This window comes from Acinetobacter sp. I-MWF, from assembly GCF_025433935.1.
GTDB classification, from domain to species: Bacteria; Pseudomonadota; Gammaproteobacteria; order Pseudomonadales; family Moraxellaceae; genus Acinetobacter; species Acinetobacter guillouiae.
Map to the genome: position 1 here is coordinate 3,006,154 of NZ_JAMBAR010000001.1, position 57,671 is coordinate 3,063,824.

General features: G+C 35.4%; 27 protein-coding genes and 2 pseudogenes (1 of these 29 running past the window's edge). 4 read left to right on the forward strand and 25 right to left on the reverse strand.

The annotated features are described in order from the left end of the window. The 4 genes from M2R48_RS13935 to M2R48_RS13950 all read right to left on the reverse strand — a co-directional run. On the reverse strand, positions 1-772 hold a 772-nt coding region (locus tag M2R48_RS13935; protein ID WP_262086490.1), incomplete at its 3' end, for a BapA/Bap/LapF family prefix-like domain-containing protein. 323 nt (positions 773-1,095) lie between these two features. Beyond that, a complete protein-coding gene (locus M2R48_RS13940) occupies positions 1,096-2,286 on the reverse strand; it encodes an HlyD family efflux transporter periplasmic adaptor subunit (RefSeq protein ID WP_262086491.1) in 1,191 nt (396 codons plus the stop codon). Next, entirely contained in the window at positions 2,283-4,427 is a 2,145-nt protein-coding gene (locus M2R48_RS13945) for a type I secretion system permease/ATPase (RefSeq protein WP_262086492.1), read from the reverse strand. The genes M2R48_RS13940 and M2R48_RS13945 overlap by 4 nt, the downstream gene beginning before the upstream one ends. Beyond that, positions 4,424-5,941: a TolC family protein gene (locus M2R48_RS13950; protein WP_410004162.1), complete on the reverse strand. Its 1,518-nt coding sequence runs from the start codon at positions 5,939-5,941 to the stop codon at positions 4,424-4,426. Before M2R48_RS13950 ends, M2R48_RS13945 begins: the two co-directional genes overlap by 4 nt. Positions 5,942-6,470: 529 nt before the next feature. Between M2R48_RS13950 and M2R48_RS13955 the strand changes: the two genes are divergently transcribed. Then, positions 6,471-6,935, forward strand: coding sequence for a MarR family winged helix-turn-helix transcriptional regulator (locus M2R48_RS13955; protein WP_262086493.1), 465 nt, complete (start codon positions 6,471-6,473; stop codon positions 6,933-6,935). Between the two features lie 886 nt (positions 6,936-7,821). Here M2R48_RS13955 and phnX read toward each other — a convergent pair. The 8 genes from phnX to M2R48_RS13995 form a co-directional block, all read right to left on the reverse strand. After that, on the reverse strand, positions 7,822-8,637 hold the full coding sequence (gene phnX / locus M2R48_RS13960) for a phosphonoacetaldehyde hydrolase (protein ID WP_262086494.1): 816 nt from the start codon (positions 8,635-8,637) through the stop codon (positions 7,822-7,824). Positions 8,638-8,828: 191 nt separating this feature from the next. Beyond that, on the reverse strand, positions 8,829-9,962 hold the full coding sequence (gene phnW, locus M2R48_RS13965; RefSeq protein WP_262086495.1) for a 2-aminoethylphosphonate--pyruvate transaminase: 1,134 nt from the start codon (positions 9,960-9,962) through the stop codon (positions 8,829-8,831). 56 nt (positions 9,963-10,018) lie between these two features. Continuing rightward, the gene (locus M2R48_RS13970) at positions 10,019-11,173 is read right to left on the reverse strand and encodes a TIGR03364 family FAD-dependent oxidoreductase (RefSeq protein ID WP_262086496.1); all 1,155 of its coding nucleotides are present in this window, start codon (positions 11,171-11,173) and stop codon (positions 10,019-10,021) included. Between the two features lie 114 nt (positions 11,174-11,287). Then, positions 11,288-13,003 carry a putative 2-aminoethylphosphonate ABC transporter permease subunit gene (locus M2R48_RS13975; RefSeq protein WP_262087498.1) on the reverse strand — a complete coding sequence of 572 codons (1,716 nt, stop codon included), beginning with the start codon at positions 13,001-13,003 and terminating at the stop codon, positions 11,288-11,290. Further along, positions 12,997-14,190 (reverse strand): ABC transporter ATP-binding protein, encoded by a 1,194-nt coding sequence (locus M2R48_RS13980; RefSeq protein ID WP_262086497.1) that lies wholly within the window; start codon positions 14,188-14,190, stop codon positions 12,997-12,999. The genes M2R48_RS13975 and M2R48_RS13980 overlap by 7 nt, the downstream gene beginning before the upstream one ends. 70 nt (positions 14,191-14,260) lie before the next feature. Then, positions 14,261-15,262: a putative 2-aminoethylphosphonate ABC transporter substrate-binding protein gene (locus tag M2R48_RS13985; RefSeq protein ID WP_410004180.1), complete on the reverse strand. Its 1,002-nt coding sequence runs from the start codon at positions 15,260-15,262 to the stop codon at positions 14,261-14,263. A gap of 149 nt (positions 15,263-15,411) precedes the next feature. After that, the gene (locus tag M2R48_RS13990; protein ID WP_392389708.1) at positions 15,412-16,146 is read right to left on the reverse strand and encodes a UTRA domain-containing protein; all 735 of its coding nucleotides are present in this window, start codon (positions 16,144-16,146) and stop codon (positions 15,412-15,414) included. A 179-nt stretch (positions 16,147-16,325) separates the two neighbouring features. Then, on the reverse strand, positions 16,326-16,655 hold the full coding sequence (locus M2R48_RS13995; protein ID WP_262086499.1) for a hypothetical protein: 330 nt from the start codon (positions 16,653-16,655) through the stop codon (positions 16,326-16,328). A gap of 430 nt (positions 16,656-17,085) precedes the next feature. Between M2R48_RS13995 and M2R48_RS14000 the strand changes: the two genes are divergently transcribed. From M2R48_RS14000 to M2R48_RS14010, 3 genes and pseudogenes are all read left to right on the forward strand, one after another. After that, a complete protein-coding gene (locus M2R48_RS14000; RefSeq protein ID WP_262086500.1) occupies positions 17,086-17,622 on the forward strand; it encodes a DUF4189 domain-containing protein in 537 nt (178 codons plus the stop codon). Positions 17,623-18,023: 401 nt separating this feature from the next. Then, positions 18,024-18,830: an alpha/beta hydrolase gene (locus M2R48_RS14005; RefSeq protein ID WP_262086501.1), complete on the forward strand. Its 807-nt coding sequence runs from the start codon at positions 18,024-18,026 to the stop codon at positions 18,828-18,830. A 354-nt stretch (positions 18,831-19,184) separates the two neighbouring features. Next, positions 19,185-19,290 (forward strand): annotated as a pseudogene (locus M2R48_RS14010) (integrase); the annotation flags it as partial. Positions 19,291-20,311: 1,021 nt separating this feature from the next. Here M2R48_RS14010 and M2R48_RS14015 read toward each other — a convergent pair. The 13 genes and pseudogenes from M2R48_RS14015 to M2R48_RS14075 all read right to left on the reverse strand — a co-directional run. Then, positions 20,312-24,742: an RHS repeat domain-containing protein gene (locus M2R48_RS14015; RefSeq protein WP_262086502.1), complete on the reverse strand. Its 4,431-nt coding sequence runs from the start codon at positions 24,740-24,742 to the stop codon at positions 20,312-20,314. 50 nt (positions 24,743-24,792) lie between these two features. After that, positions 24,793-24,975 carry a hypothetical protein gene (locus M2R48_RS14020; RefSeq protein WP_262086503.1) on the reverse strand — a complete coding sequence of 61 codons (183 nt, stop codon included), beginning with the start codon at positions 24,973-24,975 and terminating at the stop codon, positions 24,793-24,795. A 1,101-nt stretch (positions 24,976-26,076) separates the two neighbouring features. After that, positions 26,077-29,697 (reverse strand): DNA polymerase, encoded by a 3,621-nt coding sequence (locus M2R48_RS14025; RefSeq protein ID WP_262086504.1) that lies wholly within the window; start codon positions 29,695-29,697, stop codon positions 26,077-26,079. 45 nt (positions 29,698-29,742) lie between these two features. Further along, entirely contained in the window at positions 29,743-30,159 is a 417-nt protein-coding gene (locus tag M2R48_RS14030; protein ID WP_111034310.1) for a hypothetical protein, read from the reverse strand. 55 nt (positions 30,160-30,214) lie between these two features. Beyond that, the gene (locus M2R48_RS14035) at positions 30,215-32,224 is read right to left on the reverse strand and encodes a DUF262 domain-containing protein (RefSeq protein WP_262086505.1); all 2,010 of its coding nucleotides are present in this window, start codon (positions 32,222-32,224) and stop codon (positions 30,215-30,217) included. A 5-nt stretch (positions 32,225-32,229) separates the two neighbouring features. Beyond that, positions 32,230-33,609 (reverse strand): DUF262 domain-containing protein, encoded by a 1,380-nt coding sequence (locus tag M2R48_RS14040; protein WP_262086506.1) that lies wholly within the window; start codon positions 33,607-33,609, stop codon positions 32,230-32,232. Between the two features lie 227 nt (positions 33,610-33,836). Then, positions 33,837-35,930 (reverse strand): UvrD-helicase domain-containing protein, encoded by a 2,094-nt coding sequence (locus tag M2R48_RS14045; protein ID WP_262086507.1) that lies wholly within the window; start codon positions 35,928-35,930, stop codon positions 33,837-33,839. Continuing rightward, positions 35,927-42,310, reverse strand: coding sequence for a DEAD/DEAH box helicase (locus tag M2R48_RS14050; protein ID WP_262086508.1), 6,384 nt, complete (start codon positions 42,308-42,310; stop codon positions 35,927-35,929). Before M2R48_RS14050 ends, M2R48_RS14045 begins: the two co-directional genes overlap by 4 nt. A gap of 3 nt (positions 42,311-42,313) precedes the next feature. After that, a complete protein-coding gene (locus M2R48_RS14055; RefSeq protein ID WP_262086509.1) occupies positions 42,314-47,368 on the reverse strand; it encodes a hypothetical protein in 5,055 nt (1,684 codons plus the stop codon). 9 nt (positions 47,369-47,377) lie between these two features. Beyond that, on the reverse strand, positions 47,378-50,248 hold the full coding sequence (locus tag M2R48_RS14060; RefSeq protein ID WP_262086510.1) for a DEAD/DEAH box helicase: 2,871 nt from the start codon (positions 50,246-50,248) through the stop codon (positions 47,378-47,380). Positions 50,249-50,499: 251 nt separating this feature from the next. Beyond that, positions 50,500-51,894, reverse strand: a complete 1,395-nt coding sequence (locus M2R48_RS14065) for a hypothetical protein (RefSeq protein WP_262086511.1) — start codon at positions 51,892-51,894, stop codon at positions 50,500-50,502. Beyond that, the gene (locus M2R48_RS14070; protein WP_262086512.1) at positions 51,887-56,959 is read right to left on the reverse strand and encodes an AAA domain-containing protein; all 5,073 of its coding nucleotides are present in this window, start codon (positions 56,957-56,959) and stop codon (positions 51,887-51,889) included. Before M2R48_RS14070 ends, M2R48_RS14065 begins: the two co-directional genes overlap by 8 nt. A 574-nt stretch (positions 56,960-57,533) precedes the next feature. Continuing rightward, positions 57,534-57,671, reverse strand: a pseudogene (locus M2R48_RS14075) (hypothetical protein) (its annotated part continues 79 nt past the right edge of the window); the annotation flags it as partial.

The window sequence follows — 57,671 nt, forward strand, 5'->3', positions numbered from 1 at the left end:
TACTTGGCGCTGTTGTATCCACAACCACTTGAATCGGATCACTTGGAACACTGGTGTTACCCGCTGGATCTGTGATCGTATAGGTAATTTCATGTGGTCCTTCAGGTAATGGATTAACTGGCGTCAATGTACCTGTGCTTGGATCATAAGTAGATGGAACTTCTACACCATCTACAATCAATGTTGGTTTGTCGCCTGGTGTCACTGGACCAATCACAATCCCTGGTGTCGTGTCATCCGTTTGTGTACCACCTGGGAACGTCCCTTGGTTATCACCTTGGTTGTCAACAAAACCATCTGGTGTTGTTGGTTTAGCTGGTGCTGTTGTATCTTTGCTATTTTTATGATCATTATGAGCCCACCACAGTATCCCTGCTGCTGTTGTAGGAATGAAAGACCATGCCAAAGGCCCAGCAACAGAGTCGTGATAAAGAAGTGGTTCTATATTTTCAATATATCCATATGTAATATTATCTAATAGAGCACCATTTGCATCACTAAATTGCACCCATAAAAGCTTATGTTGATCATCTTCAAAAACCAAACTATTTTCGGTTTGGTAATTTGTATTATTAAAGAAATTCTCAATAACAATATGTTCACCATTTTTAAGAGTAATAATAGCACTATTACCACTCTGTTCTATTTTTAAAACATCCTCTTTATTTATTTTTAATACAACCACAGACGCCTCAGATAAAGAAACTTTACTTCCATTTATCTCCATCAGTGTATTATGCGTTTCTTTTGAAATTACTTTTATATTAGACATGTAATAACCCTCCAGGGTTTTAATCACAAAGTAAATTAAAAACAAGACTTTATTAGCCCATTACTATTTGCTAATATTAAATCTAAATTTAGCCATTTCAACATGACCAATAATTAAAAACATGAATTGCATCACATTTTTTATACATGATTTTATTTTAAAAAAAAATTAAATACAAAACAATAAGTTAAAACAACATTTTAAAATTATTTATTATTTTTATGCATTTAATTATGATTTAAACATAAGTAATTTAACAACATGGATTTTAAATAAGGTATTAAAATATTAAAACGATATAATTTTAATACCTTATTTTTTATTTACCTCTCCCTTAAAGCCTCTTTAGCTTTATTAAACGGTTTAAGCAAATAGTCTAATATCGATTTTTCACCTGTTTGAATATCAACAGTAGCAACCATACCAGGTGTAATATTAAATACAACTCCATTCTTATTATATAGTTTATCGGCGTCAGTTCTAATATAAACACGATAATAAAACTGATCTTGTTTTACCTCATCACGAATAGTATCTGGAGAAATTACTGTTACTTTTCCTTTTAGCCCACCATAAATAGAATAGTCATAGGCTGTAATTTTAACGAGAGCATCTTGTCCAGGATGAATGAATGCAATATCTCTTGGAGAAATGCGAGCTTCTATTAATAACCGTTCATCCAAAGGAACTATGGTCATTAGCTTACCATTTTGAGGGATAACTCCTCCTTGAGTTGTCACAGCAATCTCCTTTACAATTCCACGCATAGGCGCTTTAAATGTTGTCCTATTTAAAGTATCTGTACGTCCTCTTACAACTTGAAGTTGTTGCTCAGTATCAGCATTTGCTTTTGAAAGTTCCTCACGTGACTTAACGTAATATTGATTACGAGCATCATTAATTTTATTTTGTAAATCATTAGCTTCACGCTTTAAACGCAAAACCTCTACTTCACTGGCGGCACCTTTAATTACTAAAGGCTCTGTCATCGCTAACTCTTGTTTTACTAGTTGCAATGCCTGTTTCAAGCCCGAAATTGAGCTTTCAAGATTTACTCTCCTAGAATTATATAGCGCAGTTTCAGCCTTTATTAACTCGGAATCCTTTTTTACTTCTTCAGGAAAAACTAGTGGTGTATCATTAACTTCTGATCTCAATCTCGCAGCTGTAGCTTGAGAAGCAATAAGCAATGATTGAGACTCTCCAACATTTGAAGCAAAACGTGTAGGATCAAGCTGAGCCAATACTTGTCCCTTTTGGACAATATCACCCTCCTGAACATCTAATTTTGTTAAAATACCACCTTCAAGTGACTGAATTATTTGTTCTTTTGAAGAAGGAATTACTTTTCCAGTGCCTGTCGAAACTTCTTCAAGATTAAACAACCATGCCCAAATGAATAAAACCAACAAACCTATCCCAATAATCCAAATCACTAAACTAGCGCTTGGCAATGGTGGTTCTTTATAAGAAACTTTGTTAGAACGCTCAGGTAATTGAACTTGATTATTCATGAACGTGCTCCTTTCTGAACCTGTGCAGGAGCTGATGTAGAAGATTGATTTAGAATTTGATCTCGTGGTCCATCCATTACAATCTTACCGTCACTGACCACAATTATCCTATCCACCAATTCCAATACTGCACGACGATGCGTTGCTACAACCAACGTTTTTTGCCCTAACCATAATCTTAAATGATCGATTAATATTTTTTCTGCAACATCATCAATTGATGCAGTAGGTTCATCTAATAGCAATATATTAGGATCACGTATTAGAAGCCTAGCCAATAATAAAGCTTGCCTCTGACCACCAGAAAAACCTATCCCGCCTTCCAAAATCAAATGATCCAAGCCTTCTTTTTTCTCTTCAACAAAATTTAATGCCCCAGTTACCTTTAATACACTAAAGATGTCTTCATCACTTGCCAATGGTGCCCCCAACTTCAGGTTTTCCCGAATCGTGCCATAAAATAAATGTGCATTCTGATTTAGCAATCCCATATCACGTCTAACATCTGCGGGATCGATAAGCCCCAAATCCAAACCATCTAAATTAATTTTACCTTGTATTGGAAACTGCATTCCTGAAAGTAGCTGCAATAGCGTTGATTTACCTGCCCCATTGCGCCCCAATATGGCAATTTTTTCACCTGCTTTTATATTTAAATTAGAAATAGTTAAAGCAGTTTTAGGGTCATCTGGACTATATTGAAAAACAACATTTGTTAGAGAATATTCGCCATAGATAATAGGTTTTTGAATTAAATGTTTTTCATCAGGTTGATCAACTGGCTTTTTCATTAATTCATCTAAACTTCTCTTTGCAACCTTCGCTTGCTGTAAACGACCTAAAACACCAGTGATTTGTGAAATTGGTGCAAGCATCCGTGAAGAAAGGATTGAACATGCAACTAAAGCACCTGTCGTCATATCACCTTTTATTACAGCAAAACAGCCAACTAAGACCACAATTGCATAAGTAAGTCCTTGAATTTTCTGTGTCCAAGCCGTGAGCACCCCAACAATTTTACGCTGTCGCATACTGATATCAGATGAAACCTCATTCATATGATTCCACTGATTTTGGAATCGAGATTCAGCACGTAATAGCTTAATATCCTCAATTCCTTGTACTGTCTCAATTAAAATAGCATTTCGAATAGACGATTCACGCATACCTTCTTGTGCCAACTTTGCTAATGTCTTTTGCATTAATATCCCAGGTACAATTATTAGTGGAACGACCAAGACCATCACCCAAAATAGATCTCCACCAATCAACCAAAAAATGACAAGGAACAAAAAGAAAAAAGGTAAATCCGCAATCGCACTAATAGTCGTAGACGTAACCAGTTCACGAACACCTTCTAACTCTCGTATTTGAGAAATAAAAGTCCCTGTTGACTTCGAACGTTCATTATTTTTTATACGTAGCGCATGTCCAAAAACTCGATCTGATATTTTTAAATCAGCCCTTTTTCCAATAACATCCGAAAGATAAACTCGAGAAACACGCAGGACAAACTCAAAAATTGCAGCCAATAAAACACCACCAGCAAGTACCCACAAGGTTGGGTAAGATTGTGAAGGGACTACACGGTCATAAACTTGCATTGAAAAGATAATCGTGGCTAATGCCAAGATGTTTGCGATTAATGAACCAAACATAACATCGATGTAACGCTTCCAATCTTTTAAAACAATCGACCAAAACCAACTTGGCTTATATGGCTTAATATATTCATCTACACGGGCGTCTGGTATTGATGTTTGGGGCCTAACTATATAAATATGATGAATAAGTGGGTGAAGTTGCGCCATACTAAAACTTTGGGATAAACCTTGCTCCTCACTAAATTGAATATTTACATTACCTGCAGTATCCATTTTATCTATAACACCAATCAGACCATCTTTGAATTCAACAATTACTGGTAAGCGCCAGGGATGTAGAAAATCTTGAGAAAAAGTAATTTTGCGAAAGCTCATTCCCATCTGACGACAAATTAGAAATAAAATATCATCTATATGTTGATTTTTATTCCAATCAAGTTGAAGTCGGATACGCTCTTCTGATGGTTCAATACGATAATGTTTTGCAATAATAAGTACTGATTGCAACCATGGTTGATAATTCGTTATTTGACTCATGGCTGTACCTCAAACCCTTGTATTGAAATATTATTAATTTTGTATACCTGACGTGTACGACCAGTAACTTGCACATATTGCAGTAAGCTGGCATAAATATCATAGCGAGCTGTTTCCATTTCATTGTTAGCCGAGTGAATAGCCATTTCTGCATTTAATAAATCCAATACAGAGCGTGTGCCTAATTTATATTGCTCTTGATAAAGTTCTCTTGTTTTAATACTCGTTAACTGTCTTTCACCTAAAACCCGCATTTGACTCTGTTTACTTTCAATGTTTTCACGTGTTGTACGTAATTGATCTAAAATATCTAAATAGACTGCCTGTACCCTTGAGCGTGCAGCTTGCTCAGCATAACTCGCTGATTTGACCTGGGCTGAAATTGCCCCTCCTTGATAAAAATTACTTGTTGCCTCAACCATTACGGAACTATATAGCCCATTATCTTTATTATTATTTGGATTCACGCCATTCAATGCTTGATTTAGAGAACCTTTTACAGAAAAAGTTGGATACCGACTAAGATCCGTCTGTTTTTTTTGATATTTAGCAACTTCAACCTCCGCTTGAGCTTCAATTATTTTAGGAACCGTATTAAACTCAGGGTCAGCATATAAATCAGACAGCTTCACGAGATCATCAGGAATGCTCCAGCTTTTATTTGTAATATCAAAGCCAATTAAAGTCGTCAAACGTTGTTGGTACTGTCTTAATAGAGACTTTTGAGCAATCAAATTAGATTCGGCTGATTGCAAATAGGATTCGGCTTGAATAGGATCGGCTTGACTGCTAATTCCGGCTTTTGCACGCAAATTCGCTATATCTAAAATTCTTTTAATCCCAATAATTTGCTGTTCACCAATCTGAGTAATTCTTCTATAGCGCTCAATATTAATGATCGATGATGCGGTTTGATAAGCAATATCATCAATACTCACCAGTACGTTTGCTTGTTGAACACTGAGTTTAGCGCGTTGTGTATCTACACTTGATTTCACTTTTCCAAAATCATAAAACATTTGTGTAGCACTTAAATTTAATAACTGACGTCCTCTCTCACTAGAACTTAAATCTCCGGTCACAACACCTCCTGATAATTGAGGATAATATTGTGATTTAGCCACATCTATATTGGCATTTTGAGAAGAAAGCACAGATATAGCTTGGCTAATTTCAGGATCTCGTTGAATTGTCATTTTCACAGCATCCAGTAGACCAATTGGGTTTTGTGAACGCATAGAAATATCTGCGTTATGAGTTAGATTTGTGGGTTCGTTTGGAACAATTGTTGATAACTCATAAGCTGAATTTTGACCGAATTTAAAATCACTTAACTGCTTAAATTGCACAGTTTTATAAGTTTCATCAGGTTTAGGCGCGAAGATTTTATTTAAATTTGTGACTTCTGAACTAGCTTCTGAAGAATGGACAACTATCATAAAAAATAAAAAACACTTACTAATTTTAAATCTAGAATATATTCGAATTTGCTTATGACGATTAAAAAGATACATCTACAAATAAGCTCAAAAAAATTATTGGACATAATAGTCTCAGCCTAATTTTAAGTAATTTATTTTTTAAAATCACTCAAAAAACAAAAATAAATATTTGAAATCAAAAGAAATAAAATCATTTAATTTTCATCAATGTTTAAAACACCAACAATAAAGTACATAACATTAGTCATAATTTTTAATTTTACTTTGAGAGTTATGACAATTTCTTTGATCAATGAAATTTTAAAAATAAGCAACTTAAAATCTTTAGAACCCGCCATAGATAAAATAATATAAATAAATTTTCTTCCATTATTCATTAAACAGCTAAATATCAATATTTTAAAACACAATAAAAAACATATTTAAAAATCATCCAGCACTACTTATTGATTTTAAATATTTTTTAAAAAAAAAATTAAAAAAAACCACATACCCTTTAAATATTTTAAATTATTCATATAATAAAAATCATCTTAATTATTATTTATCAAACACTTCATTAATAATAATTATGAAACAAATAGTTCAATGAGTTTTAAATATGAAAAGACCATACAATAAATTTTTGCCTTTAGCAGGAGATCCTAACTTAGAAAATTCGCCATTTCATTGGATTTCTCAAGTTCATACTCAATACATTCAAAATATTGATTATGCATTGAAAATATATGGTTTAGATAATTCACGTCGCCAAATTTTGCTGGCGTTAAAATCAAAAAATAATGCAAGCGTATCAGATTTATCTAAAATAATGATTTGTAAAATATCAACTACGACTAAAATTGTTCATCGCTTAAAAAATGAAGGATTAGTTGAAACATCAACCTGTAAGATAGATGGCCGATTTACACGCGTCACATTAACTAAAAAAGGTGATTATGCTATTCAAAATATTAATACACTAAACCATATTATTATAACACAATCTTTTGATGGACTAACGCCACTACAAATCGAAAATTTCTTAGAGACCCTTAAGTATATTTTTAAAAGGCTTTCAAATTAATCACTCAACAAAACTCCAGACTATATTCATTAAAAATTTATTATAATTTTAAAAAACAACTATTAAAAACCTAAATTATAATAAAAATTTGTAAAATCATTAAACTCTAAATGAGGTTCAAATGGAAAGCACTTTAAACCTAATATATTTCCTTATAGACAATAAAATTAGAAGCAATTTTAATGGAATTTACAGTTTTTATGGAAAAACTAAATATTACCATAAAAATATAAATTTCATTACTTACAGTCAAGTAACCATAATAATAAATCAAAACACCCCTAGTAAAATAATTATTTTAAAAAGCAATGTTTTTATTTCAGAAAATTGTCAAAAATACAAATACAATACTGAAAAAAACTGCTTAAAAATTATAAGCAACCCATTAAAAATGAAAGGTTTTTATAAAATAGAAATATTTAAAATTTAATAAAACATAAAAACATTAAGATTAAAAACACATTTAAAGAGACTCATAAAACGAATATTACCTCATTTACGTCAGAAAAATTTCCTGAAGAAAATAGATAATTTAAGCTTTGACGAATTGCAGTCAATGACTGGGTGCGAATTTGATTGATGCAACAGTTTAAATAGTCCTTAGTCCCTCATGAAAAGAGAACAACTTACATGACAAAATTTTTGAATGGAAGCTATTAGGCAACATAGCTTGTATAAAAATAATTTTGGAAAACCGTACTCGCTTCCTTATAAAATCGATTTAACTCATAGCTTGGTCTACTACAAACAACCAAGCAAACACTCAAGTTAATTAAACAATTTCTCATGGATTCATCATTTTCATGCAGCATGAGGAAATTAAAAAAAGAATTGATATTTCAGCTCTAAAAAAATACCAGTCATAAAGACTGGTATTCATCATCGATTAAGGCTTTTCACCATTTGCTAAACGCTGTTCAATCGCATCCAATACCGCAGGTAAGTCAGCAATACTATCAATTACATAATGTGCACCTGAAGCATTCATTTTTGCGTATGCTTTTTCTTTTAAACCTAGTTGTTCAGACGCTGATAGTGCAGACCACTCTTCGAAGCTTAGCCCCACTTCATTACCACTGACGGCCAAACCCACAGTCCAACAACCACCGTTTAAACCTTCTTCGATGCCGACCACTGTGTCATCCACTTTCACCACATTTTTAACATCTAACACATCAAGTTCAATTAAGTTTTTCCACAACATTTCAGGATATGGACGACCATGTTTCACATCACTGGCTGTAATAGTACAGTCAGGCACATAACCTTGATCAGCTACATCTTGCACCAATTGACCAATCATCATCGAAGCATAACCAGTATTACTGCCAATTTTTGCACCACGGGCACGAATGTCAGCAAATGCCTCTAATGCCCCCGGAATTAATTTTGAGCAATTTGGGATACTCTTCAATTGGTATGGAATAAAGTCCTGATATAAACGGTCAATATCCACCACAGTCACTTCTGCACCATGTGCCTGTTTCCACGCACCTGCAACACGTGGCATTTTCAAAACTGCCGCAATGTGATCGCGTTTTTCCAAACCCATTGGCGCACGTGCTTCTTCAATTGAAATTTCAACTTTATTATCTGAAAATAAGGCCATAAATGCCAAAATTGGTGCGCGTGAACCAAAATCTACTGTTGTACCTGCCCAATCAAAAACCACGGCTTGTAATGCTGAATTTGAAGTGTTCATAAGGTTATCCTATTCATTTCTCAAAGTTAAAATAGCTGTCTTGCGTAAGTTAAGTTTTGCGTAATATTTAATTTCTAATGGAAGTTCGCTCTCCTTTTAAAAGGAGAACTAGAGAGAGGATTTATAATCTCCCCATCCTACCCTCCGCCCTGAGCCATAAATGGCACAAGAAAAGGAGCTGTGAATTCCAATCAAATTCGATAGTGCTCAATCGCTGTTAAAAGCCGTTCAATATCATCTAAATAAACCTCTCCAATATTGCCGATACGGAAGCAATTTAAGTCGGTGACTTTGCCCGGATAGATTACAAACCCTGCTTGTTTCAGATTTTCATACAAGGCTTGAAAGCTAAAATCGACTTCATTTGGATATAAAAATGTAGTGATAATTGGAGATTGTGGTGCATCTTGATCTAAGACCATTTCAAAACCAAGCGCTTGCATACCTGCGGCTAAACGTTGTTGATTATTGAAATAACGCTGATAACGTGCGGTTACTCCGCCTTCTTGTTCTAATTCTAAAAGTGCTTGATAAAAAGCACGCACCACATGAGTGGGCGAAGTAAAACGCCATTTACCATTATGCTGTTCCATGGTGTTCCATTGGTCATATAGGTCTAAACTGACTGAACGAGCCAAACCTTTACACGCTTGTAATTGCTCACGTTTTGCCAAAATAAAACCAAAGCCAGGTACGCCTTGGATGCATTTATTGGCACTTGAAATCAAGAAATCAATTTCGAGCTCTGCAATGTCCATTGGCACGCCACCAAAAGAACTCATTGCATCGACAATCCACACTTTGTTTTTGGCTTTGACAATGCGCCCAATCGCTTGAATTGGGTTTAATAAACCAGTGGTGGTTTCGCAATGCACACATGACACATGAGTGATGCTGTCATCTTCAAGTGCTTTTTCGATATCAGCCAGTTGAGGGATTTGCATTTCAGGGTAGCGTAATTCCACCACGTCAATTTTTAAACATCGAGCCATTTGCACCATGCGTGCACCATATGCCCCGTTATTGATAATTAAAATTTTACCATCCTTTGGAATCGCCGAACCTAACACTGCTTCTACAGAGAAACTCCCACTGCCCTGCATCAACACAGCACTATATTGTTCAGGTTTTGCAGTTGCCAACGCCACCAAACGACTGCGGATCTCCTGAACCAATGCGTTATATTCTTTGTCCCAAGTACACCAATCACGTTGCATCACACGACGCACACTTTTCGAGGTAGACAATGGTCCCGGTGTCAACAGTAAGTATTTATTTTCAACATCGTTTTCAATTGTGTTTGCAAGTTCAATTTGTGCGTTCATTTCGCCTAACCTTTGATCAATTTCATACAGCATAAACAAATCTGGTTTAAACCAGATTACAAAATATAATTTTCTAACATTTCTTTCATAAATCCTGCGCCTGTGGTCATGCCTTTGCCTGCAATCGCACTGACAAGGAAAATATTGGTTTCAGCTTCCATCACACATGCCAATTCCGTAGGATGAGTCAGATAGTAACCATTCCAACGAGATTCAATTTCAGGTAGTTCTAAGCCAATATTTTCTTTGCAATATTGCAAAATGAATTGGTTAATTTCTTCACGTTGATTAAATTGTGGTATGTCTTCAATCGGATAATATTCATGGCTATCGCCCAAAATAATTTGTCCGAATTCATTTTGTTTAATCAGGACATGAATACCGTACTTTTCAACTAAATCGATTTGTGATTCATTGCGTAAATCTTGATGACTAGGGCAAATCTCAAAAGCGGGATAACGAGAGATCGACAATCCTGAATAAATCGAAGCTTTGAGATTGACTTTTAGCGGTTTGGTTAATGCCATTTGTAAAGTACAACGCAATAAACCTTTTTGTTGTAAGAGCTCGGGATACAACAATTGTGTCTCTTCACCATGACAAATCATGACTTTATTTGCGGTAAATGTTTGACCTGATGCCAAGCGAATGTGCGCCATGCCTTGGTTAAATTGCGTCAGTACCACAGAGGCATTGCAATGAATTTGTACACCAAGTTTTTCGGCATATTGCAACAAACGCAGTCCCACCAAATGTGGCTCAACTGAATAATCTTCATGAAAAACCATACCGCCACGTAGCGCAGTTTCTGGGTTTAAATAAGTATATTGATCAAACAGTTGTTGCTTAGACAATAGACTTACAGGAATCTGATAATCAGCTGCAGCTTGAGCAAACTCGTTTAATACTTGCCATTCAAGTTCGGTATTCGCGAGATACAAACCGTTTCGCTGTTGAAATGAAATATCGGTTTGTGCCTGAATCCGTTGATAAAATTCACGGGTTGCCAAAGCATATTCACGCCATTTCGCATCAGGACGGCTTAGCGTCGAAGTCCCAACCATGCCAAAGTTACGGCGAGTCGCACCTATAGGTTGTGCATATTTTTCAAAGACTTGTACCTTTAAACCTTGCTCTGCCGCTTGGATCGCAGCCGATAATCCTAAAATGCCTGCACCGACAATAATTAAGTCAAATTGTGCTGTATTCATTGTCTTTTCCACCTTATTTACCTTTTTTAGCACGCAAAATCCCAAGCGCCTAAAAGAAAGCGTTCAATTCAAATGGTTTAGTTAATTAAAAAGATTGACTGAAAGATCAATTTGTTATGAATGTGTTTGCTCACGCCAACGTTGTGTCGATGCCATCATTTTCCGAGTGAATAACCAATGCACCAACTTGACTGCACATGAGGTGAGTAAAATCAAAATACTCATCGCCACAGCTGCCACGGTATCACCTGCATCATCCATATTCAGCACCGCAACCGATGCCAAATTGGTATCAGGTGAATAAAGGAAAATCGCAGCTGAAACAGTAGTCATGGCATTGACAAATAAATACACCAACACATCACACAGCGCGGGAAAGGTTAAAGGCAAATATACTTTGCGGAACATTGTCCAATGTGAAGATCCTAAACTTTGTGCAGCATGATCAAGTTGATTCGGGATCTGTTGAATCGCATGCGTTAAGGTCAAATGTGGCACAGTGTAATAATGAATAATGGTTGAAATCACCAACAGCGTCATCGTACCGTAAACGAAAGACACAGGATTTTGCGGTGCATTAAAGAACAAGATATAAGCAATACCCAACACCAAGCCCGGCACAGCCAAAGGCAATAACACCAAGACTTTTACATAATTTTTAAGTAAAGGATGTGCTTTAAAACGGGTACTAAATAAGGCAATGATGAAAATTATCATCGTACCGAAAACTGTACTGAACAATGCCAATTTGATTGAGTTAAAATAACTTGCCCAACCACCACCATCCACATATTCAAAACGATAATGATTTAAGGTCATAGACAAATCATAGGGCCAATAGCGAATGAATGATGCGAGAATCGCAGTCACAATAATCAGTAAAATGCCGCCTGAAATCACCCCACAAAATACAGTTAATGCTTTTTCAATTCGAGGATTGGCACGCAAACGATAAGGCTTAATTTGGAAATTTTGATAGCGTTCCTGATGACGACTTTGGTATCGATCAAAAATGAATGCCAACACCGCAGGACAGAGCAGCAAAATCGAAATGACGGCACCCATGTTCATATTTTGTTGACCAATGATCTGCTTATATACATCCAACGCCATCATATTGAATGAGCCGCCAATCACTTTGGGAATCCCGAAATCGGTAATGACATAAGTAAATGCCACCAGGCAGGCACTGACTAAACCATAACGAATCGCAGGAAAAGTCACAGCCCAATGGGTTTGTAGTGTATTTTTTCCTAAAGCATGAGAAGCCTCAATCAAATGTTGATCAATATGGCGAAATGCCCCCATCATCAACATGACCATGGCAGGAAATAGCCAAAAGCAATAACTGATCAAAATGCCTAGTGGACCATAAATTTCCACCTCGCCCATCATGCCCTTAAAAACACCTTGCTGACCAAACAAATACACCAAAGCCAATGAAGGTAAAAGTGAAGGTGCAAGAATCGGTAAAAATGCCACGGTTTTAAAGAAAGCTTTGCCTCGAATATTGCAGTTAATCAATGCAAAAGCATAAACACTTGCCAAGCTCACCGTAATCAACATGGCTGTAATGGCGATCCACATCGAATTAAAAATCGATGAGATTAAGGCCGGATTGGAAAAATAAGCTGTAAAGTTATCCAACCCGACAAATTGATGCTGTTCATTTAAAAATGCGCTTTGCATCAATACGATTAAGGGTGCAATCAAACTCAAGGTGAATAGAATTGCTGCGACAAACAACACTGCACTTGAACGCAATGAATAACGAAAACGATGAGCTGTTTGACTACTTAATAAAGCATCTGCGGCAGACTGATTTAATATCTCGCATGCCCTCGTGAATCATACACATGTAAGTCACGAATCGGCACTTGCAGATACATTCCATCTTGCACAACCGCCATATGTTGGTGATCCACATCAACTTGCAACATATTGTCATCGGCATGATTTTGGTTTTGCACCACGCAGAATAAACGACGTTTTGCGCCTAAAAACTCAGTGTTGACAATATGTACAGCTAAATTTAAATATTCAGTAGAAGGTTCATTTCCAGCAACTAAATTGACATTTTCAGGTCGAAAAGCAATTTCATAGTGTTCATCTTGGGCAAAGTTTAAATGTGGAAATTCAATAAAAGATTGCTCATTCATTTTTAAACGATGCGTATCGACCGCTACTGTCTGTATAAAATTCATCGAACCAATAAACTGTGCTACAAAACGAGTTTGCGGTTTGTAATAAATATTATGTGGCGTATCGAGTTGTTCAATCACACCTTTATTCATCACTGCCACACGGTCAGAAATACTTAACGCCTCTTCCTGATCATGCGTAACCATGATCGCAGGCAAATTTAATTGGCATTGAATGGTACGAATTTTTTGGCGGAGGTTTAAACGTACCAACGCATCCAAAGCTGACAACGGTTCATCCAACAACAAAACATCAGGATTGGGCGCAATCGCACGGGCTAAAGCCACACGCTGTTGCTGACCGCCTGACAATTGATTGGGATATTTTTCTGCAATATTGGGCAATTCAATTAAGTTTAATAATTCATTGATACGAAATTGAATCTCTTGCGCTGACCAGTGTTTTTTATGCAAACCAAATGCAATATTTTCCGCCACAGTTAAGTTTGGAAAGAGTGCATAGTTTTGGAAAACAATGCCGCATTTACGTTTTGCAGTATTAAAATGGGTAATATCAATTTGTTGTTTAATCACTTTGCCATAATCAGGCTGTTCAAGCCCAGCAATGATGCGTAGCAAAGTTGTTTTACCACAACCTGATGGACCTAAAAAGCTAACAAATTCACCTGCTTTCAGGTCAAGGTTAATGTGTTCCAAGACACGGCTTGAACCAAAAGATTTTTGAATATCCATCACTTCAAGCACTGTTTTTGATTCTGCCATTTTAAACGTTCTTAAAGTTGAGAGCAGATGCCCTGCCGAATTTGGCATGGCTTGCCCTGTCCTACTATTTTGTAAATGCGATGGAATTTGCATACTGCACCTAATTTTTAATCGTTAATTTTGAATAACTGATTCTGAATAGCTTGTTGTGTACATGATTCAATTACTTTTCAAATTTTGCTGACCATTGTTTTAGAATTGATTCGCGCTGTTCTGCTGCCCAATAAAAATCATTCTTCACCAATTGCTGCGCAAGATTTTTTGGGAAGTCTTGGTTTTTGCTATGAACATTTTGATGTGCCACCATTGAAAAGTTTTGTGCATAAGCTTCATTGGCAGCTTGGCTAACACTCCAATCAATAAACTTCTCTGCACTGCTGAGTTTTTTCGTACCTTTGACAATGGCTGAGGCTTCCATTTCCCAACCTAGCCCCTCTTTCGGATAGACAATTTCTAAAGGTGCACCACGTGATTTCAGCTTAAAGCCCGGATAACCAAACGAAATTCCGATGACCGTTTCACCTTGAGCCGCCATCTTGCAAGGCTTCGAGCCTGAATGTACATATTGAGAAATGTTTTTATCGAGTGCCTGCATATATTGCCAAGCTTGCTTTTCACCAAAAATTTGCATCCATGCAGTCACATCCAAATAGCCTGTGCCACTCGATGCCGGATTTGGCATCACGATTAACCCTTTATAAATTGGTTTAGTCAGGTCTTGCCAGGTTTGCGGAATCGGTAATTTTTTCTTTTCCAATTCAACAGTATTGACACAAACAGCCGACTCCCAAGCAGTCATGCCTGTCCATGTTGGAATGTCTTTTTGGCTATAAAAATCGATTTTAAGTTGTTCGACATGTTTCGGGCGATACGGTTGCAATAAGTCTTTTTTTTCCATGACCAATAAACTGGTCAAAGCAAGTCCCATCACTACATCGGCTTGTGGATTCTTTTGTTCTGCTAATAATTTTGCGGTGATCACACCTGTCGAATCACGCACCCATTTTACTTTTAATTCAGGATGTGCTTTGCGTAATTCCCATTGATAACGCTTTAATTGATCCGCTTCAGCCGCGGTATAGACTGTGATTTGCTCAACATCATTCGAGGTTGAAGACGTGGTGCATGCTGTACTGACACAAGCAAAGAGAATACTTGTGCCCATGGCGAGGAGCTTTTTTTGCTGCTGTTTCAGATACGGGCTCATTATGACATTCCTAACGAATGCTGCTTCTTGATAGCCTGTATTTCAACAAAAGTTTATGACAATTTAATTAATCTGGTTTAAACCAGATTAATTATTTTAATTCTTTATCATGTCGCTTCAAAATGTAAATCAAGTACATCATGTAACCAATATTCTTGGTCAACATCGGTAATCACTCCATTTTGATCACAGTTGGTACGGCAAATATATAACCCCATACTACCAACATTGACATGCAAAGCTTTGGCTTGTTGTTCTGACAATACCGTTGGATAAAGATTAATATGTGCTCGGGTCAATTGCCGTTGATAATGCTCTGCCATCAATGTCGTAATAGAACCTTCTAATTGTTGTTCTAAGAATTGAGGAAATAAACTTGCATTGATACGTAAATGTTCAACTACCGCAGGACGACCATTGATACTACGACGTCGCCACATCGAATAAATATCATCACCCACCGAAATTTTTAAATGTGCTGCATCCCAGGAAGTCGCTTGCACCAATTCCGCAGAAATCAATTCCGTACTTGGTACACCACTTTGCTCAGTCACATATTGGTTAAAACTTTTGGTCGATTGCGGACGGTAAATAATTCGTGGCGCACGAACAAACCAACCACGGCGATCTAAACGATAAATAAGACCATCCATTTCCAAAGCCAATAATGCTTCTCGAACAGCGACACGTGTGGTAGCAAATTGTTCCATCAACACACGCTCTGAAGCCAGTTTGGTATTGGCACTCCATTGCCCTGACTCAATCTCATGGGCAATAGCATCTCGAATGGCAATATATTTGGGAATACGTGGAGAAGTCGTTTCTTGAACAGGCATACACATTTATTTTGTGAAAATTTCTTCTAATATACTCAAATATCGTGTCTAAGCGATGACATTTTTAAAATAAGCATAGTTCATACACAAATTTTATGTTTTAAAAAAGCTCATCTTTTGATGAGCTTTTGGAGATCACAATGAAATGTGTTGAGTCTAAAAGACTCATAATTTTTCTCAAAGAATTACTTATTTGTTTTGTTTGGCATCTCCATATTTGAATGATCCATATCCTTCATCGAAGAAGGCATATTGGTCATTTTTGAATGATCCATTTGTGACATTTCTGAGGCGTTTCCATGCTGATGTTGCGTTGAGTTATTTGTTTGAGTTTTAGGATCATTGTTTGTTTTACAATTTTTTTCACATTTCTTTTGTTTCTTGTCTATTGGCTGTTCATCGACTGTTCTAGTCAACACTTTGTCTTCATCCTCATGTGCCCATGTTTGAACTGTGGTCATTAAAGCACCCATACAGATTAAAGCTGTTACACTTCGATTAAGTACATTTTTCATGAGTTTCTCTCAGATTAAGTTTGTTGACTTTTACAATAAAATAATTTGCCAAACTTTAAAGTGACATGAAAATGATATTTTAGTCAGCCAAAACTATATGAGCTTTTATAAAACAATCTGCAGCATATGATCACAGTATAAGGACTTTCGTGTTCTACTCATTCAATCAACTCAAAATGGGGGTATTACCGAACGATTTGTTTTTTTCTATATGAAAGAAAGCCAATGTTCATTTTAATGCCACATCAATTAGCCAAATTATTGCATTAAAAGACGGAACTAAAAATTTTAGGTGCTATCCTTTCTACCGAGATTGCACTGACATTTAAAAACACAAAAGAACTTATTATCATTTTAAAATATAGGATTTATATAGAATAACTCATAGCTTTCCTTATTATTAAGCCATGATTTTAAAGGAGTTTAATGAATGACATTGACAAATAATCAGATTCTTAATTTATCCATTTTCTTTATTCTTATCATTTATTTAACTATTGAGAATGCACATGCTGAAGGGAATTGTCCTTCAGGTTATTATCCTATAGGTGGACAAGGTGTTCAAGGTTGCGCACCTATTCCAGGTGGAGGAAGTGGTGGATATACAAATCAAAATCCAACTTTGTATCCTATGATTGAAACATTATGGGGTGCGATTGCAGAGGATAAAAGTAAAGGCTTAAAAGGGCGTCCAATTGGTTTTACAAGAAATTTTAAATCTAAAGATGAGGCACAAGCAAAAGCATTAAAAGCGTGTCAACAGGATGGCGGACAAAAATGTGAAGTATCTAAAACCTATTCTAATCGCTGTGTTGCTATAGCTGATCCAATTAATGATGGTCAAAAATCAAAAATTTTACTTGATTTTTCAGAGGATGGGGCTAAAAAAGGTGCATTAGTGTTTTGTTTAAGTGAAAATTTACAGCCTTGTCGTATTGTATATTCTGGCTGTAGTCTCGGATACTAGCACTAACAAAAACATAATTTACTGATTCATACCCCAAATGATGATTTTGCCTTTATTAATCTACATAAAGGTAAAACAATCGTATGCCAGAAACACTACTTGGACTTTAAACCACGACAATTTTTTGTTGCAGGATCTATTTTCAGTAATTTGGCTTATCAACTCGAATTATAGCTATTGCGTTCTATATATAATTAAAAAATAAATGATAATTGATCTATTCCATTTCTTAATTTCAACGTATTCGTCATGTTTGCCCGATGTATCATTAAAATGGTTAAAAATATGAGCGATACCCAATTTCCATAAAAGAAATTAATAAGTAATACATTTTGAAATACAAGTTCCAAAAAGGAACTTTATTAGATATTATAAACTTTGAAAAATATCGGATAACCAAAATGAAAAAAATTGCTCACCAAATTCTACGAAAGCCATTTTTTGGAAGATTCGAAGTACCTTGGATTTGGCCTCAAGCTATTTCTAAAGAAGACTGGGAGGCTGTCACTATTCCCTTAACTGACCAGCAAGCACTCGCAGGCTACTGGAAAAGTGCACCAGCAGCAAAAGCAACTTTAGTACTTGCTCATCCAATGGGAAAAGCGGCTAAAGCATTTTGGCTCCGTTACGGACATGCAGATCTATTTTTAAAAAATGGCTATAACGTACTTATTTATGATGCTAATGGTTTTGGAGAAAGTGAAGGATTCTCATTTGACTATCCCAATGATGTATATCATGCAGGGATATATGCTCAAAAGCGAACACCCGAATTAAATGTAGGTTTAATTGGTGCGTCATTTGGTGCAGCTTGGGGACTATGCTCATTAGCAAAAGATGGACACCCATATAAAATTGCAGTATTTGAAGGCACATTTCCGACATTACCAGAATTCTGGAAACATTATCCAGTCGCTCATGCAATGCTCAAGGTATCAAATACACTACTACCAAAACTTAATCAGGAACTCAATCCGTTAGCAAAATCTACACAAGTAAAATATCAACCACCCATCTTATTAATGTATGGAGAAAAAGATATTTATACTCCACCCGAGTTTGGCCACCGGCTTAAAGTAGGGCTCGACCATGTAACAAAAGTAGAAATTAAAATCTTCGCGGATGCAGAACATACTTATATTTATCGAGATTTCCCTGAACAATATTCAGCATGCGTAATACCCTTTTTAAAGCAGCATTTTGCTTAGAAACGGTTTTGCAGTACAAACCTATCTCTAAGGCTTATTCAGCAATATGATTCTTAGGTGAATAAGCCTGCAGCTAAAATCTATAGAAAAATATTTTGTCCATTTTGGAGCGGCTCCGGATGCCGCTATTCGCTGAGATCGCGATCAATACAATAGCAGCCAAATGTTGCGTAGCGTCGCCAATGGACTTGAATGTCATCAGCTACAATTTCGAATAGTGCTAAAATTGTGCCAAAGAAAAAGGGAATCAAACTATTCATTTGATTCCCTTTAAGATATTTGGCGGAAGCGGTGACAGTCAAATTAAAACAATAAACAATTGATATAAAAATAAAATATTTTTAGATTTTATTTCTTACCCATAAATTACCTGATGAAGTTGAATCCGCTTATTTACGCGGCTTATATTGAAAAACGTAAAAGTTTAATATCTTATTGGGCTAACTTTTGTGAAGAATAAAAATGGTTGACAAAATTTATGCTTTTGTCTTAAATTGAGAAGCATTGCTAACGTCCATACTTAAATTATTAATTTAAAATGGAAATTACAAAAAATTCAGAACAGTCCCATACTTTGTGTTTAATAATTTGATTGTTAGTATGTATCATAGAAAGTTACCTTTGTTTTGTTATGACTCGACACATTTATCAAAACGGGTAATTTTCTCTTTTTCAAGATCAATGTCTGATTAGATCTGAACTAATTCATTTAAATCTTTGTGCTACAAAGCCGTTTCAACTTGGAATTTGGAATTCTGTGTATAAAACTTTTGTATTTTACTCATAGTAAACTCCTAATGAGGATGTTGAGCTTACCAAGTTAAAACATCCATTTTTATCAACACATGACACAGTTAAATTCAAGACTGTTGATCTAATTTTTTCTTAGATTTATATGTAAAAAATCTCACACCAAAAAATATACCAAAAAATAATATAAACTTCCCTTCTTTAGTTAAATTATCTCGTCCAATAATTGTCAATAAAAAAAATATAAGTAATATACATGAAGAAAATACGAAAATTGTTATAAAAAACCCCAAAAATATAGCAAAAAATTTATTTATTTTTAATCGAATAAAGTAATCAATATAGGAAGATGTAAGTCTAAATATAAACCCCAAATACCTCCCAAAAACCAATCCAATAAAAAACAAAATTGCGTCAACTAAAATCGGCGATAACATCATATGACTCCCAAAAACTCAATTTAAATATTTTAATTTATATGAGTTAATTTAGCTTTAGCAAAATTAGCTCATAAATATTTCCATAATTTATTTTTCTAGAATACAATCTCCCCAACATAATTTTATAGTTGGTAATGTCACAGTTATCGACCAAGCTTTATGATTAATTTCAAAATCAATTCTTTGCCAATCTCTAATAAATTGCTCTATTTCTCTCGAATGCGAGCTCTCAAATCCATCACTTGTTTTTGATGAACCCTCTCCTGCTGCTGCCCCAAGAATAGTAAAACCTTAAGCTTTGTCGGAATAACTCTCCCAAAATAATTTGTTATAATCACTTTTTGTATAGGAGCGATATTTAAGTTGATCTAAGCTCGGGGCTTTCATCAAACCACCAAAAGTGGCTCCAGCTAAAGCTGATGTTGCTAATCCGAAAGGAGTAACTGGCTTATTATCAATATATTGACCAATCGCATATGAAGCTGATGAAGATGTAGCACCTAATGCAGCAGCACTAAGGAAAGATGTCGCTACTGGAGCTAATGCTCCAGTAGCAATGCCAGCCCCTACTGCAGCAAAAAATTTATACCCATTGAAGCTTTTAGAAGGGTCATTATAAATATCATAAGCTTGACCTAGTGCATTAATTCCTCCACCAACAACGCCACCAACTATACCCCCTACTATCATTATTCCAATTATAGGATGTTTACCATTATGATCAACATATATATTTGGATTATTTAATGCATAAATATATGGATTCAAACCTCCTGCCATTCCACTAGGGTCAGATTCCATATATCGACCAAGTTCAGGATTATAAAAACGGTTAAGATTATAAAATTGACCAGTAGCAGAATCATAATACTGACCAGAAAATCTTAAGTTGAAAGTGATACTACCTGTTGGTGCTCCTACACCAAAAGCGGTACTATCCCAACTCCACTCAATATTACCAGTACTACTGTCTATTAAACGACGGGGAGTATTCAATACATCTGTTACGATATAATAAATCTTTGTTTCAGCACCACTTCCATATATTGCTGCGATTGGCTTTCCTTCTAACCATACATATTCCACTATAGGAACACCAGAATATGTATACTCACCAATGAGATTACTATTTTCATCATATACAAATTGAATCGTACTATAAGTCCAAGAACTTGATAAGCTAATTAGAGAACGTTCATTATTTGCTGTATAGCTCATATACCTATTAAAATTATTTGATTGCCCATCTCCTCGACGACGCCCAGCATAATCATAATTTGCAGTATTTGAACCAAAATAGAGTTCAGCATTTGCTGTATAATTGATGGGTTGTGAAGTACCATCTTTGATAAAAGAGGTTAGTTTATTTTTCGTGTAGGAGTAGTCTACAGTAGACGCAGATTGTAAATGTGCCCCAGATGCTCTTAAAGTTTTACGATTTCTGTTTTGATCATATGTATAACCAATACTATAAACAGAATTTGATCCATTAGCCCTACTTTCATTCGTTAAGTTCCCTGCATTATCATAGGCATATGTATCATTTATATTATTATTTCTACTAATACTAACAATTCGACCATCACGATCAAACCCATAATCTAGGCTATAGTTAATTCCCCCCCTACTGTTAGTATTTGCAATTTGTTTAATTGCCCCAGTAGAATTAGAGCTATAAATTATCGAATAACGACCACCTACTCCCCAATTCCAACCTGTAATATCGCCTCCACCATTGTATGAAATACTATTTATAATAGGGGTTCCATCTAATGTGATATTTGAAAGCTGAGCTTTCTGAGCGGAATTATAATTTAGATTCAACTTGCGTCCTGATGGCAAAGTTTGGCTTACAAGTTTGTTACCTAGACTCCACTCATAACTAACAGTTGATATATTTTCTGAAGTTCCTAAAGAAGTTAATGCCTTATTTAGTTGAGATTTACTTATAATTCTATCAAATAAATCATATGAATAATTTGTATTAACTCCATAAGCAGCATTTGATGTAATACTATCTAACCGCCCAAATCGGCTTACATCAAAATTATAATTATTATCAAAAGCCAATAGTGCATCAGTATTACCACCTACATTTTGGCAATTAACATTTCGATTACGCCCTATTTCATCAATATTTGGGAAACTACATTTTCTGTTTCCGAAAAGGCTCTGAATTATTTGATCAGCTTCATTATATGTATATTTTTTTTCACCATAATCTTGATTATACTCTCGTGTCAAAATATTATTATTTCGTTGATCATAAAAGGTTAGCCCTGAATTAAAAGCATCATTTAATGTGCCTAAATTATCATTTGCATCATACCCCCTAGTATCTACATTTCCATTTCCATCCTTATGTGTTTTCATTCGATTTAATTCATCGTAAGTCCATGTTTCATTGATACCTAATGCAGATGCTATTTCTAAAACATTACCATTGAGATCATAGCTAAAGTTTATAGTGTTAGAATTACTATCCGTCCCCAATTGGACTTTTGAAATTCGACCATTTCCATCAATACTACGATATAAAGATTTAACTAAAGTAGTACCAGAGTTATCATTTAGCAGATCAGAACTTACTACATTATTTTTAAAGTACGTTTTTGTAAAAATACTACCATCTTCTGCGACTGTTTTAACCAATCTTCCAATTTGATCATAATTAAAGCTTTTGCTATCACCATCAGGTAATACAGATACACGAAGTTGCCCTAAGTCATCATAGGTAAATGAATAGTTTTGACCAGTTACCACCCCAGTTGTAGATCCAGTCCCAAAAACAATATTACTAACACTTCCATCAACATTATAATTGAATTTTTTAACCATACCATTTGCTTGAACGATACGTTCAGGTTGCCCAAAAGAATTATAACCTAAGTGTTGTTCAGTTCTTACAGAACCATTTATCGTTGAAGATTTAGTAGCTAAATTGCCATAGTTATCATAGCTATAATTAATTTTATCCGATGTTCCAGAGCGAGGGCCATCTTCCGAACTTAATAAGCCATTACTAGATGAATTGACATCTGTATAATAAGTATAAGTTGTAGTTTTACTTGTGCTTCCCGTCTGTGTAGATGTTTGAGTTTGTGAAATTACTTGACCATTCACATTAATGACATTATTTACAGTAACAGTTCCTTTTGTTATTTTATTCGGAATATTAAATAAATTAATTGCTCCATTTGACAATGTTGAATATACATAAGTAGCTGTCCGACTGATACTTGATCCCACAGCTTCAATTACTTGTGAAATTCTATTTTTGTCATCAAAAGTATATGCTGTAATTATTCCTTTTTGATCTGTTATTTGAGTAGGATGCTTATCAGCAGGAGCATAAACTATATATTTAATAGGCTTTCCATTTACTGTTAAACATGGATAACCTGTAACATCAATATTAGTCTTAGTAAAATCTGGATGAGTTGTATTAATAATTGTACTAGCTGATTGATTTCCATCAGGTGAAAAAGCCATCGTTATTTGACTGCTATTATAAGTATCATCATAAGTTGTACTGATATCGAGTGCTGTTGGATTTTCCCCTAAATATGATCTTAAAACAGTTTTTGAATTTGATATATATTTTGAACTATCAAATACAACACTTGGATAATCCACTTGCCACGTTTGTTGCGCTTGTCCTAAATGATTTTGAACCGATTTTAATGTTGGTCTCTGGGCAACAACCTCGGGATTAGCAACATTACCCTGTTTAGCAGCCTCATAATAAGGTAATGAAAGTGTAGAACTATAAGTATAACTTTCTTTTCTTCCGTTTAATCTATTTTTAACTTCAGTCAATTGCAGATAATTAACAGTTCCAGCAGTTACGTTATTATAAGAGAAATCATATTGCTGATAGTCTCCCTGTGTACCACTTGTGAACTTAATAGATGTAACTTGTGCTCCATTTCGAGTCAAAGTTAGTACATTATTTTTACTATCAGATACTGAAACTAAATTTAAACCACTATCATAACTCAAATTTACAACATTTCCATCTGGATATTTAATTTTATTGAATCGAAATATGACTCGTCCATTAGAAGATTTCGAAACCGTTGCACTATATTCAATGCCATTACGAATAACGGTCATCAAATTTGTACCAACCGTAAACTGAATTTCACCAAAATTAGTTGAAGAGGATCCACCACTTGACCAGCCCCCTCCTGGTAAACTTGAAGCAGGAGGTTCTGTAGAACCGTATATGCGATATAAAGCTCTATTATACTCAGTCACCTTCGGTTCAGGATAACCAACATCTTTAAATGAAGTAGGCCCATTTTTAAAATAATATCGACTAGCATCACCAGGGAGCTTGATTGTATAGTTTTTAATAAGAATAAAATTGTTGTTTGCTGTAAAGTATGTTCCAGAGTAACTTTCTACAAATCCATCATAATTATCTGACCATGAATCCACACCTAATTCTTTTTCTGAATCTATTATATGATGTCGAGTCGTTTTTCGATAATTAAGATTATATGGTAAAGCACCTGAAATAATTGGTTTATTGTATTCAATCTGTCCAGAAAGGACATTATATCCAGCTGTACAAGATTTTATATTATTATCCTTTGAAATCACAATTTCCTTATCAACTGTATACATTATTCCAAAACTAAAACCACTATATAAAGCTAGAATTATAGAAAACATCCAAAACGTAAATTTATTTTTTATTAATCTTCTAATACACATGATTTATCCCTCTATTTTTATCAAACTATACAAGCAAGTTTTACGCAATATCAATGTTTTCTACTTTCCATGACTTCTTTCAAATATTTTCTATCCTCATTCAACCTTAAGTCATTACTTAAGTTTCTATTAGACTGAATTAATTTAAAATATTCAGCCCCTTTTGCATTCTGACAATCATCTCTTTGATAGTATTTTGAGGTATCTAAATCACAAACTTTGATTATTTGCATACGAACATCCTCTCTATTTATATACCACTTTATATCTCGACTACTGACACCTTTAGGAATATCAGAATTCTTTGATAGTACTTTAGAAATTTCATCTCGATTTGTACACCCAGTCATTATTAGGCTTAGCAATGTACAAGATAAAAATAAGTTATTAAAAATCCTCATAAGTTCCTAATTTCTCCAAAAGTATCAAATAGATTTTTATCATCTTTAAAAAAATAAAAAAATTCATCATTTCAGATTAACTTATACAAATTAATAGAATGTATTCTTATTAATCACTTGCAAATAACATACCAACCAGAAATAAATATATAATTTTACTATTGCTTGATAAAAATGTTTATTATGGTGCATATTTCATTAAAAAAAACAATAGAAATCTAATTTGGTGCATTCCAATTTAATCGGGTAAACACTTAACAATTAAACTTCCATCCGATTTAAAAATAGTTATTTTATATTTTTTAAAAAAACCGTTCAATAATCCACTAAATTTTAGATGTTATACTTCTAAGTAGTAAAACATAAAGAAAATTTATAATTTCATTTATTTGTATTTCTAAAAAGCTAGATAACCTCTCCCTCTCAATCAGAGTTAGACTTAACGAAACTATCCAATTCACAACTTTATGTGGGTTATGTTCTGAGACAAAATTATAGGCAAAAAAAAGACCCTTGAACGTCAAAGGTCTTTTTAAATATTTGGCGGAAGCGGTGAGATTCGAACTCTGCAAATAACTTTTTAATAGATTCTATCTAGGTTTAATTCATTATTTATCAAATAATTAAGATCTAATAGAATCTTCTAGATTTTATAATTTGTGCCAAATTTTGTGACAGAATTTTCCATGACATTACGAACTTGCCCCTTTAACTTAAAGGTAATAAGACCTTCACTTAGTAATTATTTTTACTTAATCTTAATAGTCTCCAATAGTGTAGACACATTCTAGTTAGATATAGACTCTCTACCCTGTTTAGGCTGAAAAGTAAGGTAACAGAAGCAAACTCAATGGTTTGAGTCTGCTTAAATGCACGAAAATTTGTCAGCGAGATTTTAGTAATTTTCATAATATTCGATGATTTCTCTTATTATCAAAATGGCAATTCAACATCTTTTTCGATCACACGTTTTTCTGAGTTTACATCAAATCGATTAAACCAGTGTAACCACGCATCTGAATGGTATTCATCCAAAGATGTTTCACTATACATCTGTAAATCGACTTTTGGTTCTAGCATGTTAAAAGCATTATAAAGGGCGCTACTCATACATGAGTCAATCAGTGAAATATAATATTCGCGATCTTCATGAGGGATCTGCACTAAAAACTCATCATATAATGGGCATACCAACTGCATGGTTTTCTTCACATCTGTTTGGAAGATTTGTACCAAGGCGGATTTAAAAATAGCTGCTGCTGTACTTTGAATTGGGAAATTAAAGAACCAATTGTTCTCCCACTGATCTAGATAAGCATTACTTGGTCTATTTTTTACACTTGCACGATGTAGCCCAAACATATTATTAATGTAACCATGTTGCTGACCGAATTCGATGCACTCCTGTCTTAATTGATCAATTGTTGGATAACGCTGATAAATTTGCTGACGAACCTGAGTAATTTGATGACTTGGCATTGACATCATTTTGCTTAAATTGTCATCTTGAATACCGTAAATTAAACCAAGGAAGAAGAGTTTTGCCTGATCTCGGCTAATCTCTATTTCATCTGCTAGCTCTTGATAAATATCTGATTGGTTATAGTCCTGAATCAGTTGCAGATCACCTGATAACCCTGCCAAAACCCCAAGTTCAATTTGCCCATAATCAAAGGAATACAACGTATACCCTTCTTGATTGGCAAAAATAGAGCGAAAGGCTTTAGGGAAAGACAATATGGCAGGATCTTTTGCTGTACAACGGCCTGTCACTGTTCCCAAAATTTGATACTTAGGATGTACTCGATCTTGCGTAGTATTGGCAAATGCTTTGACTAAGTTAGACGCACGATTGAGTTTGTCAAATTGATGATATAAATGTGCAACAGGATCTTGCTGAACTTTCTTTAAGAGATGATCCAGACTTTCATCTTGCTTCGATTGCATCAAGATGTCATATTGATATTTGTCTTTTAAATACTGCTTAATTGCGCCAGTATCTGAAGCAAATACGCCTGTTTGCTTTTGAATATCGAAACTAATGCCATTGCGTGCCTTTTCGATTTTTTCGGCAAATGTACTCAGTTTAGTAGCAGGTAGCTGTAGTCCAGACTTGGAATAGTGATATAAAGCAATGGTAAACGGTAATTCAATTGTTTTATAAAGATGATGGAAATAAGGACGTTTCAGTGCTTTGTCTGCAATTTCTTTTAGCTTTTCAAAAGTGTCGAAATCTACATTACCAAAGTCATCTTCTTTGATATCAGGTATTTCATAAGCTTCAACAAATGGCTGATAGTTTTTGTGTTCTAAACCCAAAAATGCCATTTTGACTAAGATTTTAACGTCAACAATAAAATCATAAGTTTTTAATGCTACATGCTTGATTCGACCAACTGTTAAAGCATGATATAAATCATAAATGTATAGCTTTTTTACACCATCAATTTGTTCAACAATTACATTAAGATCTCTCTTACTCTCAACATATGGCTTTTGCTGTTTCTTAGTCAGAAACTTCTTGAACTCAAAAGGTTCAATAGATACTGTCTTCTTACACCCACGACATTCTGCTCTAGTTCTCTCTACATTCTTCTCATAGGCATCATCTAAACCACAATGCGGGCAAGTACCTTTAAATCCATGAGTTGAGCAACAAGAAGCGCAATTCGTACATAGATAAAATTTATTAAATGACAGAGTTTCATAAGGATTACAACTATATTTTGATTCACGGCTATCAATAACCCCCTGACATGATCTGCAATGAGTAATTTTAATAACGTGTGTGTATTCATGACATTGAGGATTCGAACAATGCCAATACGTTGCTGAGTGTGCCATCTTACCCATCGAATTGGGCGAGTGTTCTGAAACAGAAAATGGACTCTCACATTTTTTACATTGCAAACGTTCTAAGATAGTATTCCAGCGATTGATACCTGAGATCAAACGTAAAACTTGATTATTATTAGATCCTGATTTGTGCAGTAGTGTTGGTTTAAATTTTACTTGATGCAATAACTGATAAAAAATACTTTCATTCAGTAAATCAGGCGTGCAAGCATTGCAACCATGACGTCTGCATTTTACTTTACGAGTGCTCACCATCTCTGTAAATCTATTTAAATGACTAAAATCAACGCTCGGATCTAATTCTTTAATAATTTTTTTATGACCATCTATAACCACATATTCAGCCGGTTCATCCCTGTACCATTCAATTCCCTCACAAAAGCTTTGACGTGAGAGTTTAGGTTTATAGGTAGGATATTTAGAATTAGCAAAGTGCTGTGTTATTCGAGGTTGATATTTACAATCAGCAAAAATTGTATATTCAATTTTCTTTAGCACATCATTTTTACTATGTGAAATGAATAAATCATTCGTATAGTCTTTTATAATTTTATCTAATTGGTAAAGGGGTAATTCACGATTTATTGCTTTAAAATAAATAATATTGAGGATACATTTTACATGATGAAATTCATGTTTTTGAGCATAGGCATAGAATTCATCGAAGTAACTATAATCGTTTTTATAAATACACTCTAAAATGAAATTTACATAAAGTTGTTCATCAGAAATAAGCTGATAAACATAAGCAAAGTGTTCTTCTGCCAATCTATTAGCAAGACTATTTCGAATATTTAACGGTAACTGATTTAAAGCCTCAAGCCACTGCGTTTTATCTTCAGGTAATTCATCAATAAATTTTTGTGCAATGTCATCACTATATAGCGTGTCAGGATGCGCCAAGACCATTTCACGCCATAATGGGTGTTTTGGTATATAGGCATTTAAAAAACTATATTGATCTGCTAATTGTATATTACCGATGTCATTTACATTCAGTGTCCGACCAGAAACCAATTTGACTGCAAAGCTAAATTGATCAAATCCTTTGTGATCTGCATAAGTAAGTAGAACATCTAGATCTTCAGGTGTCTTTGCCTTTTGTTTAAGTAATTTGATTAATACGCTTTCAGGTAATTCCTCTTCAGCATTTAATAAATAAGCATGGATATAGGTATTGCTTAAAGCATCATGCTCTAGCAATAAATGCTGACTTAGATTTCGTACTCCAAACACATTTTGATAAACCTCATCCTCATACTGTTGTTTAAGCAGTAATTGACAGAGGTTTTCTAACTGTTGTGTATATAGTTCTTTTTTGACCGCAAAGGCAAAAATCACATAGAAGAATTCTAAAAAACTGATAATCAGCGCAGAGTTTTTAGTATCAAATAGTCCTTCTAAATTGATATGCGCAACAATATCCAGACGATCATCACAATGTGTTGATGCTGTATAGTTAAAGAAAATCAGATCGCCAATCTTTAAATCATGATGCTCTTTACCTGTATGTAAGTAATAACGTTCTGAGCCTTTAACTGAACGAATGTTATAGCCTTGATCTGAGCGTGTACGTGAGTGAATCCAACCGACATTGATACGGTAATCAGTGACATTAAAAAATTGCTGTAATTGCTGGCTTAAGGTTTTTACGGCTGTTTGATTGGTATCTTTGGGATGTATAAATTGGATTAACATATTTAGAACCTATTCCTTAACGATACGGAATAAAGGGTGGTCTGATTATTTAGACCACAAAGAATTTACAAGCTGTTTTGGAAATGGCAGACCGTCGTCATGCTCTATTTCATCTAAGTCAAGCAGAGCCTCAAGATCAAATAGCTGTACAGCTTGAATATAACTACCACATTTAAACTGTGGGTATTGACCATTTTGCTTCACTTTTAGGCGACCTTGAAGCATCACAGATTGCCCAGTGCTTAGCTTTTTTAAGTCTTCAGCAAAACTATGATCTAAAACGATATAGTGTTGTTCGGTCTGAGTTTTTTGGTTGCCGAATTTGTCCTTCAACCCTTCTTGTGTTTCCATAATGATGTGGTATTCGAATGTTTGACCCAATGTGTTTGGCTGTATGTTCTGAATATTACCTAGAATAAAGACACGATTCACTGAACGGTTAAAAACTTGATGTACCAACATTTAAAATATCCCATTAAATACTTTGTGCATGATACTTTGTTACGCAGACCTATCTCTAAAACCTTATTCTACAATAATGCATTTTTAACAGCTCAATCATTCGATCCTGATGCACCTTAATAACATGCTTATTTAAATTTTTACTTTCTGATTTCTTAAAAGTATCAAATAAATATTTAAGCTTTAAAGAATCATATGATGGCTTTCTCTCAAACTCTGCTAATTTAACAGTCACAGGCTTATTACTATATTCTGAGTTTTGTCCTGGACTGAGTAAAACCAAATTGCCAAAAGCATGCAAATATGACTCCGTCAATACAGCCCCAAATCTCTCATTTTGTGGATGTACATGCTCTACTGAGTTTTTTGCAGTGATACGATAGTTTCTAAATTTTTTCTCCGTACGACGACCATAGTTTTTCCATAAAACATATTCTAATTTTTGGAACCAGTAATGTTCAAAAGAAGTCCCTTTTTGACTTTCTAGATAGTCTTGGAGCTCTTGCCAGTCTTTTGTTCCTATTTCATCCTCAAGACAAAGTTGATAACTCGCTACTTTTTGAGTGACATCATCTACTGCCAAAGATAAATCATTATCAATTTTCTCTAACCACTCAACGACATCATCTTGGTCTAAAGAAGAATCAGCATTTATTAAACCAATTAAAAATGGCGTTAACCAATACTGAGCACTACGTTCACCAGTAAAAATTCGCACACTTTGTAAAAGCTCTAAAGCAGAATGTTCTTTCTTTGTCCTATTAAAATATGCTTTTTTAGCTTCTTTCTTTTTCTGTCGATTTATCGAAGTTAAACGTAATTCCTCACCACCACTATCTTCATTCTCTAGCCACTTCACACACCACGTATCAAATTGATATCGCACTTGCCATAATACATCCAAAAAATCTTTTATCTCTTTCTCACTGGCTTGAATTACAAAGTCTTTAAAAATCTTTTGTAAATTTGAAGAAATCAGACGCTCTTCAATATCATTCTCATCGTTTAACACTTTGTAGATACGCAATGCATGAATTAATAACAACTCGAAGCTAATAAAAGATCGACAATGATTTTTACTTTCCTCCGGAATATCTGCTTCTATCTGATCTTCATGTTCTGTTTCTTTTTCACTATCATTTTCATAATTTGAAATATTACGTTTACTATCTATCTCTTGAATAGATAAACCTTTCAAAAATGACTTTTTAGAACTTTCAGATTCAACCTCAAACACCATGCTTTCTGCATCATAGTGCTCAAGATCCTCATAACTCAATTTATTCCATGATGAAGCTTCAATCTTTTTACGTAACACCCGTTCAAAATATGTATTCATATTTTGACAAGCATCCCAAATTGCCTCATAAAGCTGCTTATTCTTCGTAATTTTTTTAAAAATTTTGGATTTCAGAATATCCACTGGCTCTAACTGTATTCCCGAAGTATTCATACTCGAGAACAGTTTATTCAAATCAGTCTTTTCCGGGATAATGTTATTAATCCATCTTACATTTTCAAAAATGTAGTCTATAAATTCCCTAAGATCCAACTCACTTTGACTTATTTTGTGAAGTCTTTGTTTTATGTACTCAAGACCTGCATGTATATGTTTTAAATAAGCGTCTTCAGCCAATTGATCTTGCGATGGCTGACCAAATCCATCAAGCCCTGCTTGAGAACCTAAATAGGATTCAATTCTTTCCCGAACCTCAAAATGCAATCTTGGCTTTTTAGCGTAAGTTGAGACTATGAGTATCGGATGCCCTTTTAAAACTGAATCTTTGTAATCATGGCAAGCCAAGGCAAATAACATCAATGTTGTTGTACGCTGTTGCCCATCTATTAATTCATAAGTTGAAAGATCTTTTTTGGATGACAATGTTGTACCAATAAAATAGTGAGGTTCATCATTTTTGAATGCTTCCTCAATATCATTGAGCAGATCTTCGATATGAATTGAACTCCATACATACGGACGTTGATAGCTAGGGATTACGAATTGATAGTTCTCATCTACAACGTGCTTTAAACATAAAAGCTCTGTATTTACTGCTTGATTCATTCTTATTACCCCAAATTCCGTATCTTTTGGCTCAACTGTTTTGCAAATTGTTCAGCATACTGTGTTGGGCGTATTCCTAATTCAAAGTGTGCATTTGTTTCCTCAACAAAATGTCTTTTGACAGTGTTTTCATTGAGTCCATCTTCATCTACTTTTAGTTCAAAGCAATCTAAACTTTCAAAAACCTGTTCTGCTGTAAAGCTATAAGCGATCTGATCTAACACTTTATGGCTTTTCAAAAACTCCGGTATTGAATCTGCCCTTACTGCTTTTTTATTACTGACACGTTTTGAATAGGCCACCCTAAACAATTTCTTAGCGAAGACATCAAGCTTATATTCACCAAATTGACTGAGGTATAACATCAACCCTGTGACGAAAAGTTCTTCTAAAAAACGACAGCCTTCTAGCTTTTTTAACCAATCAATAAATTTAGCATACTCTGGTAAATAGCTGACTTTTAAATCTTTATAATATTTACAGAATAAATTTTGAAAGTATTGCATATAGGAAATACTATTAATACCTTCATTTAACGGCTGTCTAAGCTGGTAACTATTTTGTACATCTTGCTTTGCTTGTTTGGTCATGGGTGTATATGTCAAGCGCATAAGACCATAAGCAACATCGTCTTGATGTTTTAGGGTTCGGTTGGCAAACTCTTCAACTACTTCATCTCGAATTTTTTGTTTTTCTTGATAAAATGGGACTATTCGTCCTTTTAGGCTATTCCAATAACGCCCTCTTAACAGCGTCATAACTATGCCTTGTAACTCACCTAAATCTTCCCACTCTTTCGCATAATGATTTCTATAATCGACAGGTACAGCTCTCAAATGATGCGCTTTAATAATATCTGGTCCTGTGAGCCTTACCCCACCTGTGTTTTGTGTTTCAAAAAACTTATAAGCATCATCTTCAGATTCAGTGACTACAAGTGATACAACAATACTTTCAAAGTTTATGTAGTCTTCCCATTTACTCCGATTTTTTTCAAGGTACTGTAAATTTTGTTTAATATGCTGGATGCTTAGGCTTGCCTGATAAATGAGAGATACGTCATCAAGCTCACTATTGAGATAGCCAAGCAAAGCAAGTGTAGTTAAACGCTGTTGCCCATCAATAATATTTAAACATCCATCTTGGGCATGTAAGATCACACTTCCAAGATAATAAGGACTGTCTGTAAATTGTTCTTGATGATCTTTTAGGTCGTTGATCAGTTTATCAATCTGCTTTTCACCCCACACATATGGGCGCTGATACTCAGGGATGCTTAATTGCCCCTGAATATATCTTTGATTTTCTGTTTTAATTCGTTTACCACTGAGCAACTGTGCCACATTGCACACAGCCACTTTAATCAACGCTTGTGGTTCTGACACAACCTACCCCAACTCTTAAATATTTAATATTTGTCATAACACTAAAGTATTTAATCTTCCTCTATCATGTATGGTTTAACGATTAACTCTACACTACTTACATTTTTACCTTTGAAAATATAAATTTAAATCATCTTAATAGATTCGTCTTTAGATGATTTACTCAACCCATCAAAAAATTAATTTAAATCAATCCTATAGAAATTTCTATTGAATGTAATAAATGATTAGTTCAAATATTTACTGTTTGCACCATAAGATAAAATAGCCACCTCTTTCTTAGCACGCGTCAAAGCAACAAATACTAATGAGCGCTCATGTGCATCTGCCTCTTCTTTGGAAACCAGATCAGACTTGTACTCTACGGTGCTATCTAATGGAATGAGTCCATCGTTACATGATGCAAGAATAATTTGGTCAAACTCTAGCCCTTTTACTCGATGGATCGTAGCTATCTTAACTACACCTTCTCGTGCACCACTTTCTGAATTGACGATCTTGTGAAACTTGCGTTGATTCGTATTAAAATAATGTACGATCTTATCAAGTTCATTATGTGTACGAGCCACAATACACACACTGTCCAATGGATACTCTATTTTATCAAGGATAGCTGTGATTTTCTCCATTTGATCATCAAAACTAGAACTAACATCTAGAATGTTGGGTTGTGGTCCATGAGTAAGCGACTTATATAATGTATTGTTGTCATGACCGCCATCTAAGTCATCAATTGGAATATCTTTGAGAATAGAAATTGCAAACTTTCTAATCTCATCCGTTGTTCGATAATTAATTTTAAGTTTAGCTGAACGGCCACGAACATTAATACCGACTTGGCTCAATATCACTTTATTTTGATCATAAATACGCTGATGTGCATCCCCGACAATAAATAGATCATTGTCTTTCTCAGAAACAATCGCTCTCAATAATTTAAATGCTTGTGGTCCCATATCTTGGGCTTCATCCACAACAATACTTTGATAAGGAAAATGTACATCATTTACTCTGATATAGTCCGCTGCATCACGATAGGCATCCGATATTTCTTTAATCCCGTGATGATTCAATATACGTCTATATTCAGATAAAACATCCCAAACTTTAATTTTATCTCCACGACTTAAACGTGTACCTCGCCCAACACGACGTGCTTGCTTATATTCTTCAAGCGACGTAATGCCTTGTGGTTGTATCACATGCAACCATTCCTCTTTAAAAAATTCCAGGCTTAATGTCAATTCTGGTGACATCTCTACATAGGCAGTTTTCCAGTGTTCATCCAAACTCTCGCGATTGTAGAGAATCTCAAAATCATATTTTTGTTTACGTAGGAAATACTGAACCCATTTATCTAAATTCACTACTTCAATTTTTTGAAGTAAAGCTTCCCCACATAAACTCTTAAGCTGATCCTCAATATCTTGTGCTAAGTTCTTAGTAAATGTCGTAAATAGAATTTTATGATTCGGATCAGTTAAATTTTCTGCTAACCATTTTGCACGGTGCATTGCCACTACAGTTTTACCTGTTCCAGCTCCACCCAAGACACGCACAGGTCCTGTTTTATTGCCAGTAGCAAGTTTACGTTGTGAGGAATGCAGGAAAACACGCCATTTTTCTAGTGAAGCACTCAACATTTCTTCTAATTCAGCTTCACCCGAAACAACTGAGAATTTAGCTAATGACTGATCTCTGGCAAGTGCTGCTTCAAAATCAGTAGTACTAAACTGACTATCTTCAGCGATTTCACGTTCAGTAAGAATCGATTCATAACTTTGCCCTGCAAGATATAAGAATAAGCCTTCATAAGCATCTTCAGGCAAAATTGCTTGTAACTGATCCAGATCCTCTTCAGTTTTTAGTAATCGGACTTGCGTGATTAAGTCTGCTGGCACACCAAGCTTCATCAATTGTTTATCACGTAAATTATTAAATAAACTCTCCGAAGTATTTTGAGGCTCTTCTACGACCGTTTGGACTTCAAATTGATAAAGCTGAATCGCCCCTGTCTCAGCATTAATATTACATTTATGTGTTTTCGCCCATGCATAAGCATCATCATGGTGGTCAACCCAAAGTAATAATAAAATATTACTCTGCTCTGAAACTATGATGCGATAAGTCTGATCAACTCTTAAAGATCGGAAGCTATCATCTTTGACGACTTGTAATTTTTCTAAATTAAAACCTGGTAAAGAGGGATTTACCATAAACTTCATAATCTGCTGGTTTACTTTCGCCTGAATATTGGATGGCAATTTATTCATTGATGCAAAATAGCCGTCAGAAAAAGCCAGCTTTAAATTTGTTTTCATAGCTTATCTCCCAATTCTCTTAATAATATTTCCAAATTTTCTTCAACAAATAGGTATGCGTCATAGCCGTATTGTTCAAATATTTCTTTGTCATCTGACTGATATGGCAAAAGCACAATGATTTTTTGTTCTTTCCAAAGCAACTCACCTTCAGCCAAAATTTTACCTTTAGATCCTTCAAGTTCAAAGCCGACCACAGGCAGAGCAACATACTGATCTTTCAAGGCGTACAAGAGTGGATGTATCTCTTCTGATGCTTCTTCAAATACAACTGACCAATCATCATGATTCGATACAGATGGTGTATTCCAACTTAATTTCGAATACACACCTTCATTTGTTTGTCTAATTTCTCCAGCGTATAGGTTTGGGCAGAATTGAAGCCAATTCATGAGTTGCCATAACTTCATCCATAACGCTTTAGTTTCTTCTAGATTTTTTTCCAAAAATTGAACTTGGATACCAATCGTCAAAGCATTTAAATCAAGGTTTTTAATAATGTCTTGACCAGCGGCATACGCCACTTTGAGTTGATTTTCGCTATGACCTAGTTCAAAAGTATTTGCTAAAAGAACTGCTTTAGATTGAACAAGCTCATTAAACTCCGCAGGAAAATACTGAGTAAATGTTTTCCACTGCTCTAGATTCTCAGCCAGATTATGTCGAGGATTAATTAAACGTAGAGCTTGTACAGCACTTAGTTGCTGTATATCTCCTGTGTTTGGATGACTCAAAAATTTCATCAATAAATTAAAGCTATTCAGCTGTAAGTCATTGAACGTATATGGCTTCAAGCTTTGTTCATGTGCTTTTTTCAATCCAGCATAAGCCGCTGTTTCTGCAACTATACTTGGGAATACATTAGCAACTTTAGCTTCATTTTTTGCAAAGCTAGATTCCACATCGTGCCATGTGAGAGACCAGACCCAATATTGGCCTGAACGAATCAAAGCCTGCCGTTTCAGTAAATCATCATGCACACTTTGTGCATGATACTCATAGCCATCTAAGAAAATTGCAATCGGTTTAAACCCAGCTTTCTTTGCTTCTTTATTTTCTGGATAAATAATAAAGTCTGGCTCACAAGCATAAGCAACGCCCTGCGATGGACCCAATTGAACATGCATCTCCATACGGTATTGTTCTTTATCAATACTTAAATGATATGCCTTCCCTCCTTTGATTAAATCAACTTTGACACTGACTTTCTTATGTCCCACATAAGCTTGAAGATCAGGTTCATTAAATTTTTTCAGTGCTTCTGGGAAGCGCACTTCTAGCTGGCTATCCTCCCAAACCACTTTTTTCACTTTCCCTAAGTGTTCAACTTTTTTAAATGTCGTATCATCACGTAATAACTCATGCAACATATTCAAAGCGACTTTACGTGAGGTACTTTCCATGCCGTAAGAGTTACGGTATGCATAAAGACACTGATAACAACCATCCACTTCAGGAATGATGTGTTGGCATGGGCATTCAGCCATCACTTTTTGCGCAGCTTTAAATGTATCTAACAAATGATTTGGATCAGAAAGCAATTCATGTAAATAGCCTGTACCACCAGGAACGCTGTCATAAATCACCAAGTAACGCTCTCTAAAATCACTGCTGGCAACAGGCTGTTCAGAAATCATAATTTGTAAGTGATCGACTTTACCGCCAAATTTCTTTTTAAGTCCTAATTGCATTGCTGCAACAAAAGAGTTGATCTGTTCATCTGGCGTTGCAACAGCCATACTCGGCATCAGAATACGAATGGCTTCTGAAACATATTGGCGGTAAAGATACAAACATTGTTCAATGCCACTTTCATCTTGGTTTTTAGCAAAGCTACAGTAGTGCTGATGTTTTGCAGGACCTTTTTTGTCTTGTACAGTGCCGCATTCCTTACAAATTCTAAAACCAGGCCGCTCTAACTCCTTACCCGCAATGTAAAAGGTTAAGTCAGTAGAACCTGTACTTTCACCAAAATTCATTTCAATAAATTTTGCTTTTTTTACGAATTCAAAACCAAAAGGTCGATCTTCATTTTCAAAAGCATATGCAAGTTCCACATCCTGCGGATCAACATCCACGAGCATCTGCTTATTAAAGAATAATGGCTCACGTGTTTCACTATCATCAGATAGCATCGCCTTAGATTTCAATGTATTAGCATACACTTGCACAAGCTTCAATACAGGGAACTGTTGTCTTACATCTGCCCATTGAATATCACCACAACGTGGACAACTTGATGCTGTGACCGCTGCACTCACTGTCTCATGATAACTACAGCTTGGGCACATTCGCATCATTTCAATGGCTTTACCTTTTGCTGTTTCAACACGGGTAATCTCGACCTTATGATGTGACGCATAGAAAATACTATTCGGTGCCAATTCGCTAATCGCTGCATGGGCTGGTCGTGTATATTCATATTCTTCGGAATGGTACGGCGAAGCACTTGAAGGATCTGAAGACTTCCTAAAAATGACAGACTTTAATGTCGTACCTTCCTCTGGGAAAGCATAATTAGGCAGTAAACCTTCATCTGTCAGAAAATTAAATGTCGCTTTGTTATAAATATTTCGTTTCAGCCTTGCCACACCTGTAATTTCCTGATGAAGTTCATCTAATTTCTTTTGCTTTTCCTCATCATCAGGTAATGCTTCGGTTTTCTTCAGCGTTTTTTCTAATGCGTTCTTCTGCTCATTTAAACGCTTGATTTCTTCTACTAACTCTTTAATTCGATTAATCAGAATCCATTCAATTTGCTCTTCTTCAGCGTCATGATTAATTATTACTTTTTTGAGTCGCTCACGATTCTCTACACTCATTGTATGAGGCAGTAATTCAGTAAACTCATCCCACAAACGATCACGATTTGTGCGTATATATTCAATAAGCGTATATGGAAAACGGTCTGTGTTATTAGTTTTAACTGCCCCGATGACCAATTGCATGGTGTCTGGAATACTTTGTTTACCTTGTTCTGCTCGTCCCCAGTCATCAAAACAGTAAGCAAATAATTGTCGTTTTAGCACCATTGATGCTTCTAAGAAAATTGCAGGAGGCTCCACATTTCCAGCCATCATTTGCAATGGATTTGCATAGAAATACAAATCATGCGGTTGTCCGTTGGCAACAGTCAATGCCACAGAATTACCTGTTGAACGCCCAGCTCGACCTATACGTTGTAAATAACTTGCTTGAGATGGCGGTACAGAGGCCAAAATTACAGAGGATAAATCCCCAATATCAATACCCATTTCCAATGTAGGTGTCGCAGACAATAGGTTTTCAAACCATGGTTTGCGTTCACCTGATTTTTCTGTCGCTTTGAACTGATTTTCAACTTTTTCACGTAATGAACGCGACAATAAACCTGTATGCTCATGTCCTATCACACGGTTAATTTGCCCATGCAAGTAGAAATGGTGATAGAAATTATTGAATGGACGGTGATCTTTTTTCCAAACAAACGTTTTCCCATTGGTCTTGGCATTCAGCTGTAACGCTGGAAGATCTTCGATTTCCTCCTCCCATTGTTGAGGAACATTTAGTTCGCCATAGCTTTGAGATAAATCTAAAATATCTGATGCATGTAAGGTATACATACTCAACTGATGAGTAACTGTTAATTTTTGTGGATTTAAACCCCAAACGCGTGCATCTTTAGTTTTAATCACCCGTTCAACAACTAAGTCCACGTTTTGCAATGCTTTTAAGCAATATTCAAATAACTTGCTATAAAAATCTTTGCCGACGAGAACCTCTGCCTGAACGATCAAGCTTAACCATTTTTCATACCAACTCTGGCCTTTTTTAAGCGAAATACTTTCAAAGCTTTTACATTTATCGCTTGCAAGAAATATCGGCAATTGAGAATGTGAACCAAAGGTTGGTAATGTTTTATCATTAGTCAAAATAAAGTAATCACCACCACGTTCCACAAAACCGTCTAAGAGTGGGTGATAGATTGCTCCTTGATTACGTAGCCGTAGGCAAATTCCCCAGAGTACTTGTTGGGATTGTTTTTCGGAAAGCTCATATCCCAAATGGTTTAATGCATCTTGTTGTAATTGTATAGCTGCCTGATGAACCAAGCTTGGTTCCCAACAAATATTTGCTACCCCCGTACGACGTAAAGAACGTCCAGTTTGGCTTTTAATACCGAGTTCATGCAGTGCTTCCCATGCTAAACGACGTTTAATATCTGCCAATAATTGTGCAAGTTGAGGATTTTTCCCCTCCTTCATATCAAGATAAGTTTCACGAGACTCTAAATTAGGCGCAATAAATTCAGTAATGAACTTTTCATGCGTCCAACCATTTGGGTTTTTCTCATTAAGTTCATAATCTTCAAACCAATGGTCAACAAAGTCTAAATAAGGCACAGTGCTATGTTTAGCAATGTATTGTGTCATCCCTGTTCTCAAGTTCATTTCCCAAGTACGTGCGCTATAAAAACCAGCACGATGTGTGGCATCTTGAATAGAGTCAGAAAAAGCGATGACTTTTTTATCTTGATTGAGTTGATTTGAAAACAGTTGGTTAATCGCAACTGAAGTTAAGCTTGCCGCCTGAGAACCAAAGATAATCAGTGAATTACGTGATTGACAAGATGGACATGCTCGTTCTTTTTTAGTGGTATTCACACCCTTTTCTTGAACTTCTTTAATCTCAGCACTTTCTACAACACAAACGACGTTTTTAGAACCACATTTATTACACTGATCTGTTTTAACACCACTCTGGTGGCAACAATCGCCACATAAATAACTCACGACTCCCGTAACATCATTACAATGTTTAGGATCAATAGGCATCAAATATTTGGCCTGTACATCGTTTTTGAAGAAACGATTATACAATTTACGTAGGTCTGTTTCGATTTGGGTATCACCCATTTTTTCTGCAGCAAGCCAAGACGTTGCGTGACATTCTGAACATTGCAGAACGGGTAAAACCACTTGGTCTTTTTGTTTTTTTAAATCGTCATGAAAATGTAAATGTACATGCTCAGGATCTTTGTTGACTGTTGCCACAATACGTCTAAGCTCTCGAATCCATGCTTGGAATCTTAAAGAAACAAATGGCTGTCCAGGATAGTCTTTACCACGAGCATGTGATACCAATACCAACAAAGACATCAGAATATACTCAGCATAAGGTCTGAGACTTGGTGGTAATGTTCTCGCCTCAGGCACTAGACTTGAAAAAGGCGTAAGCGTTTGCGCATCATTCAAAAGTTTTAAGAAGAATGCATGACTCTTTAACTTTGCACCTAATTCTTGACGGGATTGCATATCAGCAGGATCAAGATCAAAGCCACCATCTGTTGCTTTACCAAAAAAGAACCAAGCCTGATGTTTTAAATACTCTACGTCAGATTCAAATTGTTGTTGGTTTAACAGCTTTGGATCAAAGTCATAAGAAATGCTGTAATACTCTATTGGTGCTTGGAATTCGGCTGGACTGACACGTTTCTCGCCAATGATACTGTCTACTGTAAATTCTGCATCGAAGATTTTAGAGACAAAGTCGAGTAAATCACCTTTGCTTTCTTCAGAGCCAATGGTTGCAGAAGTACCCACTGTGACTAAATGATTTTTCGGTGTTTTTAAATGGGCTTTAAGACGGCGAATCAACATTGCCAAGTCTGAGCCTTGTGCTCCATCAAAGGTATGAAGTTCATCTACAACCAAATACTTCAAGGTATCTGATTTGTTTCTCGCCCAAAGACTGTGATCTTTAGGACGCATCAACAGGTAATCCAACATTTTATAGTTGGTCAATAAAATGTCTGGTGGGGTCTTACGCAACGTATCATGATCGGTAATAACTTGCGTTGCTAACATCTGTTTGGTGCCACTGGCTGCATTGTCATCTTGACCGACCAATAGGCCGACATTAACACGGTTTTTGAGTTCAGGAGTATTATGAATCACCTCAGCAAAGCGTTTGGCTTGATCGGTTGCTAAAGCATTCATTGGGTAAATAATAATGGCTTTAATGCCTTTAACATTTTGCTCTAAACAATGATTCAGCAGTGGATATAAAAAGCACTCTGTTTTACCCGAACCTGTGCCTGTAGCTACCAATGTTGGCTTTGCCGTTTCCCCAACAAGGCGTTGCCATGCTTTTTCCTGATGTGCAAACGGTGAATGTTCCGTTTTAAAGTTTGAAAAAAAGTTACAGGTTGCTTTCGGATTTTTAGCAAAAGGTAGCCCCAAAGAGACATAAGGTCCTTTAAAAAAAGCCTCCCCATTAGCGTCTTTATCGACCAGTGCGTCAAATTTACCTTTAAAGTGTGGTGTTTCCGTTTCGTACCCTGTTGTAATAAAACTTTTTAATGCTTGCTCTATATCTTTTGAAATTAAACTCGGAAACATGCTTTACACACCCTCTTGCGCTTTTAATCGTGCTTCAAACACTTCCCACGCTTGTTTGTAATCTTCTTCTCGATTTGGTAAGTACCATGGACTGGTATAGGTAATCACACGTTCAACAGGTCCACCCGGTTGCGTGTCATCTATAATGGTTCTATGGATTTTTGTGCCATCTGGGAGTCTTTGGGCTTCGGTCCAACCCAGTGGTTTGCTTTCTTCTTTACCACATGGATATTTAATTTTGACTGGTGGATCACTTCTTCCCACAGTACGATCAAGTCCAACACCAACAAGACCTTTTGATGGAGTAAAGACTATACGTCCGCTTTGGTCATAGAAGGTTTCACGTTCGTACTGTTGCATGACTGGGAATTGCACACGGTAAATCGTGAGCAGCTCTTGCAATGTCATACCGAGTTCCATGGCAACAAGTACATCAATTTCGAGAAGTGCTTGACGGCGTTCAAAGTCTGTCCGCACAGCAACTTCACGCGTCCAGTTATTAGAAAGTTGTTGAAAGAAATTATTATCAACTATATTTTTAGTAGTCCAGCAATCCCTTCTAAAATCATTTAAAAAACACTGATTCCACAATTTTGTGTAGTCCTTAATTAAACAATTTAGCACCAAAGTTCTGACTAATACTTCACTTTTAAATTTTACTGCTGGTAACTTATTCCATAATTTATATAGACCAGAACTTCCAGTTGTTTTAATAAAAAAATCGGCAATAATTGAATGCATCAAAGCTGCTGTATTAATTAAATCAAAGTTACTTCTAAAAACTATTGACTGTACCGAATGAATATGCGCGTGACCTGGTGGAGAAATTGCCATTATTAAGGTTCTTTCCCCTGTTTGAGCAAGCATATTTCTAGCAATTAATCTATAATAATCAGTCGCCAATTTAGGTTCTAATTTTTTAGCATTATATGGAACACTATATAGTTTTAAATTTTTAGTATCACCTAGAAAATCTTCAATTTTATTAATAGAAATTAGCCATGGTACATTAGGTATGTTAGAAACATATTGTCCCTGCAAATTCGGAATATAATTTGTTCTTGGCAAATAATCATTCCTAATATTATTTAAATCAATAAGATCATAATGACTATTCTGCGTACATTCCTGCCTAGGAGTTTTATAAAGAGGATTTCCTACGTGAAATTGTGGACCATTCAAAATCCAATCGAAAGTATTTTCAATAAATTGTGTTTGTTTTTTTATAAACCCATTATGTTGAGATGTAGTCTCATGCCAAAACTCAGTTGATATATATTCTCGACTATCCTTTATTTTTAATTTTTTTTCCAGAATTTTTAATAATACGTTAATTAAATCCTGAGAATGAATTGCAGGAAGTCTCGATTGTTTAAAAGGAACTTTCGAATCTTCATACAAATTTACAAAAGTTGATAACACAGAATGATCGATTTTAATTATTCGATTCGGATGTCCTTTTGTTTCCCAATTACCTTTCTCATTTTTTATACCTGGTACAGATACATATTCATCTGATGATTTATTAAAACAAGCATCTACTGTACTAGGTTGATATAAATTTGAAATTTGATAAAAATTAATTTCATCATTCTCTTTAACAGAATATACATTACATGAAAATTTCATGTGATGATCCACTTCTGAGAATAAGTTCAATTCATTTTGAAATGTAAAATGAACTTTTAAACGTTTATAAATATTTTCTCTAAATTTCCCACCTTTAGGATCATCATAAACACCTTCTGGATGTAAAAAACCACTTACCCCATGATAGTTACCCCATTTCCATGCTTGAGGTAAAAAACATTTATATAAATTAGTTTGAATACCTTTAAGCTCTGGATAATTTTGATAAGCATTGAGAAAATTCTGAGTACCCTCTGCTTCTTCCAATTCAGTAAACCAAGCATTTTCCAACGCAGGTTTAGCTTTAAACTCCTGCTTTCTGCGCTCACGCAATTGTGTCGCTGAAAATTTCTTAATTAAAAATTCAGGATTAAAGTCACCTAATACACCACCTTCATTCCACTCAACTTTTAACCATGGTGGATTCCCCAACATCACCTCAAAACCACCACGATCAGCAAAAACATCCGCAAAAGTCAGCTCCCAATGGAAAAACTTAAACTTATCTGCAAGCTCTTTTACTAGTTGTAAACGTGGATGTTGCTTATAAAGACTTGGTAAATACAATTCACCTTTCGCAGTTAAAATTTGGCTCAGCTTCTCTTCTTGTACCGTCAAGCTTAGTTGATCATCACCAAATAAATCATGCTGAGGTGCTTCAAAACCACTTAATGCTGGCTGTGCTTCCACCGCAGGTTCATCAAAATTAAAACCACCTTGTTCAGGTTGATGAAACTCATATACCTCACTCTCTAAAATGAGTTTTAATTCCATCATCCATGTCGCACGGTCTGGCAGTAAATCTGCTTTTTCAATCGGCCAAAACCATAATGCACACCAATAATCCATCACCAATTTCAAACGGTGATACGGTGTCGCAATTGGCGCATCGTGATTAAAAATACCATTGGCATGAATTTCATCTTTAGCGGCTGTAGTCGTCGTTTGACCTTTAGACGCTTGCCCCCAAATCTTAAATTGATCTTCCGTACGGGCACGGTCTGCTCTTAAAGCTTGGACGTGCTGTGACCAAAGCTCATCAATCACATCGCTAAATTGTTGTAGCGTCTCAATTTCCCAAGCTTCTAAATTCGATAAAAAGCCTTTACGCCAATTCTTAATCGTTTCAAATTTTTCAGGCTTTAAAGCTTTTGCATCTCGGTCTGTCACGTTCGCCATATCTGGGTCAGGTAACAAGAAGTGATATACCTCGGTATTCGCACGATCCGACTTCTTCGCCGCCAAACTTTCAGGTGCCAAACGCTTCGGTGCAAAGTTAAACCATTTATCCGCTTTGACTTTGGTTTTAATCTGCTTTTCGTCATAGACTTGACGGCGTGCGCCAATCAGCGAGTTACCGTTAAATAACTGATAACCAAACCATGGCACCTGATTCGAACCATTAATCGAGTTCAGCCATAAAGATACTTCTGCAAGTTCAACCGCAATCGAGTTTAAATCCACACCAAATACATTATGGTCGGCAATGTGCATTTTGACCGTCTGCAATTCATGTTGATAATCTTTCATCTCAATACGCTGATTGAGCTCTGATTGCTTCTTAACTAAATAGGCTTCAGCCAATTGATTGACAGCCTCGTTCAAGAAGGCTGCTGAACCCATTGCAGGCTCACATACCGTGAGCTTTAAAATATCATCTGCACTGACTTTCTCTAAATCTGCACCAAGTTTTTCACGTAAGGTGTATTTCACCAAGCTCTTGGTCAGAACCTCTGGTGTGTAATAACTTGCTGACTTTTGACGGTCACGACCTGCCAAACGATAAATAAACTTACCTTTAGGATGACGAGTTAATTTGGTTTTATCCTTATCATCAAAAACCTGCTCATCCTTAGAATAGTTATTTATTTCAGAGCTAGTGACAAAATATCCCTCATTTAAAGGATCATATGTTTCCCCTGGCTTCTGGACCTCGTATAAGTCTTCTTTTGCAAAGAAACCACGGTAGCTCAGCAGTGCTTCGTAAACTGCACCCAATTGGTTAATACCGAGTTGCGCATAACTAACACGACCACGGCGCTGACGACCTCGACCGCTCGTTTCACGCGTCAAAGACATTAAGCGAATGACATGTTGTAGTGTTTGGTTAGTAAATTTTACTTTTTCTAAATATGCAGTTCTTTTTGGGTCAAATAAATGACTGTCTAAAGCATGAATATCAAAACCCGTTAAACCCGTGCTTGATGCACTATAACTGCCATCAAGTGCAAGATCACCTTGATCGTGTGGTTTACCGGTATGAATTAAATTAAACAGCTTTTGAATCGAATGATGGAAATAGTGACCTTTTAAAGATTGTTCACTTTGTAATTGCACCATTTCCAAGTCACGTAGACTTTCTAAACTGTATCCCTTTAAATAACTTTGACTGGTTTTAATCGGGACATACCCTAGCTCTGGACGTGCTTCGATATAGAATAAGAACAACAAACGATACATATACCGTAAACATTCTCTGGAGAGTTGCTCTGGATTTAACCCCGTTTTCTCACCTGACCAACTCACATCTTTACGTTGTAAAAGTTGTTCTGTTGCTTCATTACCTAAGAGCTCAATGGCTTGACGTAAGGCATATTTCAGATCCTCAGATACCCCAAAAGCATGCTTATGTGCATTTTCATCTAGGCTGTCGAGTAACGAATCACCATCTTCAGGAACAAGACTGTCTTTAAATAACAGTGCTGTTGCGGCTTGTAAGGTCTTGGTATCTTTACGGCCTAAAATTTCATCCCAATCAAAACGTAGAACGCGATTTTGTAGCCATTTAAAGCGATCAACCAAAATTGCTTGTCGATCGCCCAAGACCAAGACCCAACGTGGCGCATCCTGCATTTTAAAAATATGATCATTAATAATATCTGACCACTTAATTCTGGCACCATCTTTCGCTGGATGTACCAAAGCATCTGCATGTGGTCCTGAACCAAAGAATTGCTCTTTCAGCACCCCCAGTGAGAAAGGATCAAAACCATCTTGTTCTTTATCTATTACCTCTACAACCAATAATTTTGGTTGTAGTTGATTGGGATAAGCAGACAAAATTGGCAGTTCTACATTCTTATTTCCAATCGAAAAAACATGGTTATAAGGTGCAAAAGGAATATCCAATGCACTGAGTAATTGTTGGTGTAGTTCTCGACGTTCTTCTAACGACGCTTTTAAACTACGTTCACGCTGAATTTTTTCATGTGTTTTAAAATATGGGCGTGCTAAGTTTTTTAAGCGCTGATAGGGTGGCTCAAAAATCACGCTTTGCTGGGACTCTCTGTCCAGCTGTTCTTTCGCTTGCCACTGTTGAATTAAATCTCGTATATCGCCATCGAAAACTTCTGATAAATAATGTGCTGAATAGAATTCATTTTCGTTTTGAATGCCCAAATATGTCGCTGCATTGTCACTAATAGCCATGATCTATCCTTAGTTTTTAGTTGCTGCAATAACGGCAATTAATTGAATATACGGTAAGCTTTCGGTCTGCCAAGTGTCTTTCATCCAGACTTCATATTCCTTAAACACTTGGTCGATATAACGCTGTTTTGCTTCTTTTTTAGTTTGAGCAACAGACTCTAGTCCTTGATCGAAATCAAGTTGCAACTGTTGCTCTTGCTTCCCTTTTAAAGCACTTAACTTTTCAAGCTGTTCAGCGAGCTTGGGTTGCATCTCTTCATCAAAGCTCACTTTTTTCTTTAGAACTTCTTGATGAATACTATCCACGACGGCGGATCGTAAATCGTGCAAAACATCTGAATTAATTGGTAAACCCGTATTCGGTGCATTTTTAAGGATTGGTCCATATACATTGAGCATGTCTTGTAATGGTTCAATTTTAGAAATTTGCTTTGCTTTAGTATGTACCGCGTACCATTCCCAAATCACAGGATGTGCTTTACGGTTAGGAATCAGTGCAGACACTAAGAAAATCGCTTCATCTTGTTCAAGTTGCGTATTTAGACCAATCACTAAAGCTTCATTACGCCCTGTATTTCCCAGCATACGTTCTTGTAACCATTCAGCGACAGGATGACGTTTCCATAAATAATGTTCTTTTGGCCAAGAGTTCTCTTCATTACGAGATGCTTTCACCACCTCCATATAATTTTCTTTATCTTCAGTGAGAATAAATTCACCATGCTCTGGATAAATTTCAGGTGGATAGGCTTTAAATTTTTGTTTTAAGTCATCAGGTGCTGTTAATTTTATTTTTTTAATCGCATCTTCGAACTCAACAGCGATGCGTCTTTGGTCTTTATTGAGATGAGACAGTGCTCTTTTTGCAAATTCATATTCACATTCGAATAGTTTGAAATTGTCTTTTGGTTCTTGTAGCTGTATATCCACAATTGGATCTTCATCAAATGAACCAAAGAAGTCTGCTAAAATAGCATCACCTTCATTAGGTTTATTTTCAGGTACATATTGAGTATCAAACTCTTCCGCCTGCACGGTCAGCATGGCTTCAGCAACTAACTTTTCCTCTTCCGCTACATCATAAACATCTAGGAAGGTTGCTGGATCACCAATATTCTTATAGGCTTGATCATCCTTTTTTTGCAATATTTCTAAAATACGGACATCACCACGGATCGTTTCATTACTACTCTCAGTAATTAAATAATAAATCTCAGGCTCTTGGGTTTGACCATAACGGTCTACACGACCATTACGTTGTTGGAACACCATCAATGACCATGGCAAATCGAAATGGACGAGTCGATGTGACAAGTGATGCAAGTTAATCCCTTCACTCGCAACATCAGAACACAGTAATATTCGAACCTTTTCTTCATGCTTACTAAATTTTTCAACAATCTCTTGCTGGGTAATATCATCCATTCCCCCATGCAATTGCTGAATCTGATCTTTATTTAGACCTAGATCATGACTTAAAGTACTTTCTAAGAAGTTTAGCGTTTCAATACGTTCAGAGAAAATAACAATTCGATCTTCTGTATTACGTTTATCCCAATTGAATTCAGGACTTTTTAATAACTCGATGAGTTTGGTGTATTTGGTAAACGTAGATGTATCCAATTGTTCAAGACAATCTTTCAAAGCTTGAAGGCTATCAAGTTCCTGCTCGACAGCAGCGGTGATCAACTCATCCTTAGCATTTAGTTTTTTAATTCGTTGCTCAACAGACTTCAAACAGGCAGCGGGTGAAGAAAACAATGCTTTTTGTAGACTAATTCGGACTAGTTGCCCCGGCTTTTCACTGTTGTACTGCCCTTTGATCGTAAATGGTACTTTCAGCAAGGCTTCATATGCTAGCTCTTCTTGAGCAGAAGCCTGATGCTTTAGAGAAAAGACTTTTCGATCTTTAAATTCGGCTTTTACTTGATCTTTAATGTCATGCTTAAAGCGGCGTACCACAAGACCTTTATCAGCAAAATCAGCTTTGATATAGTTATTCGGATCAGAAATAGCTGTTGGGTCAAGCATATTCATTAAGCTTGCAAAACTTTTAGCTTTACCATCATGTGGTGTTGCTGAAAGCATGATTAAAGTGTCTGATTTACTTGCCAATAGTTGCGCTAATTCTGTACGCTGCGAACTGGTTCCTCGATCAGCAACATTATGCACTTCATCAATCACTATGATGTCCCAATAGGCCTTATCTAAGTAAGACTTAAACTCATTGTCTTGTTTAAGGGTATCAATTGAAATAATCGACTTATCGTAATAGTAAAATGGGTTGTGGTTGGTTGGGATACGACCACGAACACTTTGTAAACCATTTGAATCTAGACGAATAAGAGGAATTGAGAATCGATTCCAGAATTCCTTTTGGAATTGCGTCATCATGCTTTTTAGCGTCAGAACGAGAATTCGTTTACCACGACCACGTTGAATTAACTCCGTAACCAAAATACCTGCTTCAAGTGTTTTACCTAAACCCACAGCATCTGCAATTAAAATACGCTGACGAGGTTGTTTGAGTGCTTGATACGTTGGAACCAACTGATATTCAACCACATCCATTGCTGCTTCTTTAGCAATATGAATTTTTAAATCATTCGGTGTAGATTGTCGTAGATGACTTTCAATGAACAATAAACTTTGAGAAAACTGTGGACTACTATCTTGAACCAATTTGGTTGATTTAGGATCTAAAATTTGGATTTTATCTTCAAATTTTGTCAGGAAAATAGCTTCTTTACCTCGGACTAACTCTGAGATTCCCTCACAAGTGAGCTGATCACCATGATTCATAGTAGGGTCCACGCGTCGGATTACCCATTCTTCATCACGAATCTCTACACGAGCTCCAGGCGCAAACTTCCCCGTCATTATTACATATCCGATCGTTTAACATATATTAAAAATTATAGAGTAAAATCATATATTTTATCTATTCAAAAACCTTTATTTTTTATGAGTAAAAAGCCTATTTTTGGCGATTTTATCTAACTAAAAGGTGTCTACAAAATCAGTGGCTATTCACATTTTAATAGATTACATTAGAGAGAATACAGGTCCAATATTAAGTGACTCATAATTTTGAGTATGAATCACTTAATTTGAACTAGTAAAAATATTACTTACGATTGGCTATTTTTTTTAAATATTTGACCAAAACTAATCCCACCTTCATCTTTTGGTCTTTCCCATGCTTCAAACAAACTAACTAAACCATTAACCAGCTGCTTATCATAACTAATTGAGCCAAAAGGAAATGATGTTAAATACTCAGCTTCTGAGTCTAAAACATGTAGTACAACTACAGCAAATTCATTTTTAACAACAATAAGTTCAAAGTTACCGTCAAGTATTCCTTCCTTAATCCCATAAAAATACTTTTGCTGATCTTTAGCAATAATCTTACGGTAATTATTTACAGAAGTTCGATCTTGTTCATCATGCATCGGTAAGAAGCATTTCAGTTGTAAATCAGTATTCTGTTTAGTCTTAATTTGCCCTAAAGCATTAATAAAAGTATTGAATCTTAGTGATTTACCCCAAAAGGCATCATCTGGTGCTAACCAGTAGATACTGCTAACTTGAGAATTCTTAGTAATGCATTCTTTAATTTTATTCAATATAATCTTTGAATTACTCTGACTATAGCAAGGACCAATAAACAAATGATTTTCATCTGATGATTTGCTTTCAATAGGATTAAGGCTATCAAATAAAGCATTAGGTGCTAGAAAACGGCCATCCTTAAAATATTGATTAAGCTTTAACTGCTCAAACCCATCTAGATTATTCAAAATATCACGGATATTATTACCTTTTTTACTTTGTCCCAATACCTGATAAGTTTTATCTTTGAGTTCATCACTCATAATTGAGTCCAACACTTTTATGGCTTGTGGTTCAGCCTGAGCATCAACATGGAGATCGAGCGACTTACGAACAGTACATTCTTTAATCTTTTTTACTGTACCCATTTTATAAATACTAGGTCTGCCTTCCATTTTCTTTAAGGTAATAATATCTTCTTCAATAAGTTGATAAAATTGCTTCTGAAATCGATCCCTAACGATATTTTCACTATTTGCAGCATGAGTACTAGTCGCAATCAATTTAATACCATACATATTGTTATCTGGCTTTTGAGCAATATAATTAAAATTGGTTAATTCATAGATCAAACTGTGAGTATGCTCCAAAATAGATGCAACTTTCGGTATTGAATCTACCGTGGTGAAATATTTCATTGATTTATTAGTCAAATGAAAAAGTCCATCTTGCTGAAGCTCAACTTCATTATTCGTAATGAGTTGATCTAATACAATGCGAGACTCTCGCTGATTCATCCCTAAAAATTTAGCGATATTCTTCACAGACAATGGGCTTATACGCAATAAACGCATAATCATAGAATCTATGAAGTTAGGCATTTGACTTGATGTATAACTAAAGTTTACTTCAAACTTTTGAGAAGGAATTAAGATATCAATATCATGATAAGGAATACTATAATTACTCATGATTGCCACCTCGATTCGAACTTGTTTTATATTTAAATTTCAATGAATTGGAATTCTTAGTTGGTGCAAGTTTCTGATCAGCAATATATTGATAATGCTGATCATCATTTGTACGCTCCAGGATATAGCTAAGAACCAATCCTAATGGACTTTCTTTATGTCTTGGCATATCCCATAGACGAGATGCACCAAAAATTACCAGCCGATCCATCGCTCGAGATAAAGCCACATTAATACGATTTGGCATATTCATAAAACCAATTTTATTATCAGAACTATTACGTGTAATAGATAAAATAATAATTCTGTTCTCTTTTCCTTGATAGCTATCAACAGTATCGATTTTAACTAAGGATCTAAATTCTTCATTCCATGACTTCGAATTAAATTGCTTACGTAAATATCGTTTTTGCTCGCCGTACATACAAATAATACCGATAGATGGCTCATTTGGCTTTGATCTGTCTTTTAACTCTTTCAATAATTGCTCATCTGAGTGAATTTTCTCTAACAATGCCATAATCTTACGAGCTTCATGTTTGTTATAGAAAGTTGTACCTACACCATCACTATACTTTTCAGATGTATCAACCCATGCCACAGTAGAGCGAAGTTCTTGAACTGAAGAGTTAAAATAAATATTCGGTACTACTCGTACCATATCTTCTTGATAGGGCTTATCAAATGGTTCAATCACTCCTGTTTTTAACTCATTATCGTAAAAACATGCTGAGACCATTTTACCAATCGCTGGTGCCATACGATATTGAACAAGTAACTTACCTTGTACTGCCTGACCATAAGGGGATGTGAATAGGCGTTCAAAATCACTTTTCAGATTTGCCTCTATACGATTTTTTGAAAACCCTAATTTACGTGCCAAAGCGTTAGCATGTTCTGGTGAATATAAAGGAGGCAATTGTTTGTGATCACCAACTAACAAAACACGTTTAGCTGATTGCATTGCAATAGCTAATTCTGAAGAAATTGATCGCGCAGCCTCATCAATAATGACCCAATCAAAAGTTTGATTTGCAATATCAATCGAATGATGACCAATCCCCACACAAGTTCCGCAAATGAATTGCCGTGTCTTAGACAGATAAGTTTCATAGTTGGCATTTGGACTATCAATTAATTGATCATAATCAAATGCAATTTGTATAAGTGCTTTTGCATTATTGGCAGCTTTACCATGCACTTCAAAAGTCTCATCCAACATTTTCCATATTTGATTTTCACGATCTAAAATCTGGCGACTATTCAGACCAATTAAAGAAGAATATAACTCTTGTGAATAATCTTTGAGACGTTCAATTAGCTTGACCGACAATCCATTCCACTCGGTTTTGGACAATAGTTTTTCATCTTCAGATTCTGCTGAAACCAACATTCTTGATAAATGACCAAAAAGATTTACTTTCAAGAACAAAGCACACGCTAGATATTTCTTATCAACACCAATCGACTGACTCAAAGATAGAACCCTCTCTTCCATCTCAGTTAAAAATAGATTTCTGTGTGTAGAAATAATCGAGTCTGAATACACATCTTTTAGGTTTGTTGATACAGCATTTTCTCTGTTACTGAAACGTACTATTTCTAGTGGTGTATCTAAACGCTGAGCGTGTTTACGAATACGTTCAGCAGCAGTATTGACCGCTTCGTGGGATTGACTAACCATTAGAACATTATTGGCATTTTGCTTTTCAAAAAGATAGTGAACAAAGGCTGCGATAAATTCTGTTTTACCTGTTCCTGGTGGGCCTTGTAAAATTGAGACTGGACCAAAGTTAATTAATTTACGGAATGCTTCACGCTGAAGGTCATTCAGACTGACAACTACTTTTTCATCTTCATCTTTCTGATCGTATCTTTCGAAGTCTTTATCCGAAACAGTAATATCATAATTCTTGGGGATAATTTGTGAGGCTGGCTCAAAATAATCAACTAAATTAGGGATATCAGATTGTCGTCTTAATATCTGTTCTAATGCATTTTTACGTTTAAGGAATGATGATTTATCCGCTTTAGTACGTAAATATAAAACTTGTCCTACCTTAATTTTATCGGCATGTTTTACGCCTTTAATTCTTAACTCCCCTGCTAGAGAATTTTGAATATCGATATCACCTACACGGAACTCTCTATCCTCACCATTAAAATCAATAGTCTTATGGATTAAGCTAATTAACGCATCTTTCGGAAATTTGTCTAATACATCGTTATCATCTTCATATCTTGCAATAAAAATTTTGGTATCAACCAATTGCAACGGTTGTGATAAAACAATATATGGTAAAGCTTCAGTCTCTGTTTCTAAGATTGCCTTCCATAATTTGTTTGTATTAATACTTAAAGCTGTGGCTTTATTGATATCACTATGGATAGTATCTAATGCTATCTTACTTACAAACTCATCTGTGACACTAGTATTCTGCGAATCATGAGTTAGTAACTGCTGATCAATATCCAACACATCAGTTGACTGAGGAAAATCAGTATTTAACTCCAAGATCTCCTCTTGATCATTAAACTGATCTTGTAAAACATCATCAATTGCTGTTGAAAATTCATTCAAGTTAAATAGGAAATCTGATAGTTCTGTGTAATCTGGTCTACCAATTGAATGCTCAATATTTAAGTTAATATCTATTTCTAGCACAGCCTGATCTATGACGTAATGTGGCACAACATCAGATTCACGCACGCCTGTCACAAAGCGAATGCTTTTGATATTAGGATCTAAAATAAAATGAATTGAACCCCCAATCCCCTGTAACTTGACCATAATGTCATTACCATTACGACCTTTCTCTACAGCTGCATAGATACGCTTATTATCGGCAAAAATCTGTAGCTCAGTGAATTTATCAGGTACAGGAATACGAATGGTTGGTGTATCGCTGTTAATTTGCGTAGTTTCAATACTTTCCAATAGACGATTTAAATCACCTAAAGGAAACTCTGTTTCATTGAGCTCAAGTTTTACAGCATCACTAATCCATTTAAAATCTGTACTATCATCACCTATTTTAAACCTTAGGATTTGGCAAACCATATACATAATGGCATAGTTATGGCACTGCTCACTGGTAGGATTTTCGATATGTGCAGGATAATATTCACTCTTATGATCTAAATATGGTCTGATATCAATAATATCATTGAAAACAAAACTGCTGTTTTCTGAGTTGAACAGCACACTATCATGATTAATGCGACCAATTGGTAAGCCCAATTTATGTAAATGGATAATCGCTTCTACCAAGTTAGCAGCCAACTGCAATCTGCTTTCTTTTTCAGCTTCAATTTCGTCAACTTTTACACCGTCAACAACATCACAAACAACAAATAAAGATCTAGACTTTGTTGAAATACCATATCGTACTAAATTCGGTAAATATGATAAGTTTTGGGCTGTAGCCTCTTTAAGTCGCTCAAAAAAATGTTGATATTTAAGAATATCACTTGATGAGAATCTATCCAAATGAACATCTGACCATTCTTTTACAAGATGATCACCTGAACGATATAAAGTGGTTTTATTATGTTCATCTTCGTAGATTTCATCCTCCTCTGGATAAATCTTATATATTTTATCTGCTGTAACATATTCTTCTAATAATGCAACGTCAGCAATAAACTCTACTGTTTGCGTAGGCCTTTTCGCATTAAATTCTCTAAGCAATTGACTAGCATCATTAATTTCAAAAGCAATTGCCTTTTTTACTAAGTCAGCAATCCAATGGTCACTATTAACGCACAAATTAATTAATGCTTTAGGGGTTAAACGATTATTCGCCCATAAGTGCCAAGCAACTATTGCTAACATATATACGTCTTTTTTAAACGCAGATACATTTGCTAATTTAGCTTGAAAATCTCTAGATAGAAATGTAAGACTTGATTGTAAGTCTTCAATCTGATTATCGATATTTTCTGAATTAGAAGTTAAAAAGTGTGAAATAGCGATATCTTTTTGAGGAGAAATCCAAATACAGTGTGAATTAATATCTCCATGTGAAATACCTAGATTATGTATTTCAGCGAATTTACTCACTAAAATTTGAATCAAATCTAATTTATCTTCCTCAGATAAATTAGGGTTGATTGTAGTGATAAAATCATTGAAACGGAGATGACTTTGCCGATATTCAACCAATTCATTGTACTGTTCAGTAATTTGATCCTCTTCAGGCATGATCAAAGGGACAAGAGCAGTCTTATATAATTGGTTACTTTGCTGAAATTCAGCACTAATGATACGTTCATGATTTAGTAACGCAGCCCTTTGCTTTGGTGATTGAAGGCTCATTTCCTTAAAGTTAGCAAAATGCCATTGTCTGATTAATGCTTTATCAGAACGAGAAATGGTCGATGTTGCCTCATACTCTGTATAAATTTTTTGAGGATGAGCAAGGAGCTCTTCCTCCTGCTTATACTTTTGAACAATAACCTTTTTAGGGGACGTATCATTAGTAACAAAAATTTTATCGATTAAATCAAAGTCCTTATCTAAGTGTTGAGCATTCGGATGCGGTTTAAATTCTTTATTAAATGCAATTTTGTTAGCAAATTTGATAAACTTATCAATACTGATGACATGATTTGCTTCATCCTCTGGTAATCCAGAAAAATTAACTTTTCCACACATTACAACAAAAAAATAAACTCTAGGAACAAATCCTGGATTACCTGTGAATTTATCTTTAAGTGCTTTAAGCTTGTTGACAAGAATGAATTGTTTTTGGCGTGTCAGTGAAACTGGGGAAATCCCCATGTCACGATCATCCATATACCAATTACCGTTAGCTGATTTAATTGATTTACCATTCCAATCCTTCAACTCAACCACAATAATGATGCTATTAGTCACCAAGATTAGATCAAACTCCCCCCCCTTTTTAGTGGTTTTGTCTACTAAAGTATAGCCTGCATAGCCATACCAGGGGCTGTTTTTTCGCATTTCATCTTCAACACTAAATGCCTCACAAATTTTAGCAATTGCTTTTGTTTCGTGCTGATGAATCCCATTTGCTTGAGTTTTAATAATTAAAGACATAAAAGCTAAATCCATAAAGAATAGATATTCAAAACCAACTCAATAAAAGAATAAATATTCAAAACTAACTCAATAAAAGAATAAATATTCAAAATTACATTAATAAAAAAATAGACTAATGAAATAAACATAAAAATACGTCCATAAAAAAACAGATATAAAAACAAATCCATAAAAAATAGACGTAAAAAAATAAAATCTATAATTATTTAGATTTGTCGCTTTGATTAAACTTAAAACTCATTCATACAGTTATGGGCACAGTGCAATATTGCATTTGCTCAAATTTAGGTAGGTTTTTTTAGCTATCTTTCCCTGGCTTTATTTAGCCAACAATAATTTATGTTCTGAATTTAACCATGTTTAAGAAGTAAGTAAAGAACTTTTTAAAAAATTTAATTTTATATTTCTAAAGCAAAACAGTAATGCATTTACCACTTAAATTAAATTAAAAACTGTGATAATTTAATCTAACAATTAATCCCTGTGTTTGTACACAGGGATTAATTGTTAATTGAAAACCTGTACTGACAGTTGCAACTCTTTTAAGTATCCTTAACATGGTCCAAATCAGAAATTGTTTCTGAAATTTGACCATAGCTGATGTTGGTATATCCCTCTGTCCCCAGCACCAATTGGTTATTAAAAGATTGTTCTTTCTCAACCCAATCCAGACAGGATAATCCCTGCTCTAAAGTTAAAGATGAAGCAG

Bases quoted from the DNA above. Each gene is read 5' to 3' on its own strand.
- M2R48_RS13940 (WP_262086491.1), bottom strand. From the start codon at position 2,286: ATGAATAATCAAGTTCAATTACCTGAGCGTTCTAACAAAGTTTCTTAT.
- M2R48_RS13945 (WP_262086492.1), bottom strand. From the start codon at position 4,427: ATGAGTCAAATAACGAATTATCAACCATGGTTGCAATCAGTACTTATT.
- M2R48_RS13950 (WP_410004162.1), bottom strand. From the start codon at position 5,941: ATGTATCTTTTTAATCGTCATAAGCAAATTCGAATATATTCTAGATTT.
- M2R48_RS13955 (WP_262086493.1), top strand. From the start codon at position 6,471: ATGAAAAGACCATACAATAAATTTTTGCCTTTAGCAGGAGATCCTAAC.
- phnX (WP_262086494.1), bottom strand. From the start codon at position 8,637: ATGAACACTTCAAATTCAGCATTACAAGCCGTGGTTTTTGATTGGGCA.
- phnW (WP_262086495.1), bottom strand. From the start codon at position 9,962: ATGAACGCACAAATTGAACTTGCAAACACAATTGAAAACGATGTTGAA.
- M2R48_RS13970 (WP_262086496.1), bottom strand. From the start codon at position 11,173: ATGAATACAGCACAATTTGACTTAATTATTGTCGGTGCAGGCATTTTA.
- M2R48_RS13980 (WP_262086497.1), bottom strand. From the start codon at position 14,190: ATGCAAATTCCATCGCATTTACAAAATAGTAGGACAGGGCAAGCCATG.
- M2R48_RS13985 (WP_410004180.1), bottom strand. From the start codon at position 15,262: ATGGGCACAAGTATTCTCTTTGCTTGTGTCAGTACAGCATGCACCACG.
- M2R48_RS13990 (WP_392389708.1), bottom strand. From the start codon at position 16,146: ATGTGTATGCCTGTTCAAGAAACGACTTCTCCACGTATTCCCAAATAT.
- M2R48_RS13995 (WP_262086499.1), bottom strand. From the start codon at position 16,655: ATGAAAAATGTACTTAATCGAAGTGTAACAGCTTTAATCTGTATGGGT.
- M2R48_RS14000 (WP_262086500.1), top strand. From the start codon at position 17,086: ATGACATTGACAAATAATCAGATTCTTAATTTATCCATTTTCTTTATT.
- M2R48_RS14005 (WP_262086501.1), top strand. From the start codon at position 18,024: ATGAAAAAAATTGCTCACCAAATTCTACGAAAGCCATTTTTTGGAAGA.
- M2R48_RS14015 (WP_262086502.1), bottom strand. From the start codon at position 24,742: ATGTGTATTAGAAGATTAATAAAAAATAAATTTACGTTTTGGATGTTT.
- M2R48_RS14020 (WP_262086503.1), bottom strand. From the start codon at position 24,975: ATGCAAATAATCAAAGTTTGTGATTTAGATACCTCAAAATACTATCAA.
- M2R48_RS14025 (WP_262086504.1), bottom strand. From the start codon at position 29,697: ATGTTAATCCAATTTATACATCCCAAAGATACCAATCAAACAGCCGTA.
- M2R48_RS14030 (WP_111034310.1), bottom strand. From the start codon at position 30,159: ATGTTGGTACATCAAGTTTTTAACCGTTCAGTGAATCGTGTCTTTATT.
- M2R48_RS14035 (WP_262086505.1), bottom strand. From the start codon at position 32,224: ATGAATCAAGCAGTAAATACAGAGCTTTTATGTTTAAAGCACGTTGTA.
- M2R48_RS14045 (WP_262086507.1), bottom strand. From the start codon at position 35,930: ATGAAAACAAATTTAAAGCTGGCTTTTTCTGACGGCTATTTTGCATCA.
- M2R48_RS14050 (WP_262086508.1), bottom strand. From the start codon at position 42,310: ATGTTTCCGAGTTTAATTTCAAAAGATATAGAGCAAGCATTAAAAAGT.
- M2R48_RS14055 (WP_262086509.1), bottom strand. From the start codon at position 47,368: ATGGCTATTAGTGACAATGCAGCGACATATTTGGGCATTCAAAACGAA.
- M2R48_RS14060 (WP_262086510.1), bottom strand. From the start codon at position 50,248: ATGACGGGGAAGTTTGCGCCTGGAGCTCGTGTAGAGATTCGTGATGAA.
- M2R48_RS14065 (WP_262086511.1), bottom strand. From the start codon at position 51,894: ATGAGTAATTATAGTATTCCTTATCATGATATTGATATCTTAATTCCT.
- M2R48_RS14070 (WP_262086512.1), bottom strand. From the start codon at position 56,959: ATGTCTTTAATTATTAAAACTCAAGCAAATGGGATTCATCAGCACGAA.